The sequence below is a fragment of the Haemophilus sp. HMSC071C11 genome, from assembly GCF_001837655.1.
Lineage (GTDB): Bacteria > Pseudomonadota > Gammaproteobacteria > Enterobacterales > Pasteurellaceae > Haemophilus > Haemophilus influenzae.
Window position 1 is genome coordinate 24,186 of sequence record NZ_KV833398.1, and the last position, 56,003, is coordinate 80,188.

At 37.8% G+C, this 56,003-nt stretch carries 69 protein-coding genes and 1 pseudogene (1 of these 70 only partly in view); 24 read left to right on the forward strand and 46 right to left on the reverse strand.

All coding sequences use genetic code 11. The features are described 5' to 3' along the window. Window positions 1-76 precede the first annotated feature (76 nt). The 3 genes from HMPREF2644_RS00505 to HMPREF2644_RS00515 all read right to left on the reverse strand — a co-directional run bounded on the left by HMPREF2644_RS00505 (window position 77) and on the right by HMPREF2644_RS00515 (window position 3,244). Entirely contained in the window at window positions 77-1,069 is a 993-nt protein-coding gene (locus HMPREF2644_RS00505; RefSeq protein WP_005648312.1) for an amidohydrolase family protein, read from the reverse strand. A gap of 197 nt (window positions 1,070-1,266) precedes the next feature. After that, window positions 1,267-3,024 carry a DUF3413 domain-containing protein gene (locus HMPREF2644_RS00510; protein WP_011272240.1) on the reverse strand — a complete coding sequence of 586 codons (1,758 nt, stop codon included), beginning with the start codon at window positions 3,022-3,024 and terminating at the stop codon, window positions 1,267-1,269. 1 nt (window position 3,025) lies between these two features. Next, window positions 3,026-3,244 (reverse strand): YejL family protein, encoded by a 219-nt coding sequence (locus tag HMPREF2644_RS00515; RefSeq protein WP_005625990.1) that lies wholly within the window; start codon window positions 3,242-3,244, stop codon window positions 3,026-3,028. Window positions 3,245-3,369: 125 nt separating this feature from the next. On the opposite strand from HMPREF2644_RS00515, the gene yejK reads away from it, so the two are divergent. The 3 genes from yejK (at window position 3,370) to HMPREF2644_RS00530 (ending at window position 5,602) form a co-directional block, all read left to right on the forward strand. After that, entirely contained in the window at window positions 3,370-4,386 is a 1,017-nt protein-coding gene (gene yejK, locus HMPREF2644_RS00520; protein WP_070828152.1) for a nucleoid-associated protein YejK, read from the forward strand. A 65-nt stretch (window positions 4,387-4,451) separates the two neighbouring features. After that, complete coding sequence (gene bamE, locus HMPREF2644_RS00525; RefSeq protein WP_011272238.1) at window positions 4,452-4,865, forward strand: outer membrane protein assembly factor BamE; 414 nt, start codon at window positions 4,452-4,454, stop codon at window positions 4,863-4,865. Between the two features lie 53 nt (window positions 4,866-4,918). After that, a complete protein-coding gene (locus HMPREF2644_RS00530; RefSeq protein ID WP_011272237.1) occupies window positions 4,919-5,602 on the forward strand; it encodes a response regulator in 684 nt (227 codons plus the stop codon). A 265-nt stretch (window positions 5,603-5,867) separates the two neighbouring features. Here HMPREF2644_RS00530 and epmA read toward each other — a convergent pair whose 3' ends face one another. Further along, window positions 5,868-6,839: an elongation factor P--(R)-beta-lysine ligase gene (gene epmA / locus HMPREF2644_RS00535; RefSeq protein WP_005648321.1), complete on the reverse strand. Its 972-nt coding sequence runs from the start codon at window positions 6,837-6,839 to the stop codon at window positions 5,868-5,870. A 210-nt stretch (window positions 6,840-7,049) separates the two neighbouring features. Between epmA and frdA the strand changes: the two genes are divergently transcribed. The 4 genes from frdA to frdD are packed head-to-tail and all read left to right on the forward strand — an operon-like array spanning window position 7,050 to window position 10,390. Continuing rightward, entirely contained in the window at window positions 7,050-8,849 is a 1,800-nt protein-coding gene (gene frdA / locus HMPREF2644_RS00540) for a fumarate reductase (quinol) flavoprotein subunit (protein WP_070828153.1), read from the forward strand. Continuing rightward, entirely contained in the window at window positions 8,842-9,612 is a 771-nt protein-coding gene (locus HMPREF2644_RS00545; protein WP_005639269.1) for a succinate dehydrogenase/fumarate reductase iron-sulfur subunit, read from the forward strand. The genes frdA and HMPREF2644_RS00545 overlap by 8 nt, the downstream gene beginning before the upstream one ends. 10 nt (window positions 9,613-9,622) lie before the next feature. Further along, window positions 9,623-10,033 carry a fumarate reductase subunit FrdC gene (gene frdC, locus HMPREF2644_RS00550; protein ID WP_005652451.1) on the forward strand — a complete coding sequence of 137 codons (411 nt, stop codon included), beginning with the start codon at window positions 9,623-9,625 and terminating at the stop codon, window positions 10,031-10,033. A gap of 12 nt (window positions 10,034-10,045) precedes the next feature. Then, on the forward strand, window positions 10,046-10,390 hold the full coding sequence (frdD, locus tag HMPREF2644_RS00555; RefSeq protein WP_005648338.1) for a fumarate reductase subunit FrdD: 345 nt from the start codon (window positions 10,046-10,048) through the stop codon (window positions 10,388-10,390). Between the two features lie 132 nt (window positions 10,391-10,522). Here the strand turns inward: frdD and mtgA are convergent, their stop codons facing one another. The 11 genes from mtgA to HMPREF2644_RS00610 all read right to left on the reverse strand — a co-directional run bounded on the left by mtgA (window position 10,523) and on the right by HMPREF2644_RS00610 (window position 20,361). Next, on the reverse strand, window positions 10,523-11,263 hold the full coding sequence (gene mtgA, locus HMPREF2644_RS00560; protein WP_038440336.1) for a monofunctional biosynthetic peptidoglycan transglycosylase: 741 nt from the start codon (window positions 11,261-11,263) through the stop codon (window positions 10,523-10,525). Continuing rightward, entirely contained in the window at window positions 11,250-11,555 is a 306-nt protein-coding gene (trpR, locus tag HMPREF2644_RS00565; protein WP_005629736.1) for a trp operon repressor, read from the reverse strand. Before trpR ends, mtgA begins: the two co-directional genes overlap by 14 nt. Window positions 11,556-11,592: 37 nt before the next feature. Further along, entirely contained in the window at window positions 11,593-13,374 is a 1,782-nt protein-coding gene (locus HMPREF2644_RS00570; RefSeq protein ID WP_038440337.1) for a transglycosylase SLT domain-containing protein, read from the reverse strand. A 15-nt stretch (window positions 13,375-13,389) separates the two neighbouring features. Further along, entirely contained in the window at window positions 13,390-13,686 is a 297-nt protein-coding gene (locus tag HMPREF2644_RS00575) for a YciI family protein (protein ID WP_005648344.1), read from the reverse strand. A gap of 16 nt (window positions 13,687-13,702) precedes the next feature. Further along, window positions 13,703-14,167, reverse strand: a complete 465-nt coding sequence (yciA, locus tag HMPREF2644_RS00580; RefSeq protein ID WP_005652441.1) for an acyl-CoA thioester hydrolase YciA — start codon at window positions 14,165-14,167, stop codon at window positions 13,703-13,705. Then, window positions 14,167-14,724, reverse strand: a complete 558-nt coding sequence (locus HMPREF2644_RS00585; protein WP_005652439.1) for a septation protein A — start codon at window positions 14,722-14,724, stop codon at window positions 14,167-14,169. Before HMPREF2644_RS00585 ends, yciA begins: the two co-directional genes overlap by 1 nt. A 5-nt stretch (window positions 14,725-14,729) precedes the next feature. Continuing rightward, complete coding sequence (locus HMPREF2644_RS00590) at window positions 14,730-15,464, reverse strand: hypothetical protein (RefSeq protein WP_005652437.1); 735 nt, start codon at window positions 15,462-15,464, stop codon at window positions 14,730-14,732. Between the two features lie 145 nt (window positions 15,465-15,609). Next, window positions 15,610-16,620 (reverse strand): galactose/methyl galactoside ABC transporter permease MglC, encoded by a 1,011-nt coding sequence (mglC, locus tag HMPREF2644_RS00595; RefSeq protein WP_005663072.1) that lies wholly within the window; start codon window positions 16,618-16,620, stop codon window positions 15,610-15,612. Between the two features lie 16 nt (window positions 16,621-16,636). Then, window positions 16,637-18,157: a galactose/methyl galactoside ABC transporter ATP-binding protein MglA gene (gene mglA / locus HMPREF2644_RS00600; protein WP_005652432.1), complete on the reverse strand. Its 1,521-nt coding sequence runs from the start codon at window positions 18,155-18,157 to the stop codon at window positions 16,637-16,639. Between the two features lie 65 nt (window positions 18,158-18,222). Continuing rightward, a complete protein-coding gene (gene mglB, locus HMPREF2644_RS00605) occupies window positions 18,223-19,218 on the reverse strand; it encodes a galactose/glucose ABC transporter substrate-binding protein MglB (protein ID WP_005663075.1) in 996 nt (331 codons plus the stop codon). Between the two features lie 144 nt (window positions 19,219-19,362). Beyond that, window positions 19,363-20,361 (reverse strand): substrate-binding domain-containing protein, encoded by a 999-nt coding sequence (locus tag HMPREF2644_RS00610; RefSeq protein ID WP_005652428.1) that lies wholly within the window; start codon window positions 20,359-20,361, stop codon window positions 19,363-19,365. Window positions 20,362-20,568: 207 nt separating this feature from the next. Between HMPREF2644_RS00610 and galT the strand changes: the two genes are divergently transcribed. From galT to ispC, 14 genes are all read left to right on the forward strand, one after another. Further along, window positions 20,569-21,618, forward strand: coding sequence for a galactose-1-phosphate uridylyltransferase (galT, locus tag HMPREF2644_RS00615; RefSeq protein ID WP_005666161.1), 1,050 nt, complete (start codon window positions 20,569-20,571; stop codon window positions 21,616-21,618). A gap of 76 nt (window positions 21,619-21,694) precedes the next feature. Continuing rightward, complete coding sequence (gene galK, locus HMPREF2644_RS00620) at window positions 21,695-22,849, forward strand: galactokinase (RefSeq protein WP_038440339.1); 1,155 nt, start codon at window positions 21,695-21,697, stop codon at window positions 22,847-22,849. Between the two features lie 9 nt (window positions 22,850-22,858). Continuing rightward, complete coding sequence (gene galM / locus HMPREF2644_RS00625) at window positions 22,859-23,881, forward strand: galactose-1-epimerase (protein WP_070828154.1); 1,023 nt, start codon at window positions 22,859-22,861, stop codon at window positions 23,879-23,881. A gap of 170 nt (window positions 23,882-24,051) precedes the next feature. Continuing rightward, window positions 24,052-24,609: a YecA/YgfB family protein gene (locus HMPREF2644_RS00630; protein ID WP_070828155.1), complete on the forward strand. Its 558-nt coding sequence runs from the start codon at window positions 24,052-24,054 to the stop codon at window positions 24,607-24,609. A gap of 11 nt (window positions 24,610-24,620) precedes the next feature. Further along, window positions 24,621-25,913, forward strand: coding sequence for a Xaa-Pro aminopeptidase (gene pepP / locus HMPREF2644_RS00635; protein WP_005663086.1), 1,293 nt, complete (start codon window positions 24,621-24,623; stop codon window positions 25,911-25,913). 101 nt (window positions 25,914-26,014) lie between these two features. After that, window positions 26,015-26,440 (forward strand): universal stress protein UspA, encoded by a 426-nt coding sequence (gene uspA / locus HMPREF2644_RS00640; protein WP_005663088.1) that lies wholly within the window; start codon window positions 26,015-26,017, stop codon window positions 26,438-26,440. Between the two features lie 186 nt (window positions 26,441-26,626). Next, complete coding sequence (gene alaS / locus HMPREF2644_RS00645; RefSeq protein ID WP_011272225.1) at window positions 26,627-29,251, forward strand: alanine--tRNA ligase; 2,625 nt, start codon at window positions 26,627-26,629, stop codon at window positions 29,249-29,251. A 77-nt stretch (window positions 29,252-29,328) separates the two neighbouring features. Further along, window positions 29,329-29,520, forward strand: coding sequence for a carbon storage regulator CsrA (gene csrA, locus HMPREF2644_RS00650; RefSeq protein WP_005632782.1), 192 nt, complete (start codon window positions 29,329-29,331; stop codon window positions 29,518-29,520). Between the two features lie 21 nt (window positions 29,521-29,541). After that, window positions 29,542-30,429, forward strand: a complete 888-nt coding sequence (gene galU, locus HMPREF2644_RS00655) for a UTP--glucose-1-phosphate uridylyltransferase GalU (protein ID WP_005652408.1) — start codon at window positions 29,542-29,544, stop codon at window positions 30,427-30,429. Window positions 30,430-30,563: 134 nt separating this feature from the next. Continuing rightward, on the forward strand, window positions 30,564-31,937 hold the full coding sequence (gene argH, locus HMPREF2644_RS00660) for an argininosuccinate lyase (RefSeq protein ID WP_011272224.1): 1,374 nt from the start codon (window positions 30,564-30,566) through the stop codon (window positions 31,935-31,937). A gap of 144 nt (window positions 31,938-32,081) precedes the next feature. Next, on the forward strand, window positions 32,082-32,963 hold the full coding sequence (gene hslO / locus HMPREF2644_RS00665; protein WP_070828156.1) for an Hsp33 family molecular chaperone HslO: 882 nt from the start codon (window positions 32,082-32,084) through the stop codon (window positions 32,961-32,963). Window positions 32,964-33,135: 172 nt separating this feature from the next. Further along, window positions 33,136-34,752: a phosphoenolpyruvate carboxykinase (ATP) gene (pckA, locus tag HMPREF2644_RS00670; protein ID WP_005648384.1), complete on the forward strand. Its 1,617-nt coding sequence runs from the start codon at window positions 33,136-33,138 to the stop codon at window positions 34,750-34,752. Window positions 34,753-34,903: 151 nt separating this feature from the next. After that, window positions 34,904-35,461 carry a ribosome recycling factor gene (gene frr / locus HMPREF2644_RS00675; RefSeq protein WP_005652401.1) on the forward strand — a complete coding sequence of 186 codons (558 nt, stop codon included), beginning with the start codon at window positions 34,904-34,906 and terminating at the stop codon, window positions 35,459-35,461. Window positions 35,462-35,570: 109 nt separating this feature from the next. Next, window positions 35,571-36,764 carry a 1-deoxy-D-xylulose-5-phosphate reductoisomerase gene (gene ispC / locus HMPREF2644_RS00680; RefSeq protein ID WP_011272222.1) on the forward strand — a complete coding sequence of 398 codons (1,194 nt, stop codon included), beginning with the start codon at window positions 35,571-35,573 and terminating at the stop codon, window positions 36,762-36,764. 31 nt (window positions 36,765-36,795) lie between these two features. Here the strand turns inward: ispC and HMPREF2644_RS00685 are convergent, their stop codons facing one another. Next, the gene (locus HMPREF2644_RS00685; protein WP_011272221.1) at window positions 36,796-37,605 is read right to left on the reverse strand and encodes a sulfite exporter TauE/SafE family protein; all 810 of its coding nucleotides are present in this window, start codon (window positions 37,603-37,605) and stop codon (window positions 36,796-36,798) included. 133 nt (window positions 37,606-37,738) lie between these two features. Here HMPREF2644_RS00685 and HMPREF2644_RS09185 point away from each other — a divergent pair. Both HMPREF2644_RS09185 and HMPREF2644_RS00695 read left to right on the forward strand, forming a co-directional pair. Next, window positions 37,739-38,439 (forward strand): annotated as a pseudogene (locus HMPREF2644_RS09185) (SPASM domain-containing protein). Window positions 38,440-38,557: 118 nt separating this feature from the next. Then, window positions 38,558-39,154, forward strand: a complete 597-nt coding sequence (locus HMPREF2644_RS00695) for a Crp/Fnr family transcriptional regulator (protein WP_005670086.1) — start codon at window positions 38,558-38,560, stop codon at window positions 39,152-39,154. Window positions 39,155-39,280: 126 nt separating this feature from the next. Here HMPREF2644_RS00695 and rplQ read toward each other — a convergent pair whose 3' ends face one another. The 30 genes from rplQ to HMPREF2644_RS00845 all read right to left on the reverse strand — a co-directional run bounded on the left by rplQ (window position 39,281) and on the right by HMPREF2644_RS00845 (window position 55,183). Further along, window positions 39,281-39,667 (reverse strand): 50S ribosomal protein L17, encoded by a 387-nt coding sequence (gene rplQ, locus HMPREF2644_RS00700; protein WP_005648400.1) that lies wholly within the window; start codon window positions 39,665-39,667, stop codon window positions 39,281-39,283. Window positions 39,668-39,707: 40 nt separating this feature from the next. After that, window positions 39,708-40,694 (reverse strand): DNA-directed RNA polymerase subunit alpha, encoded by a 987-nt coding sequence (locus HMPREF2644_RS00705; protein ID WP_005648402.1) that lies wholly within the window; start codon window positions 40,692-40,694, stop codon window positions 39,708-39,710. Between the two features lie 31 nt (window positions 40,695-40,725). Then, window positions 40,726-41,346, reverse strand: coding sequence for a 30S ribosomal protein S4 (gene rpsD / locus HMPREF2644_RS00710; protein ID WP_005648404.1), 621 nt, complete (start codon window positions 41,344-41,346; stop codon window positions 40,726-40,728). A 27-nt stretch (window positions 41,347-41,373) separates the two neighbouring features. Then, window positions 41,374-41,763: a 30S ribosomal protein S11 gene (rpsK, locus tag HMPREF2644_RS00715; RefSeq protein WP_005543603.1), complete on the reverse strand. Its 390-nt coding sequence runs from the start codon at window positions 41,761-41,763 to the stop codon at window positions 41,374-41,376. A gap of 15 nt (window positions 41,764-41,778) precedes the next feature. Further along, complete coding sequence (gene rpsM / locus HMPREF2644_RS00720; RefSeq protein WP_005648406.1) at window positions 41,779-42,135, reverse strand: 30S ribosomal protein S13; 357 nt, start codon at window positions 42,133-42,135, stop codon at window positions 41,779-41,781. A gap of 139 nt (window positions 42,136-42,274) precedes the next feature. After that, a complete protein-coding gene (rpmJ, locus tag HMPREF2644_RS00725; protein ID WP_005625868.1) occupies window positions 42,275-42,388 on the reverse strand; it encodes a 50S ribosomal protein L36 in 114 nt (37 codons plus the stop codon). A 28-nt stretch (window positions 42,389-42,416) separates the two neighbouring features. Further along, a complete protein-coding gene (secY, locus tag HMPREF2644_RS00730) occupies window positions 42,417-43,742 on the reverse strand; it encodes a preprotein translocase subunit SecY (protein WP_011272220.1) in 1,326 nt (441 codons plus the stop codon). Between the two features lie 7 nt (window positions 43,743-43,749). Continuing rightward, on the reverse strand, window positions 43,750-44,184 hold the full coding sequence (gene rplO / locus HMPREF2644_RS00735; protein ID WP_011272219.1) for a 50S ribosomal protein L15: 435 nt from the start codon (window positions 44,182-44,184) through the stop codon (window positions 43,750-43,752). A 3-nt stretch (window positions 44,185-44,187) separates the two neighbouring features. Further along, on the reverse strand, window positions 44,188-44,367 hold the full coding sequence (gene rpmD, locus HMPREF2644_RS00740) for a 50S ribosomal protein L30 (RefSeq protein ID WP_005543631.1): 180 nt from the start codon (window positions 44,365-44,367) through the stop codon (window positions 44,188-44,190). 6 nt (window positions 44,368-44,373) lie between these two features. Then, on the reverse strand, window positions 44,374-44,874 hold the full coding sequence (gene rpsE, locus HMPREF2644_RS00745; RefSeq protein ID WP_005625871.1) for a 30S ribosomal protein S5: 501 nt from the start codon (window positions 44,872-44,874) through the stop codon (window positions 44,374-44,376). A 14-nt stretch (window positions 44,875-44,888) separates the two neighbouring features. After that, window positions 44,889-45,242 (reverse strand): 50S ribosomal protein L18, encoded by a 354-nt coding sequence (rplR, locus tag HMPREF2644_RS00750; protein WP_005625873.1) that lies wholly within the window; start codon window positions 45,240-45,242, stop codon window positions 44,889-44,891. 13 nt (window positions 45,243-45,255) lie between these two features. Continuing rightward, complete coding sequence (rplF, locus tag HMPREF2644_RS00755) at window positions 45,256-45,789, reverse strand: 50S ribosomal protein L6 (protein ID WP_005655593.1); 534 nt, start codon at window positions 45,787-45,789, stop codon at window positions 45,256-45,258. A gap of 15 nt (window positions 45,790-45,804) precedes the next feature. After that, window positions 45,805-46,197 carry a 30S ribosomal protein S8 gene (gene rpsH / locus HMPREF2644_RS00760; RefSeq protein ID WP_005625877.1) on the reverse strand — a complete coding sequence of 131 codons (393 nt, stop codon included), beginning with the start codon at window positions 46,195-46,197 and terminating at the stop codon, window positions 45,805-45,807. 36 nt (window positions 46,198-46,233) lie between these two features. Further along, window positions 46,234-46,539: a 30S ribosomal protein S14 gene (gene rpsN / locus HMPREF2644_RS00765; protein ID WP_005625879.1), complete on the reverse strand. Its 306-nt coding sequence runs from the start codon at window positions 46,537-46,539 to the stop codon at window positions 46,234-46,236. An 11-nt stretch (window positions 46,540-46,550) separates the two neighbouring features. Further along, window positions 46,551-47,090 carry a 50S ribosomal protein L5 gene (gene rplE / locus HMPREF2644_RS00770; RefSeq protein WP_005625881.1) on the reverse strand — a complete coding sequence of 180 codons (540 nt, stop codon included), beginning with the start codon at window positions 47,088-47,090 and terminating at the stop codon, window positions 46,551-46,553. Between the two features lie 17 nt (window positions 47,091-47,107). Beyond that, a complete protein-coding gene (gene rplX, locus HMPREF2644_RS00775; RefSeq protein WP_005635734.1) occupies window positions 47,108-47,419 on the reverse strand; it encodes a 50S ribosomal protein L24 in 312 nt (103 codons plus the stop codon). 10 nt (window positions 47,420-47,429) lie between these two features. After that, on the reverse strand, window positions 47,430-47,801 hold the full coding sequence (rplN, locus tag HMPREF2644_RS00780; RefSeq protein WP_005548786.1) for a 50S ribosomal protein L14: 372 nt from the start codon (window positions 47,799-47,801) through the stop codon (window positions 47,430-47,432). Between the two features lie 280 nt (window positions 47,802-48,081). Then, window positions 48,082-48,705 carry a hypothetical protein gene (locus tag HMPREF2644_RS00785; protein WP_011272218.1) on the reverse strand — a complete coding sequence of 208 codons (624 nt, stop codon included), beginning with the start codon at window positions 48,703-48,705 and terminating at the stop codon, window positions 48,082-48,084. Between the two features lie 389 nt (window positions 48,706-49,094). Continuing rightward, window positions 49,095-49,352, reverse strand: coding sequence for a 30S ribosomal protein S17 (gene rpsQ / locus HMPREF2644_RS00790; RefSeq protein WP_005625886.1), 258 nt, complete (start codon window positions 49,350-49,352; stop codon window positions 49,095-49,097). Next, complete coding sequence (gene rpmC / locus HMPREF2644_RS00795) at window positions 49,352-49,543, reverse strand: 50S ribosomal protein L29 (RefSeq protein ID WP_005625888.1); 192 nt, start codon at window positions 49,541-49,543, stop codon at window positions 49,352-49,354. The genes rpsQ and rpmC overlap by 1 nt, the downstream gene beginning before the upstream one ends. Further along, the gene (gene rplP / locus HMPREF2644_RS00800; protein ID WP_005648425.1) at window positions 49,543-49,953 is read right to left on the reverse strand and encodes a 50S ribosomal protein L16; all 411 of its coding nucleotides are present in this window, start codon (window positions 49,951-49,953) and stop codon (window positions 49,543-49,545) included. Before rplP ends, rpmC begins: the two co-directional genes overlap by 1 nt. A 13-nt stretch (window positions 49,954-49,966) precedes the next feature. Continuing rightward, window positions 49,967-50,674: a 30S ribosomal protein S3 gene (gene rpsC / locus HMPREF2644_RS00805; protein WP_005625894.1), complete on the reverse strand. Its 708-nt coding sequence runs from the start codon at window positions 50,672-50,674 to the stop codon at window positions 49,967-49,969. A gap of 17 nt (window positions 50,675-50,691) precedes the next feature. Further along, window positions 50,692-51,024: a 50S ribosomal protein L22 gene (gene rplV, locus HMPREF2644_RS00810; RefSeq protein WP_005625897.1), complete on the reverse strand. Its 333-nt coding sequence runs from the start codon at window positions 51,022-51,024 to the stop codon at window positions 50,692-50,694. Window positions 51,025-51,035: 11 nt separating this feature from the next. After that, a complete protein-coding gene (gene rpsS, locus HMPREF2644_RS00815) occupies window positions 51,036-51,311 on the reverse strand; it encodes a 30S ribosomal protein S19 (RefSeq protein ID WP_005539416.1) in 276 nt (91 codons plus the stop codon). 25 nt (window positions 51,312-51,336) lie between these two features. After that, window positions 51,337-52,158 (reverse strand): 50S ribosomal protein L2, encoded by an 822-nt coding sequence (gene rplB / locus HMPREF2644_RS00820; RefSeq protein ID WP_005652371.1) that lies wholly within the window; start codon window positions 52,156-52,158, stop codon window positions 51,337-51,339. A 17-nt stretch (window positions 52,159-52,175) separates the two neighbouring features. Beyond that, window positions 52,176-52,475 carry a 50S ribosomal protein L23 gene (rplW, locus tag HMPREF2644_RS00825; protein ID WP_005632756.1) on the reverse strand — a complete coding sequence of 100 codons (300 nt, stop codon included), beginning with the start codon at window positions 52,473-52,475 and terminating at the stop codon, window positions 52,176-52,178. Next, window positions 52,472-53,074, reverse strand: coding sequence for a 50S ribosomal protein L4 (gene rplD / locus HMPREF2644_RS00830; protein WP_005652369.1), 603 nt, complete (start codon window positions 53,072-53,074; stop codon window positions 52,472-52,474). Before rplD ends, rplW begins: the two co-directional genes overlap by 4 nt. 15 nt (window positions 53,075-53,089) lie before the next feature. After that, the gene (gene rplC / locus HMPREF2644_RS00835; RefSeq protein WP_005632753.1) at window positions 53,090-53,716 is read right to left on the reverse strand and encodes a 50S ribosomal protein L3; all 627 of its coding nucleotides are present in this window, start codon (window positions 53,714-53,716) and stop codon (window positions 53,090-53,092) included. A gap of 16 nt (window positions 53,717-53,732) precedes the next feature. Beyond that, on the reverse strand, window positions 53,733-54,044 hold the full coding sequence (rpsJ, locus tag HMPREF2644_RS00840) for a 30S ribosomal protein S10 (protein WP_001181005.1): 312 nt from the start codon (window positions 54,042-54,044) through the stop codon (window positions 53,733-53,735). Between the two features lie 236 nt (window positions 54,045-54,280). Beyond that, the gene (locus HMPREF2644_RS00845; protein WP_032821878.1) at window positions 54,281-55,183 is read right to left on the reverse strand and encodes a LysR family transcriptional regulator; all 903 of its coding nucleotides are present in this window, start codon (window positions 55,181-55,183) and stop codon (window positions 54,281-54,283) included. A gap of 250 nt (window positions 55,184-55,433) precedes the next feature. Between HMPREF2644_RS00845 and atoD the strand changes: the two genes are divergently transcribed. Next, window positions 55,434-56,003 carry the 5' portion of an acetate CoA-transferase subunit alpha gene (gene atoD, locus HMPREF2644_RS00850; protein WP_005648442.1) on the forward strand. The gene runs 84 nt beyond the window's last position, so 570 of the gene's 654 nt are visible here — the first part of the coding sequence; its start codon is at window positions 55,434-55,436; its stop codon lies off the right edge, out of view.

The window sequence follows — 56,003 nt, forward strand, 5'->3', positions numbered from 1 at the left end:
TTCTTTCACTTTTACGCGTTTTTCTGGGTTTTAAAATAGTTATGGTAACTAGCTGGCTTAAACCCACCATACGCAACTAAATTAGCTCTAGTCCTAACACTTTACGACCGTTAATACTTGCGATATTGACCATTTCATCTAAGTGAGGGAAACGGCAACCCGCAGCTAATAGGCTTAATTCTTGCCATAAATCGCCTTCACATAGAGGAACCATGTAATCACAAATATTATCTGTGCCTAGGGCAACAGTGATACCTTCGGGAATCATTTCATCTGCTGGCGTGAGTGCATTATGGAATGGCATAAGATCTTCTTTGCGATTACTGTCAATCCATGCCATAGGACAGGCTATCATCATCATTTTGGCTTTACGCATTTTTTCGTAAAGTTTGTAGCGATATTCTTTTGAATGTGAGCCAATGGAAATACCATGGATACCTACAACTCGCCCCTCCATTCCGTGTTCAATGGTTTTGTCGCAAAGTTGCTCGGTTTCTTTTTCACTTGGATTGTTGAATTGGTCTACATGTACATGACACATAATTCCAAGAGATTTGGCCTTATCTAACAAGATATCCATCGCTTCTAAGCCACGTCCATAATCCAATTCATCACGATATGGTAAGCCGCCAATCATATCTACCATTTCTGCACCAATATCAAACCATTTACGCGCAGTGGGTTCTATTACCCCTTTTAAAGTTTGATTGGCAAATTTTAAAATAATGTCATGTTTATACACTTCGCGGGCTTTGTGTGCGGCAATAATTGCACGATCTTCACAAATTGGGTCTATATCGACAAAAGTACCAAATGCGGTTACACCTTGGGATATCATTAATTCAATAGATTGGCAAAAACGTGCGTAATAATCATCAACACTGGAAGTGCGTTTTACTTCATCCACTAAATCCCATTTTTGTTGCAAATTACTACTATGATAAATCCCAATTTTCTCTGGCGTCATCGTAAAAGCGCGGTCAGCATGAGCATGGGCATTTACCCACCCGCCTTTTTTGATAATTTCATCGCGAATATAGGTTTTAAAACTACGAACATGGCTTTTCATACAAACTCCGTAAAAAAGAAAGGATAAAAAGACGAGAATGTATATTAATTGAAAGGTACTGTAAGTACGGCGAGAAGCATTATGATAATGTTATGAAAAACTCACGGATTTTCATTAATAACATTTTTCAGTCTTAAACTGAGGCGTGAGTATAAAGACTTAAGGGCAAAAAATCCATTCTTTTGTGCACTTATAGATTATTTTTCAAAGAAGAAATTTTGTAATTGGAAGGCTTCTAAAAAAATTCCAAGTGGCGGTCTGTCTGAAGATTGCTCAATATAATCTTTATCGAATTTTTTGTAATTCCCTTTGCGATCAATGTGATATTGTGTTCCATCAGGTTGAATCACCACATTCCAGCGGAAATTCGAGGCAAGTACCCAGTCATCTCCTTTAAGATCAAAGAGATTGCGTCCCTGACTATAATCCATCAACGGGTTTTCTACACGGAATACTGTCTGCATTAATGCAGAGAAAATATCCGCATGATTACTTAATCCATTCTGTTTACCTACTGGTAAATCTTTCCAATATACAAGCAATGGCACTTGAATTTCATCACGCCCAAAGTAGTTTTCTCGCTCTTTTTGATTCATTTCATTAAAGGTTAAACCATGCTCTGACGTGATTATGACTAATGTATTTTCAAGCGGTGTACTTTCTAACGCTTTTGTTAAAAGAGAATCAATGTCTTGCAAAGTGCGGTCATAATCTGATGGGTTTTTAGCATCCAAGGCTAAATCCAAATAAGCAAACCAAGGTGAGTCAGTTTTTTGTGCTTTAATAAAATCATTGAGATTTTTTACCGCACTTTCATTATTTGGTTTGTTGGTTTTATTCGATGAAAGTTTTATTTCACGAAATAATGCTTGGCGGAAGATGCTATCTTTGAAATTCGTAGCAGAAAATAAACCCAATTGATAATTTTCAGCACGTAATTTTTCGATTAAAACAGATTGGGTATGATTGCTTAAAATGCTATCGGTGTAATTTGCATTTAGCCCGTAAAATAACCCAATTAAGCCTGCGTTATTACTATTGCCTGTGCTGTAATGATTAGTAAATTCCGTTGAGCTTGTTGCAAATTTAGCAAGTTTTGGCATCTTTTCATTAGAAATCGCATCATGGCGTAAACCCGAAACCGTTACGAGCAGAATATTAGGTTTGTGCGTAATTGGTGCATAAGTGAGTTCTTTTTTCGGATAATCAATTTTTAAGGCATCTAAACGACCTTCTTGCGCCAATTTTTGCGTATATTCTTCCCCATCCAAGAAACCGTGTTTTTCTAAAAAAGAACGAGCTGTCATTGGATAAGATAAAGGGAAATTAGAGCGTTGCATAGTGATCGGACGATACAAATAAGCATCTGCCCAAGCATAAATTAAATGCGTCGCGATGAATGTTGTGGTTAAGAATATACCAGTGCCTTTTAGCCATTTTTGGCGTTCAAGACTACGTAATTTTTCCCAACTCCAGCGAGAAAATAACATTTGTGCCAGTAAAATTATTGGCATTGGTGCAAAGAAAATTTGCCAATCGCGTGACATTTCACCATTTTCTGGATTGACCAGCAAATTCCATACAACAGAGGATAAATGCAGATTAAAACGATTGAAAACGGCGGTATCAAATAATAATAAGGTTGTGCAAATGGTGGAAAAAATTACGGTTAATCCGCGAAAAGTGCGGTGATTTTTAACAATAAAACTCAGTGGAAAGACCACGAGTAAGTACAACGCAAAAACGTTGAAACTGAAATGCCCGAGCAAACTCACAAAGAAATAAAGTTTTCCTGCGAGAGTATCTGGCCAGTCAATGATAAAGGCATAACGTGCGCCAATAAGAATAGCAACAATGATATTAAAAAAGGCAAACCAATGGCCCCACGAAATTTTTCGTGAAACGTCATCGCGGTATTGTTTGCCGCTGAAGGTGCCTTTTTTAATCCATTTCATATTAACGTGTTTTTACCGCATTAATTAAGGAATTCGAAAATGCTTGAGCTAATGCCTCACGTTGAGTTTGTGGCACGCTGGTGGTTAATAAATTACTTGCCATGTTACCCAATGCGATTAAGGATAGATCTACAGGGGCTTTATGTTTTTCTAATACTGCGATCATATCGTTTACAATCGCACTTAATTGAGCATCAGAATATTTAGAATGTTGAGCCATAATGTTAAAAATAAAAAAAATTTGGCTTATGATACCCGATTATTTGGTAGAACCTAAATAATTTCTTTTTTCTTGCTGAAAAAGTGCGGTTATAATTTGCGGCAAATTTTTCAAAGGTGACAAAAATGAGTATTACCGTTAATCAAATTGTTTTGCATCAGTTAGTCAAAAATGTGGATGGCGACAGTATAAAAATGGAAAGCGTATTACGCGACGAGTTGCTGTCCATTACACCAGAAATAGAACAAATGATGTTGCAATTGCATCAAGGCTATCAAAATAAAGCGAAGGCTTTTGGCGTGTTTCAGGAAAAGTCTATATTTGCACAACATTTAAATCGTTTATTAGAGCAAGAAATTGAGTTTTTGGGTTTTAGTCAATATTCAACAAAATTGCTTGCAGATGAGCTAGGTAAATATAACTTTGCGGAAAGTGGCACCTTAATTTTATGTCAATATAATTTCTTAGCGACAGATTATTTGTTTATTGCATTGCTTGATAGTCGTCATAGTATGCTGGTCGATGAGCATTTAGATATTCACCGTACAGAATATTTGGATATTACTCAGTTTGATATTGCGGCACGGATAAATTTGACGGATTTGCAAGTAAACGCGAACTCTAATCGTTATTTAACCTTTATAAAAGGTCGTGTAGGTCGCAAAATTAGTGATTTTTTTATGGATTTTTTAGGTGCCGAAGAAGGATTAAATCCACAAGTTCAAAATCAATGTTTATTGCAAGCTGTGAGTGATTACTGCGATCAAGGCGAACTCAACAAAGAGCAAACTCAAGCGGTAAAAAAACAAGTGTTTGAATATTGTAAAGGTCAGCTTTCAAATGGTAACAATATTGAATTAAGGGAACTTTCTGATTCATTACCCACTCTAAACGAACAGCCTTTTGTCGTCTTTACGGAAGAACAGAATTATGGTTTGGAAGAGAGTATTCCACCAATACGTTCAACATTGAAATCGCTAACAAAATTCTCTGGGTCAGGAAAGGGCGTTACCCTAAGTTTTGATGCGGAATTATTGAATACACGTATTCAATGGGATCCTATGACAGATACCCTAACCATCAAAGGCTTACCACCAAATTTAAAAGATCAATTACAAAAGGCTTTACAATCAGAGAATTAATTTGGAAATACACCCAATTTTGGATATTATTTGACAGAACTTTTGCACAAATTAAGGTAAAGAAAATGCAAGTTAAAACACTTTTAGGCGCAACCTTTTTAGCATTAAGCCTCGCTTCTTGTTCCACCGTTGAAAAAGTTGTATATCGAATTGATGTACCGCAAGGCAACTATTTAGAGGCGACTACCGTTGCGCAAGTTAAAGAAGGCATGACTTCTCAACAAGTACAATATTTGTTGGGAACACCAATATTAATCGACCCTTATAATAACTACACTTGGTACTACGTATTCTTACAACAACGTGCCTATGAAACGCCAGTTCAACATACTTTCACAGTAAAATTTGATCAACGTGGGATTGTGACAGAAACCCATCTTGATAAACCTTTACCACAGGTTTCACAACAAGGCGAAAATAACACCATTATTGAAACAGGTGAGAAACCAAAATCAAGCTGGTGGAAATTCTGGAAATAATCTTTTTATTTTCACCGCACTACAATAAGAATAATTGGTAAAAGGAATCTCCAATGTCAAAACTCTTACTCGTTGATGATGATATTGAATTAACTGAACTACTTTCTACACTTTTAGAACTTGAGGGTTTTGACGTTGAAACTGCAAATAATGGATTAGAAGCATTACAAAAACTCAATGAAAGCTATAAACTGGTTTTACTTGATGTAATGATGCCAAAGTTAAATGGTATCGAAACATTAAAAGAAATTCGTAAAGTCTCTAACGTGCCAGTGATGATGCTAACAGCAAGAGGCGAAGACATTGATCGCGTATTAGGCTTAGAATTGGGAGCGGATGATTGTTTACCCAAGCCTTTTAACGATCGTGAGCTTATTGCAAGAATTAAGGCGATTTTGCGTCGTAGTGTATCTCCTTCAAATAATACCGCAAATGTAGAAATCCTTTCTTTTGACGGAATTACTCTCCACTTTTCTCACGGAATTGCAACCTATAATGAAGAAAATCTAAATTTAACGGATTATGAATTTAAGATTCTTTGTTTATTGCTTAAATCTAAGGGAAATGTGGTAAGTCGAGAAGAATTAAGTTTAGAAGTGATGGAAAAACCACTCACTCCATTTGACCGTTCTCTTGATATGCACATCTCTAATTTAAGACGCAAATTACCAGAACGAAAAAACAAGCCCTCTTGGTTTAAAACTTTACGCGGAAAAGGATACGCTTTAGTCACCTAATTTTTATGAAATTAGGTTATTTTTTCAATTTAAATCAACTCACTATCCAAACATTTCTTATGTTTTGGTTTTCTTTTTTTCATAATGATGAGCCTTGTGATCACTGTACCTAATTTCGATCTCAGAATTTATTCCCCCATTAAAAGAAGCGAATATTGTTAATTATCAAAAAGAAATATTAGGCGGGCTATCAATGAATATAAAATTGCCATTATGGATCACCCATTAAATAAAAATGATAACAATTTTTACCGCACTTTTACCTTTAAGCATTGTCCACAGCAAAAGAAATGACGTCATTAATTTTTTCACAATCTAAAGCGATCATCATTAAACGATCTATTCCTAATGCGACACCTGAAGCATCTGGCATACCCGCTTCTAAGGCAGCAAGAAAGCGTTCATCAATTTCTCGAGTAGGCAATTCACATTTTTGTCTTTGTTGATTATCTAATTCAAAGCGATGACGTTGTTCTTGCGCATCGGCAAGTTCGTGAAAACCATTGGCTAATTCTAAACCTTTATAATAGAACTCAAAGCGTTCTGCTACCCGCTGATCTTCTGGGCTTACTTGTGCTAGAGCTGCTTGTGTTGAAGGGAAATGATACACGGCAATAGGTCGTTCTTTTCCAATTTGAGGCTCAACGACTTCACTAAATAAAAACTGTAATAACGTATCGCGATCTTCATTATCTTCAGCCATAAAATTATGTTTACGTGCTGCTTCAATTAATTCTGAACGTTCTGCTGACAAGGGATCTAAGCCTACATATTCTTGGAAAACAAATTGGTAGCTTAAACTTTCTGCAGGTGGACAATCTAAAATTTGTTGGAGCAAATCATCTACTTCATTAATTAAACGATGCATATGAAAGTGCGGTCGATACCATTCCAACATAGTAAATTCTGGATTATGGCGATTTCCAGCTTCTTCATTGCGAAACACTTTACTGATTTGGAATATCGGCCCACTCCCTGCTGCAAGCAAGCGTTTCATATGATATTCAGGGCTTGTAGAAAGCCAAAGTGTTTTGGATTGTTCACCGAAAGGCGCAAGAAATTCCGTGCTAAAGGTGGAGAGATGTAAATCAGTGACGCCAAATTCACTTAGAACAGGGGTCTCTACTTCAAGCAAACCGCGTTCTGTAAAAAATTGACGAATTTCAGCAATAATTTTTGCCCGTTTAAGAAGATTTTTTATATCGGCAGAAGGTTGCCAATGATTAAGTGCGGTCATTTTTAATCCTGTTTTAAAAATTTTGCACATTGTAAACGAGAGCTACTCTCAACTCAATCTTAGCTTTTTTGAGGTAGATCACAAAATACGATCTTTTCCATCTTTAGACATAAAAAACGTTATTAATTTGTAACAAAAAATGGCACAATGCCCACACAATATTACCCTTTTAGGGGATTTATTTTTACTTTCTATTGATTGGAGGATATCGTGCAAACAGTTAATGTCGATATTGCGATTGTTGGTGCTGGTGGCGGTGGTTTACGTGCAGCGATTGCCGCAGCAGAAGCAAATCCTAACTTAAAAATTGCATTAGTTTCTAAAGTATACCCGATGCGTAGCCATACTGTAGCAGCAGAAGGTGGTGCAGCGGCAGTTATCAAAGAAGAAGATTCTTACGATAAACACTTCCAAGATACCGTTGCTGGTGGGGACTGGCTTTGTGAGCAAGATGTAGTGGAATATTTCGTGCAACATTCCCCTGTAGAAATGACTCAATTAGAACGTTGGGGATGTCCTTGGAGCCGTAAAGCTGATGGCGATGTAAACGTACGCCGTTTCGGTGGAATGAAAATTGAGCGCACTTGGTTCGCTGCAGATAAAACAGGTTTCCACTTATTACACACGCTTTTCCAAACTTCTATTCAATATCCACAAATCCAACGTTTTGATGAACACTTCGTATTAGATATTCTTGTTGATGATGGCCATGCTCGTGGTATGGTTGCAATGAACATGATGGAAGGTTCGCTTGTTCAAATTAATGCCAATGCGGTTGTTATTGCAACTGGTGGTGGTTGTCGTGCATTTAAATTTAATACCAATGGCGGCATTGTAACAGGTGACGGCTTATCTATGGCATATCGTCACGGTGTACCACTTCGTGATATGGAGTTTGTTCAATATCATCCAACAGGCTTACCTAATACGGGTATTTTAATGACCGAAGGTTGTCGTGGCGAAGGCGGTATCTTAGTGAATAAAGATGGCTATCGCTATCTTCAAGATTACGGTCTAGGTCCTGAAACGCCAATTGGCAAACCGCAAAATAAATATATGGAACTTGGCCCTCGTGATAAGGTTTCTCAAGCATTCTGGCAAGAATGGAAAAAAGGTAATACCTTAAAAACTGCGAAAGGCGTAGATGTGGTGCATTTAGATTTACGTCATCTTGGTGAAAAATATTTACATGAGCGTCTGCCATTCATTTGTGAATTAGCAAGTGCTTATGAAGGTGTAAATCCAGTAAATGAACCAATTCCAGTTCGTCCAGTTGTTCACTACACCATGGGCGGTATTGAAGTCGATTTCAATAGCGAAACACGTATCCAAGGTTTATTTGCTGTAGGAGAATGCGCATCTTCAGGTTTACATGGTGCAAATCGTTTAGGATCTAACTCTTTAGCTGAACTTGTTGTGTTAGGTCGCGTTGCAGGGGAATATGCGGCACAACGTGCAGTTGAAGCTCAATCGGTAAATCAAAGTGCGGTTGATGCTCAAGCAAAAGATGTTGTTGCTCGCCTAGAAGCTCTTCACAAACAAGAAGGTAATGAATCTTGGTCTGAAATCCGTGATGAAATGGGTACCGTGATGGAAGAAGGCTGTGGTATTTACCGTGACCAAGCAAGTATGCAAAAAGCAGTAGATAAAATTGCAGAGTTAAAAGAACGTTACAAACGTATTCGCGTATCAGATAATTCAAGCGTGTTCAATACAGATGTACTTTACACCGTTGAGTTGGGTTACATTCTAGATGTTGCACAATCTATTGCAAATTCAGCGATTGAACGTAAAGAATCTCGTGGTGCTCACCAACGCTTAGATTACACAGAACGTGACGATGTCAATTATTTAAAACACACACTTGCTTTCTACAATGAGAATGGTGCGCCGCGCATTGAATACAGTCCGGTGAAAATTACTAAATCTCAACCTGCAAAACGTGTTTACGGTGCGGAAGCAGAAGCTCAAGAAGCAGCTGCGAAAGCTAAGGAGCAAGCAAATGGCTAATTCACCAGTAATGAATGTTGAAGTATTACGCTACAATCCTGAAATCGATCAAGAGCCACATTTAAGCACCTATCAAGTACCTTATGATAATCAAACTTCATTGCTTGATGCGTTAGGCTATATTAAGGATAAACTTGAACCATCTCTTTCTTATCGTTGGTCTTGCCGTATGGCGATCTGCGGTTCTTGCGGGATGATGGTAAATAACAAACCAAAATTGGCTTGTAAAACGTTCTTACGTGATTACAGCGGCCATATGCGTATTGAGCCGTTAGCAAACTTCCCAATTGAACGTGACTTAGTGGTTGATTTAAGCCACTTTATCGAAAGTTTAGAGGCAATTAAGCCTTATATTATTGGTAACGAAGCACCAGCATTAGATGGTAAACCACATCCATCGAAAGAATTGCAAGTTAGCCGTACTAAACAAACGCCAGCACAGCTTGAGAAATATCGTCAATTCTCAATGTGTATCAACTGTGGTTTATGCTATGCCGCTTGCCCTCAATTTGGTTTAAATCCTGAATTCTTAGGCCCTGCAGCTATTACGATGGCTCACCGTTATAATCTTGATAACCGTGACCATGGTAAAGCAAAACGTATGTCATTATTAAATGGTAAAAACGGGGTTTGGAGTTGTACTTTCGTTGGCTATTGCTCAGAAGTTTGTCCAAAACATGTGGATCCTGCTTCTGCAATTAACCAAGGCAAAGTGGAAAGTGCCAAAGATTATGTTATCTCTATGCTAAAACCAAAAGGCTAAGGGGGAAGGAATGTCAGTAACAGTGAGTAAACGTAAAAAATATGTTCGTCCAATGACAGCGACTTGGTGGCAAAAATTGGACTTCTACAAAGCTTATATGCTACGTGAAGCGACTTCAGTCTTTGCTGTATGGTTTTGTATTGTATTGCTTTATGGTGTTCTTTGCCTTGCAAGCAATCCAATGCCAGGCTTAGGCATCTTGAGCTTTATTGAGTTTTTAAGAAACCCTATTGTAGTGTTCTTAAATATTATTACGCTTATCGCAACGCTTTATCATACGGTGACATATTTCTTAATGACACCAAAAGTGATGAATATCATTGTGAAAAATGAACGCTTACCACACACAGTTGTAAGAAATGCACTTTGGGCGGTAACCGCATTAGTTAGCGTGATTGCGTTAGTTTTAGTTTATATTTAAGGGAGAGAAAAAATGGTTGATCAAAATCCAAAACGCTCCGGCGAACCGCCAGTATGGTTAATGTTCGGTGCGGGCGGCACAGTGAGTGCAATTTTCCTTCCTGTCGTTATTCTAATCATCGGTTTGTTATTACCATTTGGTTTAGTCGATGTGCATAATTTAATTACTTTTGCTTATTCTTGGATTGGTAAATTAGTTATTTTAGTGCTTACTATTTTCCCAATGTGGTGTGGTTTACACCGTATTCATCACGGTATGCACGATCTTAAAGTGCATGTGCCAGCTGGTGGATTTATCTTTTATGGTTTAGCCACAATTTATACCGTTTGGGTATTATTTGCGGTAATAAACCTGTAATAAAAATGTTATAAATAAAAAAACGAGTCTTAGATTCGTTTTTTTATTTTGTGTATTAAGTAAATATTTTTTATTTTGTGTATTAAGTAAATATTTTTAGTTTGTTGTACTTTAGAAATTCGATTGCATTTTTTATAAATCGCTCAAGTATTCAGTGCCTAAATTTCCCATTTGTCTCAAAATCCAAGCTTGTTTTTTACGAACTAATAAGCTTGGCTTATTTACTTTATAAATGATTGGATTGGGCAACACAGCAGCTAAAAGTGCGGCTTCATTTTGAGATAAATTTTTAGCTGATTTTTTAAAGTAATAGCGACTTGCCGCTTCCACACCAAAAATGCCGTTTCCAAATTCCGCAATATTTAAATACACTTCTAAAATACGTTTTTTCGACCAAGTCAGCTCAAGCAACATAGTCGCTGGAACTTCTAAACCTTTTCGTAGCCAATTTTGTCCGTGCCAAAGCATTAAGTTTTTAGCAGTTTGCTGGGAAATAGTTGATGCCCCTCGGATTCCTTTGTTAGATTTTTCGTTATACCGAATTGCTCGTTGGATAGCCTCAAAATCAAAGCCTAAATGTTCAGGAAAACGCTGATCTTCTGATGAAATCACAGCTAATTGAATGTTTGGAGAGATATTTTCTAGGCTGACCCAGTTATATTGGATTTGATATCGAAAATCACCTTGTAAAAGATTAGCGATTTTTTGTTGTACCATATAAGCGGAAAATGGAATAGGTACAAAGCGAAAAATCAGCAACAAAGCAAAAACGGCGAAAAAAAAACAAAAGACAACTCGCTGCCAGTTTTTTTTCCACCATTTAGGACTAAATAAGTGAGAAAGTGCGGTAAAAATTCGCTTAGTTTTTTTCAATGAGATCAAGATGTTGTTTCATCCATTGCATAAAATCAGGATCCATCGTTTTAATCATATTGGAACCTCGAGTGATTGTGGCGGCACTTGTATTCAGATTTTGTTGAATTTCACGCTGAGGCATATTTTTATCAATCAGCTGAGAGACAATCTGCAAGCGTAATCCTACAGCATCTCGTTCGTCTGCAGTTAATAATAAAGTTAGAAATTCCTGCGCTTTATTTTCTTCAAAGGCGATTTTTAGCATTTGAAGAAATGCATTCCATTGTTCTAAATTACGGCTGATATACATAATTACGCTCCCATTTTACACTATTAAACTAGTGCATTTAGTATAGCCGATTCAATTCTTCTTGGCTAAAGATTTGTGGGTTTTCTTTATTTTGCAAAATTTGATAGTAAAAATCATAAGCGACTACATTTTGCACATAACCACGAGTTTCATAAAAAGGAATAGATGCAACAAATTCATCTAATGCTAATTTTCCACTCGCACGACTTAACCATTTTTCTACTCGATTTGCCCCTGCATTATAAGCGGCTGCAATCAATATTCGATTATTAGGATATTTTCCATTGAGTTCATTAAGATGTGCGGTACCTAGCAAAATATTATTCAATGGTTTGAATAAATCTTGTTCGCCTTGATAAGGTAGTTGATTATTCTCTGCAGTCAATTTTGCCGTACTTGGCAAAAGCTGCATTAAGCCTCGAGCATTTGCTGAAGATTGTGCCATTGGATTCCAAGCACTTTCTTGACGAGCGATTGCCATAGCAAAAGTTTTGCTGATATTCAAATTCTGTAATGCAGCATTGAAGTATTCAGAATAAGCATTTGGCAGACGAAGAGACAGGTAATCCCACGCTTTTGCCACAATAGAAGCATCAACAGCTAATTCAAACCATTGCTGATTTTTGGCATATTCAGAAAGTTTTAGCTGAGTTGTAAAATCAACATTATCAAGTAAAATTCGCCAACGTTGTTTTGCTAAACCATTTCGTCCAAGTTCTCTTAATTCTGTAATCATTGCAAAAACTTGCTTAAAAGGAAGTTGTCCAGCTTGAGTAAAACTTGGCACAATAGGGACATTCAGTTGATATGCTTGTTTTAATTGTGTAGCCGCTAACATTGGATAAAAGCCACGCTCTTTTGAAAGTGCGGTCAGTTTTTTGGTATTTTTTAATATATCTTGTTTAGCTTCCCAATAACGCCATTCTTGCTTACTTTTTGATTCGGCAGAAAGCAAATTTAGCCAAGAGGTTAATTCAGTTTTTTGCCAAATAGCCATTCGTAAACGGCGTTCGGTTAAATTATCAGTCTGTAATTGTCGGATTTGTTCATCACGCCATTTTTGAAAATCAGCGTTTTCATTATCAAAAAAACGATTTAAAAAGGCGATTTTCCACTGTTTGATTTCATCTTCTGAGAGAAGCCAAGTATTTGCCCATTTTTGATAGGATTCAAAACTTAGGTTATTCATTTGTTCAGGTAGCGTTTTAAGATAACGTGGGAAAGCATCAATTAATACGGTTTTATCTAAAGTGTTAGGATCACTTTTTCTTACAATTTCAGCAAGTTGTTTAGGATTTTCTAATTGATTTTGTTCTTTTTGAACCCTGTTATTTTCTCTAGCATTATCTGAAGTTGCTGATGTTTGTTGTTCGTTTAACGTGGATAGTTTTTGTAATAAGGCTTGAAATGCTGGTGTCACAAAAGGGTAATTTTGTTGCACTAACGCATTGAGTTCATTTATTGCTTGTTGTTTTCCTTGAATATCATCATTCTGCAAAAAGGCGATTTTTGTCTCCCAAAATCGAGCAAGCAGATCATATTGCAAAGGGTAGCCTTGCAATGAGTCTATTAAGGTTTTTGTGATATTTTGAGTCGCTTCAGAAAATTGCTGTTTTTTTACCGCACTTTTTAGCAAACCTTCAACTTGCAAAAAGACTTCACGTTGTTTTAGACGTTTTAAGTAGTCTTGATGCTGTATTGACGCCCAGTTTTGTTTCTCTTGCTCAAGATTGATTGATGCTGTTGCCGTATTAGGAAAATCGGCAAAAGCAGAAAGTGCGGTAAAAATACAGAGAGAAATTAAGGCGACTTTTTTCATATTACGTTATTTAAATTAAAAGACTTTTTTAAACGGCTTTACAATAACATCCGCATATACACCAGCCTCTACATAAGGATCTTGTGCTGCCCAGTCTTTTGCCGCTTGTAGATTTTCAAATTGAGCAATAACGGTTGAACCTGTAAAACCAGCTTCACTCGGATTTTCATCATCAATTGCAGGATTTGGGCCTGCTGTCAGTAAGCGATTTTCCGCTTGAAGTTGTTTTAAACGAGCCAAGTGTTGCTCGCGTACGGCAAGACGCTTTTCTAACGTATTGGGAATATCTTGGGCAAAAATGACATAGTACATAATGATTTCCTTTTATTTACAAGGGTTGTTCTGAAATTAAGGCTAATGCTTTTTCTAACTCTTGGTTATTTTCACGGGGAATCGTGCGAGAGCGACCATTATTATCAACTGCAACAAAAGTAAATACCGCATCGGTGACACAATAACGTTCACCAATTGGCTCACTCGCCACTTTTTTTACCCATACTTCTACTTTAATTTTAATGGAAGAACGCCCAACTTTGAGACATTCACCGTAGCAACAAACAACATCGCCCACAGAGATTGGTTTGATAAAATTCATACTTTCAACGGCAACAGTAACCACGCGTCCGTGTGCGATTTCTTTCGCTAAAATCGCGCCGCCCATATCCATTTGAGACATAATCCAGCCACCAAAAATATCTCCGTTAGCATTGGTGTCAGAAGGCATCGCCAAAGTTCGTAGTAAAAGAACTCCTTTTGATTGGCGACCATTTTTATCAGTAAAATTGGCAGACATTATTTCTCTCCGTCTTTTGAATTTGAGCCATCTTTAGGCAAATAACGATAAATATAAACTCCCGAAATAATGGTTGCAATCACTGTCATACCAATAATTCCAAAAGATTTGAAATCAACCCAAGCTTCTTCCGACATATTATGGCTGATATAAATATTCACCAACATGCAAATAATAAAGAATAATGCCCAGCCAAGGTTAAGTGTATTCCAAGCCTTTTCGGGCAGTTGTAGCTCTTTACCAAGTAACTTTTTGATTAATGGGGTTTTAAATTGAAATTGTGCGACGAGCAAAACAATAGCAAATAAGCCATTGATAATTGTCACTTTCCATTGCAAATAGCGGATTTCATTAAAGTAAGCGGTTAAAAGTCCAAAAAAAACGACCGCACTTGCCATAATTTTTTGTTGTTTTTCAACCATTCCGTATTTCCATTTTAAAATCACGATCTGCAAAATTGTTGCAACCACTAATACGATGGCTGCTTCACGTACACCACCGAGTTTGTAAGTGATAAAAAATAAAATTAAAGGGATAAAGTCAAGGAGTTGTTTCATATTGATTAATCCTTCATAAATAAGCTGTAGAAACGATAAGTCACTACTAGCATGAAAATATTAAGTAATGCGGTGAAAATGCCTATTACCATATCAAATATAGCATTATTGGAAAATGCGCTTAATTGGAAAATAAGAATTGGCACGAAAAAATAAACCAGTAGGGTGTAAATAAACAATACGCCTTTTCGAGTATTTCCTCGCATCCAAATTTTTCGGATAGTTTGCGAAAGTGCCTCTTGAGTAGAAAGATAATGTACTACCGTTAAATTTAAACGGACAAAGAACCAAACGCCAACAAGCATCGCGATAAGTGACATAATAGAGGGCGATTTTTTTGTGAGTAATGCAGCAAAGGCTTCACCAAGACCAAGTAACATTGGTGCAACCATTAATAGATCTAACACAATTACGCCTGCAAAACGGCGCAAGGTAAGTGAGAAGGTTTCACCTAAAGTGCGATAATTTTGTAGGCTAATTTTATGGATTGAGGTTAATCCCCAAGCTGCAATAAAGCTCGTTAAAATTTGAGTGATTGCAACTGAAAATATAAAACTTGTGATATCTGTATTGGCGAGATTTAATACATCATTTTTATTTTCATCATTAACTGAAAAACTTAAAAGTGCACTCGCGCTTTGCACAATAAATAAAATTGCGACAAATTGCAGCATAATTTTTTTCTGATTACGGAAGAAATTCCAACTGTCTTGCAATACTTGTGTAAAGTTAATTAGCATTTTTTTCTCTCTATGAAAATGGTGGCGCAATTATACAGGGTTTGCCGATTATTGCATAAATATCCTTAATTCAGAATTGAATAGATAAAACAAAAGTGGACAAATTTGCCCACTTTTCATTCATTTTATTAAGATTGCGTCAGCTTTATTTTTTCTTCGCATATTTTAACGAGTCAATGGCTACCGCTAGAATGATAATGCTACCTTTAATGATGTATTGCCAGTAAGGGTTTACACCGATGTAAGTTAAACCGTAGTTGATAACAGTAAAGATAATAACCCCAGTGATAACACCAATTACTGTACCTACCCCACCAGCAAAAGATACGCCACCCACTACGCAAGCGGCGATAGCATCTAATTCATACATAAAACCTAAGTTGTTAGTTGCAGAACCGATACGACCCGCTTCAAGCATACCACCAAAGGCATAGAACATACCTGCAATCATATAGATTGCAACTAAGTTACGAGCAACATTCACGCCTGAAACTTTAGCTGCTTCTGGGTTACCCCCAATAGCAAATACGTTTTTACCGAAACGAGTTTTGTTCCACATAATCCATACTAATAATGCTGCAATAGCTGCATAAATCGTGATGTAAGAGAGTTTAAAGCTGCCGACTCGGAAGAATCCTTGAGCAAATGTTGAGAAATTTTCACTAAAACCTGCGATTGGAGAACCACCTACAGCATCATAGTATAGTGAGTTGAAACCATATATGATGATCATTGTACCCATGGTTGCGATGAATGGAGTTACATTTAAGTAAGCGATAACTAAACCATTCACTAAACCAATTACTGCACCGATAGCACAAACTGCGAGAATAACCACTGGAATTGGTATTTGTCCCATTTCAGGGAACACGCGGTTAATATTTTCCATTGATTGCAACATTGTTGCAGAGATAACTGCAGACAAACCAACTTGACGACCTGCAGATAAGTCAGTCCCTTGTGTAATCAATAAACCCGCAACCCCTAAAGCAATAATTAAACGTACAGAAGATTGGGTTAAGATGTTACTGAAATTGACTAAATTTAAGAATGTCGGATCTTGTGCAATGATGATGCCGAGCAAAATCAATAACACAAAATAAATCGCATTTTGTTTTAAGAGATCAAAGGATTTGTTTTTTTCTAAGGCACTCATAATTCATTCCTTATGTTTATAAATATTTTGCCGCGAGTTGCAAAATTTCTTCTTGCGATGTTTTTGCGCTTTCAACGATACCTGCTAATTTACCGTTACTCATTACTAAAATGCGATCAGTCACACCCAGTAATTCTGGCATTTCTGATGAAATCATAATAATGCCTTTATCTTTTTTAGCGAGTTCTTGAATAAGTTGGTAAATTTCAAATTTTGCCCCAATATCGATACCACGAGTCGGCTCATCTAGCATCAAAATTTCAGGTTGAGTTAAAAGCCAACGACCAATAATGACTTTTTGTTGGTTACCACCAGAAAGAGAACCAATTGTAGTTCTGTGTGATGGTGTTTTAACATTCATTGAATCAATTACCCACTGGGTATCACTTTTCATCTTCTTCGTGCTAAGTAATTTCCACGGAGTGAGATAAGATTTCATATTTGAAATCAATGAATTAAACTCAATACTTAAATTAGAATAAATCCCCGTTGAACGACGCTCTTCAGTAACCAATGCAAAGCCATTATTAATCGCTTCAAGTGCGGTATGATTTTTCACAGTTTTTCCGTGTAACTTAATCGTTCCTTCGATTAATTCACGTACGCCAAAAATAGCTTCAACGATATCGGTACGTTTAGCCCCCACAAGTCCTGCAATACCGAGAATTTCACCTTTGCGTAATTCAAAAGATACGTCTTGAATGGATGGTTGATTTTTAGCGGTAAGATTTTCCACCTGCAAAATAACTTCTTTTGGCACGTTGGTTTTTTCAGGGAAACGCTGTGTTAATTCACGCCCTACCATCATTCCAACAATTTGTTCCATTGTGGATTCTTTCACGTTTACCGTGTTGATCCATTTACCGTCGCGTAAAATAGTAATTTCATCACAGATCTTGAAGATTTCATCCATTTTGTGAGAAATATAAATAATGCCGCAACCGCGTTGTTTTAATTTGTCGATAATTTTAAACAGATGCTCAACTTCTTTTTCAGAAAGCGAGGATGTTGGTTCATCCATGATTACGATTTTAGCGTTATACGAGAACGCCTTCGCAATTTCGATCATCTGCATTTGAGAAACTGAAAGTTTGGCGACTTTTTCTTTCGGATCTACATCAATATCCAATTCATCAAAAATCGCTTTAGTATCACGGTACATTTTGGCGTGATCAACAAAAGGACCTTTAAGTGGATAGCGTCCAAGCCATAAATTATCCATTACGCTAGTTTGGCGCACGAGATTGAGTTCTTGGTGCACCATTGAAATACCATTTTCAAGGGCTTCTTTAGATGTTTTGAAATTGACGGGTTCGCCTAAGAAAAGAATTTCGCCTTCATCTTTGGCATAAATACCGAATAAACATTTTAGTAATGTAGATTTGCCCGCGCCATTCTCACCCATTAAGGCATGAACAGAATGTGATCGAACCGTTAAGTTTGCGTTATCTAAGGCTTTTACGCCCGGAAAGGACTTGCAGACATTGGTCATTGTGAGCAGCACTTGGCTGTCTTGACATTGAGTTTGAGCTGTCATATCCAACCTCTTTAAAAAGGGGAAGATCCACTTCCCCTTAGACTACAACAAAAATTGATGGAAAATTATTTTAAAAAGTCACCTAAGTTGTCTTTATCCACACCAACATAAGGAATGCGTACAACACGGTCTTTTAATTCCCATTTTGTGCCTTCAGTTGCAGATTTACCTTGTGCTAAATTGTTAGATAATTGAACAACTGCTTTACCTTGGTTTACACTATCGTTTAATACTGTACCCGCAAGTTCGCCTTTACTAATCAATTGTAATGCTTCTGGTAACGCATCCACACCAAAGATAGGTAATTTTTTACCGTGCGCTTTTGTTGCTTCTAACGCACCTAATGCCATACCATCGTTGTTAGAAATAATGACTTCAATGTCGTTCGCTTTAGAGCTAGATAACCAAGCATCTACTTTATCTTTCGCCATTGCAGCATCCCACATACCAGTATCAATAAATAATTGTTCAGTTTGGATACCTTTCGCATTAAGTTCTTCTACAACATATTTTGTACGCACTTCCGCATCTGGATGACCAGGTTCGCCTTTTAATAATACAAATTGGATTTTGCCATCTTTATTTAAGTCAAGAGCTGGATTCGCTTTCCATTGTTTTGCAATTAAATCCCCTTGAATTAAGCCTGATTCTTTTGGATCAGTACCTACATAGTAAGCCTGTTCATAAGAACCGATAGCTTTTGCACCAGGGTCTTTGTTAAAGAATACGACAGGAATATTATCTGATTTTGCCTTGCCAATAATAGTTGGAGCTGCCGCTGGGTCCACCAAGTTAATCGCAAGTGCTTTCACGCCTTTAGAGAGTAAGATATCAACTTGGTCATTTTGAATAGATTGTGCATTTTGAGAGTCATTCATTAAGAGTTTAATGCCACCGACTACTTTAGCTTCTTTATCAATTTCTTTGCGCATTAAAGACATAAAGTTATCATCATATTTATAAATCGTTACCCCAATACGATTATCTGCAGCAAAACTTGCAGATGCTGAACCTAATGCAATAGCGAAAGCGACGGTACTTAACACGGCTGTTTTTTTCATAATAACACTCCTATTTGGAAGGTTGATGTGGATAGATAAGGTTGTGTACATCATAAATAAATTATCGTAATTAATCTATGAGCAAATTTGCAAAAATGAAAATGATTACATAAAAAATTATGAATTTGTGATCCATGTCACAAATTAGCGCGATTCCACCGAAAAACGGCGTACCAAAGTAGGGTTAAATTGAACTACTGGAGGTGTAATTATTTTCTCGTCAGTTAGACTTAATGCTAATTTAGCCGCATAAGTTGCCATTAAATCAATAGGATAGCGAATTGTGGTTAGTTTTGGGATCAAATAACGGGCAATCGGCATATCATCAAAACCAATAATTGAAAATTGGCTTGGTACGCTGATATTGTTTTCATTGAGAACTGAAATGGCTCCCGCCGCCATTGAATCGTTATAAGCAACGACAGCCGTAAGATTTTTGTTATAACTAAGTAAATCAATCATTGCTTTTTCGCCGCCTTCAAAGTCTGGACTATTGAGTGTTATCGCCTGTTCAATGATGGGATAATTGTGATCTTTTAATGCGGCAAGATAACCATTTCTTCTTTCAACTTCATCAAAAATGGCGTGATTTGAACCGATATATGCAATATGTTGATGCCCATAACGAATAAGCATTTCCGTGGCTAAATAAGTGCCTTTTTGGTTATCTAAACTGACACAACGATGTTCATAACCTTTAATAACACGGTTAATGATTACCATTCCTTGCACAGTATTTAAATAATGGCTTAATTCATCATCAGATAAGGCTTTAGAATGTACAACAAGAGAACTACAACGCTTACGTAATAAGGTATTAATTGCTTCCCGCTCTTTTTCCGCATGATGATAACCAATACCGATAAGAATCGTTTTTTGATGCGCTTCTGCTACTTTATCCACCGCTTTCACTAAAATCGCAAAAAAAGCATCCGTCACATCGGTTACCACCACGCCAATTGTATCGGTGTTCTGCACGGCAAGGGCTTGAGCATTTGCATTAGGTTGATAAGCTAACTGTGCAATAGCTTGTTCCACCGCAAGGCGTGTATTTTCACTAACAGAAAGAGAGTGATTTAATACTCGGGATACGGTAGCGACAGATACATTGGCTAATTTAGCGACATCTCGAATAGTACTCATAACTTTTTCCTTGTTATAATCTATAAATCTTATATTTTGATCATAAATAATTTACGATAAATTGAAAACGGTTACTTTCATAAGTATGAACTAAATCATAAAAAATTTTGCTTATTTTCTTATTTTGTGACAAAGATCACGGTTTATTTACAATAATTTAGTATAAATTAATGTAATCGCTTACATTGATAAAAAACAGGAGTCAAAATGACCGCACTTTTTGAACCTACAGAACATCCACATCGTCGCTACAATCCGTTAATCGATCAATGGGTTTTAGTTTCGCCACATCGTGCCAAACGCCCGTGGCAAGGGCAACAGGAAAAAGTCAATGAAGAACAAAAACCAAGTTATGATCCAACTTGTTATCTTTGTCCGAGTAATAAGCGTATTACAGGGGAATTAAATCCAGATTATCGTAAACCTTATGTATTTAAAAATGATTTTTCCGCGCTTTTAGAAGATACGCCAGCCCCTGAAAAATCCTCCGATCCTCTTTTCCAAAGTTCTCAAGCTCGTGGGGAAAGTCGAGTCATTTGTTTCTCTCCCGATCATAGTAAAACATTGCCATTATTGACCGCACTTGAGATTGAAGAAGTGATTAAAGTATGGCAGGAACAACTTCGTGAACTTGGTGCGAAATACCAATGGGTGCAAATTTTTGAAAACAAAGGGGCTGCAATGGGGTGTTCTAACCCTCATCCGCATGGTCAAATTTGGGCAAATAGTTTCTTGCCAAATGAAGTTGCTCGTGAAGATCGTACACAACGTGATTATTTGCTAAAACATGGCTCAGTAATGTTGGTTGATTATGTAAAACGAGAATTGGCGTTGAAAGAACGTATTGTCGTTGAAACTGAACATTGGGTCGCTTTAGTACCTTATTGGGCTATTTGGCCATTTGAAACATTGCTTCTACCAAAAACTCATGTAAAACGTTTAACTGAATTAAGTGACGAACAATCAAAAGATCTTGCGGTTATTTTGAAAAAATTGACGACCAAATACGACAATCTCTTTGAAACCTCTTTCCCATATTCAATGGGATTTCATGCGGCACCGTTTAATGGCGAAGATAACGAACATTGGCAGCTACATGCTCATTTTTACCCTCCTCTTTTGCGTTCAGCAACTGTGCGTAAATTTATGGTGGGGTATGAAATGTTAGGCGAAAACCAACGCGATTTAACGGCAGAACAGGCAGCGGAGCGATTACGTGCTTTGAGTGAAGTTCATTATAAAGAAAGAACTAAATAATATAGTCAGTTCCCCTCTTTAGCTTTAGCAAAGAGTGGTGCAGATCGAGTATAGATTTAATATAAAGGATAGAAATATGACCCCAATCCAAAATGCTCAACAAATTTTCAATAGACAGCATAAAAATTTGCCAGAAATTACCGTCTATGCCCCTGGTCGAGTAAATATTATCGGCGAACATACTGACTACAACGACGGCTTTGTTATGCCTTGCGCAATTAATTTTGGTACGGCCGTTTCTGGTACAAAACGAGATGATCATATTTGGAATGTTTATGCTGCAGATCTTGATGAAACTGATGAATTTTCTCTCAATGTTGAAATTCCTAAGAGTGAACACAAATGGGCTAATTATGTGCGTGGGGTGGTAAAATTTATCCAAGAACGTTACCCGCACTTTCAACAAGGTGCAAATTTAGTGATTTCTGGTAATGTGCCGCTTTCTTCTGGATTAAGTTCTTCTGCAGCGTTAGAAGTTGCGGTGGGTAAATTCTGCCAACAACTTGGCGATTTACCGCTTTCTCACACGGATATTGCATTGAATGGGCAAAAGGCTGAAAACCAATTTGTCGGTGCTAATTGTGGCAATATGGATCAGTTAATTTCTGCGCTTGGGCAGGAAAATCACTTACTGATGATCGATTGTCGTAGTCTTGAAACTATTCCAACACCAGTGCCACAAGATGTCGCCGTGATTATTGTGAATTCAAACGTACCGCACGATTTAGTAACAGGCGAATACAATACTCGCCGTCAGCAATGTGAAGAGGCAGTAAAATTTTTTGGCGCGAAAGCATTACGAGATGTTTCAGTTGAGCAATTCCAAAAAAGAGAAGCAGAATTGACCGCACTTTCTCCGTTAGCAGCAAAACGTGCTCGTCATGTCGTAACAGAAAATCAACGAGTACTTGATGCGGTAGAAGCATTGAAGAACAATGATTTGACTTGTTTAGGTAAACTAATGGAAGCATCTCACGATTCAATGCGTGATGATTTTGAAATCACCGTGCCACAAATTGATTATTTAGTTGAATTGGCTCAACTTGTTATTGGCAAAAGTGGCGGTGCACGTATGACGGGCGGCGGTTTTGGTGGCTGTATTGTCGCACTTACGCCGCATGATAAAGTCGATGCAGTTCGTAAAATTATTGCGGATAATTACGAGAAAACGACTGGTTTAAAAGAAACTTTTTATGTGTGTACCGCATCACAAGGTGTGCGAGTGATTTAAGAGAAAATGATGTTAGAACAAACCACTTTTAATGCGCCTGATGGTGCACCTTATCAGCTTATAACCCTACAAAATGAAAATGGGATGCGTGTTCAATTTCTGGATTGGGGCGCAACTTGGCTTTCTTGTAAAGTGCCAGTAAATGACACATTACGCGAGGTTTTATTGGGTTGTAAGGTAGAGAATTATCCCACTCATCAAAGCTATTTAGGCGCAAGCGTAGGGCGTTATGCAAATCGTATTGCAAATGCACAATTTGAATTGAATGGCGAACTTATTAAATTAAGTAGTAATCAAGGAAAGCACCAGCTTCATGGTGGAGAGGGTTTTGATAAACGTCGTTGGAAAATTCAAGAGTGCGGTGAGAATTTTGTGTGTTTTTCATTACAGTCAGAGCATGGTGATCAAGGTTTTCCTGGTAATGTGGATGTGTCTGTAACCTATACGCTAACAGATGATAATAGCGTAAAAATTGAATATGCAGGGATTTGTGATAAGGATACCGCATTGAACTTAACGAATCATGCCTATTTCAATTTAGAAAATGCAGAGCAAGGCAGTGACGTGCGTGAACATACATTACGTTTAAATGCTGATTTTTATCTGCCTGTAGATAATGAGGGGATTCCTAATTCTCCATTAAAGCACGTGGTGAATACAAGTTTTGACTTCCGTATTGCTAAACCCATCAAGCAAGATTTTTTACAAGGGGATCAGCAAGCAACAAAAGGTTACGATCATTCCTTTATTGTCAATAAAGCTTGGCAAAAGCCTTGTGTGTTACTAACCTCTCCAACTGGCGATTTAAGTTTGGAAGTAAGAACCTCGCAAGCTGCATTGCAGGTTTATACGGGTAATTATCTTGCAGGCACACCAACGAGAAATGGCGAATTATATGCCGATTTTTCTGGCATAGCACTAGAAACCCAATGTTTACCAGATACGCCAAATCATCCTGAATGGCAAAATTACGGCGGAATTCAAAAAGCAAGCGGGCGATATTATCAATGGACAGAGTTTAAATTTAAATAAGCCATTATTTATAATAAAAATGTCATTACAAGATCTATAAATTAGGTTCATTTCTAGCGTTAAAAGCTGTGACACACCACCAGCCTCTTAATCTAATTTAATTGGTCAAGCGATGGCTTTTTTATTTACAAAGGTTTACACTAATTTCAAATTTACTCAGGAAATCTATTATGCTCATTTCTCATTCTGACCTTAACCAACAACTTAAATCTGCTGGAATCGGCTTTAATGCAACAGAACTACATGGCTTTTTAAGCGGTTTACTTTGTGGTGGCTTAAAAGATCAAAGTTGGCTACCGCTCTTATATCAATTCAGCAATGATAATCACGCTTACCCAACAGGATTAGTCCAACCCGTTACAGCACTTTATGAACAAATTAGTCAAACCTTATCAGATGTTGAAGGATTTACCTTTGAACTTGGTTTAACCGAAGATGAAAATGTCTTTATACAAGCGGATAGCCTATCTGACTGGGCAAACCAATTCTTACTTGGTCTTGGCTTAGCACAACCTGAATTAGCAAAAGAAAAAGGCGAAATTGGCGAAATTGGCGAAGCCGTAGATGATTTACAAGATATTTGCCAACTTGGTTATGATGAAGATGATAATGAAGAAGAGCTTGCGGAAGCACTAGAAGAAATCATTGAATATGTTCGCACCATTGCAATGTTGTTCTATTCTCATTTCAACGAAGGGGAAATTGAGAGCAAACCTGTATTACATTAAGGAGATCTCGAATGGAATTGGCTTATATGGCTAAACTGCCTAAAGAAGAATTTGAGGAACGTCGCACACGAGTATTCGCTCAAATGCAACCTAATTCGGCATTATTGCTTTTTTCTGAAATCGAAAAACGCCGTAATAATGATTGTACCTATCCTTTCCGTCAAGATAGCTATTTTTGGTATTTAACAGGCTTTAATGAACCGAATGCAGCTCTGTTATTACTGAAAACAGAACAAGTAGAAAAAGCCATTATTTTTCTTCGTCCACGCGATCCGTTACTTGAAACGTGGAATGGTCGCCGATTAGGTGTTGAGCGTGCGCCACAGCAACTTAATGTAAATGAAGCCTATTCTATTGAAGAATTCGCTACCGTACTGCCAAAAATACTGAAAAATTTGACCGCACTTTACCATGTGCCAGAAATTCATACTTGGGGTGATACATTGGTGTCAGAAAGTGCGGTGAATTTTAGCGAGATTTTAGATTGGCGACCAATGCTCAGCGAAATGCGCCTTATAAAATCGCCGAATGAAATCCGCTTAATACAACAAGCGGGACAAATTACGGCACTTGGGCATATTAAAGCGATGCAAACAACACGCCCAAATCGCTTTGAATATGAAATTGAAAGCGATATTTTGCATGAATTTAATCGCCATTGCGCCAGATTTCCTTCTTACAATTCCATTGTTGCAGGAGGAAGTAACGCCTGTATTTTGCACTACACAGAAAATGATCGCCCACTAAATGATGGGGATTTAGTGCTGATTGACGCTGGCTGTGAATTTGCCATGTATGCAGGCGATATCACCCGCACTTTTCCTGTAAATGGAAAATTTAGCCAGCCTCAACGTGAAATTTACGAGTTAGTTTTAAAAGCACAAAAACGTGCGATTGAATTACTTGTACCGGGCAATTCCATTAAGCAAGCCAATGATGAAGTCATTCGAATTAAAACCCAAGGATTAGTGGATTTAGGTATCTTGAAAGGAGATGTGGATACACTTATTGAACAACAAGCTTATCGCCAATTTTATATGCACGGATTAGGTCACTGGCTAGGGTTAGATGTGCATGATGTGGGTAGTTATGGCCAAGATAAACAACGGATACTCGAAATCGGTATGGTAATTACCGTTGAGCCTGGTATTTATATTTCAGAAGATGCTGATGTGCCAGAGCAATACAAAGGCATTGGCGTGCGCATTGAGGATAATTTACTGATGACTGAATATGGTAATAAAATCCTAACCGCTGCTGTCCCTAAAGAAATTGCAGACATTGAAAATTTAATGAATTTTTAATAAAAATGTTTAAATTGTGATCTAGTACACAGTTTTTTATTGCTCAAAATGTTAGCATTGGAGCCAGTTAAAAACCGAACCAATCAGTTAAGGAGTCGATTATGTACAAACACATTTTAGTGGCAGTAGATCTTTCTGAAGAAAGTCCAATTTTACTTAAAAAAGCAGTTGGGATTGCTAAACGCCACGACGCAAAACTTTCTATCATCCACGTTGATGTGAACTTTTCGGATCTTTATACTGGATTGATTGATGTGAATATGTCTTCAATGCAAGACAGGATTTCCACGGAAACACAAAAAGCCTTATTAGATTTAGCTGAAAGTGTGAATTATCCAATTTCAGAAAAATTGAGTGGCAGTGGCGATTTAGGACAAGTTTTAAGTGATGCCATCGAACAATATGATGTGGATTTATTAGTGACGGGACATCATCAGGATTTTTGGAGTAAGTTAATGTCTTCAACACGTCAAGTGATGAATACGATTAAAATTGATATGTTGGTTGTTCCACTTAGAGATGAATAATTAACAAGAAATTGTTTTTTGAATAATCTGAAATAACTTAAATTGTAACCGCACTTCTCAAATAGCGTCGTGAAGTGCGGTTTTATTTTGGAGTTTTGGCAAAAAGCCTTTTTATAAATTTCAAAAATATGCAAAAATAGGGCGATTTAGTTTTTATTTTATTATGGGTAACAAGGATTCTTTTTAATGAAAACAACAGCAGAAATAAGACAATCATTCCTTGATTTTTTCCATAGCAAAGGTCACCAAGTAGTTGAGAGTAGCTCACTTGTGCCGGAAAATGATCCGACTTTGCTTTTCACGAACGCGGGGATGAACCAATTTAAGGACGTGTTCCTTGGAATGGATAAACGCCCTTATTCTCGAGCCACCACCGCGCAACGTTGCGTACGTGCTGGTGGTAAGCATAACGACTTAGAAAATGTTGGTTATACCGCACGTCACCATACTTTCTTTGAAATGCTCGGTAACTTCAGTTTTGGTGATTACTTTAAACAGGATGCCATTAATTTTGCTTGGGAATATTTAACTTCTCCACAATGGCTTGGTTTACCTAAAGAAAAACTCTGGGTAACCGTGTATGAAACTGACGACGAAGCCTATAATATTTGGAATAAAGATGTTGGTGTTCCTGCTGAACGCATTATTCGCATTGGTGACAATAAAGGCTCACCTTACGCATCAGACAACTTCTGGGCAATGGGCGACACAGGTCCTTGCGGTCCTTGTACTGAAATTTTCTACGATCACGGCGATCATATTTGGGGCGGACCTCCAGGCTCACCAGAAGAAGATGGCGACCGTTATATTGAAATCTGGAACGTTGTGTTTATGCAGTTCAACCGTTTAGCAGATGGCACAATGGAAAAATTACCTCGTCCGTCTGTTGATACAGGTATGGGTTTAGAGCGTATTTCTGCTGTGTTGCAACATGTGAACTCAAACTACGAGATTGATATTTTCAAAACATTAATCGCAAAAACGGCGGAAATTGTAGGCGCAACAGATTTAACTAACAAATCACTACGTGTTATTGCTGACCATATTCGTTCTTGTGCATATTTAATCGCCGATGGCGTTATCCCATCAAATGAAGGGCGTGGTTATGTCTTACGTCGTATTATTCGCCGCGCAGTTCGTCACGGTCATCTATTAGGTGCCAAAGAATCCTTTTTCTATAAACTCGTGCCAACTCTAATTGAAGTAATGGCTGAAGCTGGAAAAGATGTAAAAGCAAAACAAACAAATGTTGAAAAACTATTACGTCTAGAAGAAGAACAATTTGCTCGTACTCTAGAGCGTGGCTTGAGCTTATTAGATGAAGCACTTTCTCAAGTGAAAGATGGCATTCTTTCAGGTGAAGTTGCATTCAAACTTTATGATACTTATGGTTTCCCATTGGATTTAACGGCTGATGTATGCCGTGAGCGTAACATTACTATTGATGAACAAGCGTTTGACCGTGAAATGGAAGCACAACGTACTCGTGCTCAAGCAGCGAGCCAGTTTGGTGTGGACTACAACAGCGTTATTCGTGTAGATGGCGAAACTAAGTTTGAAGGCTATACTGAAGTAGAATCTCAGGCAAAAATTACCGCACTTTTCTATGATGGTAAATCAGTGGAAAGTATCGAAGTAGGTCAAAGTGCGGTCGTTATTTTAGAAAATACGCCATTTTATGCAGAATCAGGTGGTCAGATTGGCGATAGCGGATATTTAAGCACACAAGGTGTAACCTTTAATGTGAAAGATACCCAAAAATATGGGCAAGTATTTGGACACATTGGGGAATTAACGCAAGGAAGTTTAAAAGTTGGACAATCAGTGAATGCGATTGTGGACGCTAAACGTCGCCACAACACATCACTCAATCACTCAGCGACACACTTATTGCACGCTGCCTTACGTCAAATTCTAGGTTTACACGTTGTGCAAAAAGGTTCGCTTGTTTCAGATAAAGCCTTACGTTTTGACTTTGCGCAACCAGAAGCCATTACCAAAGAGCAATTGAGTGAAATTGAAACATTAGTAAACCAAAAAATCCGCGCTAACTTTCCAGTTCAAACGGATATTATGGATATTGATTCCGCAAAAGCGAAAGGAGCAATGGCTCTCTTTGGCGAAAAATATGGCGATAAGGTTCGTGTATTAACGATGGGCGATTTCTCAATTGAGCTGTGTGGCGGTATTCACGCAAAACGCACAGGCGATATTGGTTTATTTAAAATTATTACTGAAAACGCAGTGGCTGCAGGCATTCGTCGTATTGAAGCTGTAACAGGTCAAAATGCCATTGACTGGTTACATAATCAACAACGCATTCTGACCCAAAGCGCAGACTTATTAAAATCAGACGTAAATACCTTAGTGGAAAAAATCCAACAACTTCAAGACAAAACGAAGAAAGTGGAAAAAGAATTACAAGGTCTAAAAGAAAAAGCCGCAATGCAGGCTGGTTCTGATTTTGTAAAAAGTGCGGTCAAAATCAACGGTGTTTCTGTTATTGCACAACAATTAGATGGTATAGAAACAAAATCATTACGCGTAATGGTCGATGATTTAAAAAATCAACTCGGATCAGGCGTAATTGCATTTGCATCAATATTAGATGAAAAAGTTAATCTCGTCGTTGGAGTGACAAATGATTTAACCGCCAAAATAAAAGCTGGAGAACTTGTTAATTTAATGGCTCAACAAGTTGGAGGAAAAGGCGGTGGCCGTCCAGATATGGCAATGGCAGGAGGTTCCCAACCAGAAAATGTGGCACAAGCAATTAAAGTGGCACAAGACTGGTTAAACAAAAATCTGTAGTACAAGCTGGTTGGTGGAATGCCAACCGTTCCTTGATTGATAGGATATCTAATAAATGCAAACTAAGGAGATAAAAGATGTTAATCTTAACTCGTAAAGTTGGCGAAAGTGTACTTATTGGAGATGATATTTCTATCACGGTTTTGAGTGTACGTGGAAACCAAGTTAAACTCGGTGTTGAAGCACCTAAAGAAGTATCCGTTCACCGAGAAGAAATTTACCAACGAATTAAACAAACGAAAGATGAACCCTATTTAGGTTCCTCTTAGTTAAACAATGGATATAATAATATGAAAGCAATTATTCCTGTCGCCGGTCTTGGCACACGTATGTTGCCCGCCACGAAGGCGATTCCGAAGGAAATGCTCACTTTGGTGGATAAACCGTTAATTCAATACGTGGTAAATGAATGTGTAGCTGCTGGCATAAAAGAAATTGTGCTGGTAACACATTCATCAAAAAATGCTATCGAAAACCATTTTGATACATCTTTTGAATTAGAAACAATGCTGGAAAAACGTGTGAAGCGTCAGCTTCTAGAAGAAGTTCGTTCTATCTGTCCAAAAAATGTAACCATTATGCACGTTCGTCAAGGTAATGCGAAAGGTTTAGGTCACGCCGTGTTATGCGGTCGTCCTTTAGTAGGAAATGAATCTTTTGCCGTTATGTTACCAGATGTATTATTAGCTGAATTTAGTGCAGATCAGAAAAAAGAAAATCTTGCTGCAATGATTCAACGCTTTAATGAAACTGGCGCAAGCCAAATTATGGTAACCCCAGTTCCGCAAGAAAATGTGAGTAGCTATGGTGTTGCAGATTGTGGTGGCATTGAGCTTAATGGCGGCGAAAGTGCAAAAATTAATAGTATTGTTGAAAAACCTTCTATTGAAGACGCACCATCAAATCTTGCTGTGGTTGGGCGTTATGTTTTTTCAGCAGCAATTTGGGATTTGTTAGAAAAAACACCAATTGGTGTTGGCGATGAAATCCAATTAACCGATGCTATTGATATGCTCATTGAAAAAGAAACCGTTGAAGCATTTCATATGACAGGGGAAACTTTTGATTGTGGCGATAAAATTGGTTATATGGAAGCTTTCGTAGAATATGGTATTCGTCACGAAAAATTAGGTAAAGAATTTAAATCCTTTATCAAAAATTTGGCAAAAACGCTATAAATAGCACTAATACAAATAAAATGGACAAAATGAAAGATTTTGTCCATTTTTGTTTTATTATTAATATAGAATATTGCTTTATGAATAAATATGCACAATAATAGAATAATTAATTAAAACAAAAAGGAAAAATTATGGCACTTTGGGGTGGGCGTTTTACACAAGCCGCAGATAAGCGTTTTAAAGATTTTAATGACTCATTACGTTTTGACTATCGTTTGGCAGAACAGGATATTCAAGGCTCAATTGGCTGGTCCAAGGCCTTAGTAAAAGTGAATGTATTAACTGTTGAAGAACAGCATCAACTTGAGCAAGCACTAAATGAATTACTTGTTGAAGTGCGGTCAAATCCGCAAGCAATTTTACAAGATGATGCTGAAGATATTCATAGTTGGGTTGAGAGTAAGCTAATTGATAAAGTAGGCAACCTTGGTAAAAAATTACATACTGGTCGTAGCCGCAACGATCAAGTGGCAGTAGATATAAAACTGTGGTGCAAACAGCGTGTGGTTGAATTACAAGAATCCGTGCGTAATTTGCAACGCCACTTAGTTCAAACCGCAGAAAACACACAACAAGCAGTAATGCCTGGCTACACCCATTTACAACGAGCTCAACCAATCACTTTTGCCCATTGGTGTATGGCATATGTGGAAATGTTCGACCGCGACTATTCACGTTTAACAGATGCGTATAATCGTATGAATACTTGTCCACTTGGTAGTGGTGCGCTGGCTGGTACGGCTTATGCTGTAGATCGTGATTCACTTGCGCACGATCTTAGTTTTGCTTTCGCAACTAGAAATAGCTTAGATAGCGTCTCTGATCGCGATCATATCGTAGAATTACTTTCTATCGCCTCTCTTAGTATGGCACATCTTTCCCGCTTTGCTGAAGATATGATTATCTTTAACAGCGGAGAAGCAAATTTCGTGGAACTATCCGATCGTGTGACTTCTGGTTCATCATTAATGCCACAAAAGAAAAATCCTGATGCTTGTGAGTTAATTCGGGGCAAAACGGGGAGAGTAATTGGTTCATTAACATCTATGTTAATCACCTTAAAAGGCTTGCCACTTGCGTATAATAAAGATATGCAAGAAGACAAAGAGGGCATTTTTGATGCCTTAGATACTTGGCAAAACTGTGTAGATATGGCAACGTTCGTCTTAGATGAATTGAAAGTAAATGTTGAACGTACTCGTGAAGCTGCGTTAAAAGGATATTCAAACGCAACTGAATTAGCGGATTATTTAGTCTCTAAAGGCGTACCTTTCCGAGATTCCCATCATATCGTGGGCGAAACAGTGGTTTATGCAATCGAGAAAGGCAAAGGATTAGAAGATCTGACTATCCCTGAATTCCGCCAATTTAGTGAAGTAGTGGGAGATGACGTTTACGAGATTCTTTCTCTCCAATCTTGCTTAGACAAACGTTGTGCAAAAGGTGGCGTATCGCCATTGCGTGTTGCCGAAGCTATTGCAGAAGCCAAAACAAGATTTGCTTAATTAATATTATAACTTAGAGATCACATTGGATTTTACAAGCCTCTAAGTACCACCTATTTATAAGCAAAAACACTTAAATAAGATGATAAAAACAAAAAGTGCGGAAAAAACCACCGCACTTTTTATCTCAATTAGGAATAATCAATGACCAATCAACAAGACTATACTCAAGACAATGACAAACTTTACCGTTATCTTTTCCAACATCGTGCAGTTCGTGGAGAATGGGTTCGCTTAAATAAAACATTTACTGATACATTAAATACCCATCAGTATCCTAAAGCAGTACAGGATTTATTGGGAGAAATGATGGTAGCGACTAATTTACTCACTGCCACACTAAAATTTGCCGGCAATATTACCGTACAAATTCAAGGCGATGGCCCATTACGCTTAGCATTAGTAAATGGTAATGATCAACAACAAATCCGCGCCCTTGCTCGAGTGGATGGCAACATCACTGAAAATATGAGTCTGCATAATATGATTGGTAAAGGCGTATTGGTCATTACTATTGCACCAAAAGAAGGCGAACGCTATCAAGGTGTAATTAGCTTGGATAAACCCACGATCACGGAATGCTTAGAAGATTATTTTGTACGCTCAGAACAGCTTCAAACTCAATTAATTATTCGTACTGGAGAATATGAAGGCAAGCCAGTGGCAGCAGGTATGTTATTACAAATTATGCCTGATGGTTCTGGTACACCAGAAGATTTTGAGCATTTAATTACGCTCGCAGCAACAGTAAAAGATGAAGAATTATTTGGTCTCCCTGCAGAAGAGTTACTCTATCGTTTATATCACGAAGAAACCGTCAATCTTTATCCAGCACAAGATGTACAATTTTTCTGTGGCTGCTCTGCTGAGCGTTCTAGTTCTGCATTACTGCTCATCTCTGATGAAGAAATTGACGAAATATTAGCCGAACATAAAGGCAGTATTGATATGCAATGTGAGTGTTGTGGTACACACTACTTCTTTAATAAAGAAGCGATTGAAAAATTAAAATCAACAAGAGTTTAAAAACAATCCCGACACAATGTCGGGATTTTTGCTCTATATCACAATATCACTAAAAAGAGGTAAAGTTCTTAAAAAAATGTTTAAAAATGAGATCTACTTAACATTTTTTTATATTGACATCCATTATAATAAGCCACAGTTAAATTTTAATCTTATATATTAGAGGTGACTTATGACAGACTTAAATAAAGTGGTAAAAGAACTTGAAGCTCTTGGCATTTATGACGTAAAAGAAGTTGTTTACAATCCAAGCTACGAGCAATTGTTCGAAGAAGAAACTAAACCAGGCTTAGAAGGCTTTGAAAAAGGTACTTTAACTACGACTGGTGCAGTGGCAGTAGATACAGGTATCTTCACAGGTCGTTCTCCAAAAGATAAATATATCGTGTTAGATGAAAAAACAAAAGATACTGTTTGGTGGACATCTGAAACAGCAAAAAACGACAACAAGCCAATGAACCAAGCTACATGGCAAAGCTTAAAAGACTTGGTAACTAACCAACTTTCTCGTAAACGCTTATTTGTAGTTGATGGTTTCTGTGGTGCGAGCGAACACGACCGTATTGCAGTACGTATTGTCACTGAAGTAGCGTGGCAAGCACATTTTGTAAAAAATATGTTTATTCGCCCAACTGAAGAACAACTCAAAAATTTTGAACCAGATTTCGTTGTAATGAACGGTTCTAAAGTAACCAATCCAAACTGGAAAGAACAAGGTTTAAATTCAGAAAACTTTGTTGCTTTCAACTTGACTGAACGCATTCAATTAATCGGCGGTACTTGGTACGGCGGCGAAATGAAAAAAGGTATGTTCTCAATGATGAACTACTTCCTACCTCTCAAAGGTGTTGGTGCAATGCACTGCTCAGCTAACGTTGGTAAAGATGGCGATGTAGCAATCTTCTTCGGCTTATCTGGCACAGGTAAAACAACCCTTTCAACGGATCCAAAACGTGAATTAATCGGAGATGATGAACACGGTTGGGATGATGTTGGTATCTTTAACTTTGAAGGTGGTTGTTATGCGAAAACCATTCATCTTTCAGAAGAAAATGAACCAGATATTTACCGCGCTATCCGTCGCGACGCATTATTAGAAAACGTGGTTGTTCGTTCAGATGGTTCTGTTGATTTCGATGATGGTTCAAAAACAGAAAACACTCGCGTGTCTTACCCAATTTATCACATCGATAACATTGTAAAACCAGTTTCTCGTGCAGGTCACGCAACTAAAGTGATTTTCTTAACTGCAGATGCATTTGGCGTATTACCACCAGTATCTAAATTGACACCAGAACAAACTAAATACTACTTCTTATCTGGTTTCACAGCGAAATTAGCAGGGACTGAACGTGGTATTACTGAACCAACGCCAACTTTCTCAGCATGTTTCGGTGCAGCATTTTTAACGCTTCATCCAACTCAATATGCAGAAGTGTTAGTAAAACGTATGCAAGCAGCAGGTGCTGAAGCTTACTTAGTGAATACTGGTTGGAATGGCACAGGCAAACGTATCTCAATCAAAGATACTCGCGGAATCATTGATGCAATCTTAGATGGCTCAATTGAAAAAGCTGAAATGGGCGAATTACCAATCTTCAACTTAGCAATTCCTAAAGCATTACCAGGTGTAGATTCTGCAATCTTAGATCCTCGCGATACTTACGCAGATAAAGCACAATGGCAATCAAAAGCTGAAGACTTAGCAGGTCGTTTTGTGAAAAACTTTGTTAAATATGCAACTAACGAAGAAGGCAAAGCTTTAATTGCAGCTGGTCCTAAAGCTTAATTAAAAATACTAAAAATATTAACCGCACTTTGGGTAACTGAAGTGCGGTCATTTTTTATCTGTTTTCAAGCTGATAAATGTATTCAAAAATTTAAAAAAATCCAGTAAAATCACGGCGTTCTAACTTTCATCAATTAAAAAGGACAATGCAATGCTTAACCAAATTAAAAAAGATGCTCAAGATCGTATGGAAAAAAGCCTTGAAGCATTAAAAGGTCATATTTCAAAAATTCGTACTGGTCGTGCTCAACCGAGTTTACTTGATGCAATTCAAGTTGAATATTACGGTGCGGCGACCCCACTTCGCCAATTAGCAAACGTAGTGGCAGAAGATGCGCGTACTTTAGCCGTAACTGTTTTTGATCGTTCTTTAATCTCTGCGGTAGAAAAAGCAATTTTAACCTCAGATTTAGGTTTAAACCCATCTTCAGCGGGTACCACAATCCGTGTTCCGCTTCCGCCATTAACAGAAGAACGTCGTCGCGATTTAATCAAGATCGTAAAAGGCGAAGGTGAACAAGGTAAAGTTGCGATTCGTAATGTGCGTCGTGATGCGAATGATAAAATCAAAGCATTATTAAAAGACAAAGAAATCAGCGAAAACGAACAACATAAAGCAGAAGAAGAAATCCAAAAAATCACAGATATTTACATTAAAAAAGTAGATGAAGTATTAGCGGATAAAGAAAAAGAATTAATGGATTTCTAATCATCAAAAAATACGAAAGGCAGACAGTTTTGTCTGCCTTTATTTTATTAGGTATGCGAATTTAGACGTACCAATGAAAATATAATCAACAAAGTGCGGTAAAGATTCTATGCAAAAACAAAACATTGTCATTCTTGGTTCAACGGGATCAATCGGTAAGAGTACCCTTTCTGTTATCGAAAATAACCCTCAGAAATATCATGCATTTGCACTCGTCGGCGGAAAAAATGTAGAAGCAATGTTTGAACAATGTATCAAATTCCGACCGCACTTTGCGGCTCTTGATGATGTAAATGCGGCTAAAATTTTACGTGAAAAATTAATTGCGCATCATATTCCAACGAAAGTATTAGCAGGACGACGAGCTATTTGCGAACTCGCAGCACACCCAGATGCCGATCAGATAATGGCGTCGATTGTTGGTGCAGCAGGATTGTTACCGACTCTTTCAGCGGTTAAAGCAGGTAAACGGGTATTACTGGCAAATAAAGAATCACTGGTAACCTGCGGACAGCTTTTTATTGATGCCGTAAAAAACTATGGCTCGAAGCTTTTACCAGTAGATAGTGAACATAATGCTATCTTTCAATCATTACCGCCAGAAGCACAAGAAAAAATCGGTTTTTGCCCACTTTCTGAATTAGGTGTAAGTAAAATTATACTCACTGGTTCTGGCGGACCATTCCGTTACACGCCACTTGAACAATTCACCAACATAACACCAGAACAAGCAGTTGCGCACCCTAATTGGTCTATGGGTAAAAAAATTTCTGTCGATTCAGCTACAATGATGAATAAAGGCTTAGAATACATTGAGGCTCGCTGGCTTTTCAATGCAAGTGCGGAAGAAATGGAAGTCATTATTCATCCACAATCAATTATTCATTCTATGGTGCGTTATGTTGATGGCTCAGTCATAGCTCAAATGGGAAATCCAGATATGCGTACACCAATTGCAGAAACTATGGCATATCCTCACCGCACTTTTGCTGGAGTAGAACCACTCGATTTCTTTAAAATCAAAGAACTGACTTTTATTGAACCTGATTTTAATCGCTATCCGAATTTAAAACTGGCTATTGATGCCTTTGCTGCGGGTCAATATGCGACAACAGCAATGAATGCAGCTAATGAAATTGCCGTACAAGCATTTTTAGATCGTCAAATTAGTTTTATGGATATTGCAAAAATTAATTCGAAAACAATTGAGAGAATTTCGCCTTATACCATTCAAAATATTGATGATGTACTCGAAATTGATGCACAAGCAAGAGAGATTGCGAAAACACTAATTAGAGAATAGACCTAGAATAACTAGGTCTAGTTTATTCGATTTAATGGAATACAAATTCCAAAATGCACATATAGGCTGCAATACAAAATAAAATAATCGCCAATAATTTTCTTGTTAAAACTGGATTCATTAATCCACGCAATTTCATTGAGAAGAAACTCATTCCAAATGAACCCAAGGTAACGACACCAACTACAAGAAAGTTTACATATCCTAGTTGGCCACTTAGGCTGATATCATAGGGAAAAGCTCTAGTGAGATAGCCGTATAGATTACCAATACCACCAATAATCATCATATAGTTCGTATAAACGGCAATTTGTTGCGTTTTTACCCCCTTTAATTGCCCGACAAGGGGCGCAAGAATAGAACCGCCTCCAATACCTGTAATACCCGCAATTAAGCCTCCTCCACAAAAACTAATACTACCTTTAGCTCGTTCTATAGGAGACATATTAAACACTTCTATTTGTATTCTCGATCTGTTCAAAAATGTTTTAATCGCTAGTGCACTTAAACTAACCGTAAAAATTAAACTAATTATCGCTGTAGAAAAATAAAAACTTAATTCAAAACCAATTTGCACCCCAATCACCATAGCAATAGACCATAAAATCATATTGATATAATCAATTTTAATTTTTTGCTTATGGAAAAATAATAAATTAATCAATGCGGTACACATCACAATGGTGAGTGACGTAGCTGAAATAACTTGAATCGGTAACGCAGGAAACAATGTACGTAAAATTGGCACCATCAATACCCCACCGCCAATACCAAAAATAGCAGAAACCATATTGGTACAAATACCGCAAATCAGTAAGATAAAAATTGTACTAAACGCCATCTTAGATCCTATTTAAAAATTCATTTAATCATACTTCATTTTGACGTAAGAGCATATGCGCAACTTATGATCGCTATCATATACAGTTAAAATTATTCTGCTATGATAAAAAGAATAAGGAGGATACGTAGATATGAATTCATTTCAATTAATGGCAAAACCTACTGGTTCAATTTGTAATTTAGATTGTAAATATTGCTTTTACTTGGAAAAACCTCACTTAAATCAACGGGCTATGACTAATGAAGTATTAGAAGCCTATATCAAATCCTATATTGAAGCAACGCCTCAACAACAAGTTACTTTCCTATGGCAAGGCGGCGAGCCAACCCTAGCAGGTCTTGATTTCTACAAAAGAGCGGTCAATTTTTAATTAATATTTTTGATGAATGGTATGCCAATGATGTCGGCAAAATTGGTATTCAATTTATTGAACAATGGTTTATGGCTTACCTTGGTTTACAACCAAGTTTATGTATTTTTCGTGAAACCTGCGGCGATCAATTGGTTATTGAACAAAATGGCGATATTTATAGTTGCGATCATTATGTTTATCCTGAATATAAACTCGGAAATCTTATTGAAACCCCTCTAATACAGCTCCTTGATAATAATACTAAACAAAAGAATTTTGGTGCAGCGAAATCTTTTCTTTCCGAACAGTGTAAAATCTGTAAGTTTCGCTTTGCATGTCACGGAGGATGTCCAAAACATCGTACAATTCAAGGATTTGGTAAAGCACATAATCAACTTTGTGAGGCATATTATTCAGCACTTTCTCATATGGATCCATATTTAAAGTCATTTGCAAAATCATTTGGCAAAATAAAATAATATTTATCTAGTTCAAAATTTTGTTAAACACTTCACATTTTCATAATTTGCTTATAGAAGAAAAATATAGAAATTTGTATAGTAATCTAAAGTTATTGATATATTAAAAGACGCCTTTATGTTTACATTGTCCTATTATCTACCACAAAACTTAAATAAATGTATTATTTCTGAGAGTAAAACTCTAGAAAAAAACAGCTTAATTTATGCACAAGGCGAGAAGCCTAAAGAATTTTATTTTTTAAAACAAGGGCTAGTTGGTCTGTATCATAGTCTGGAAAATGGCAAAGAAACATTGACTCGACTTTATCACGCTAATGAATATTTTGGTTTTCGTACTATTTTTAGTGAAACATCTTATCATTGCAGTGCAAAAGTATTAATGGAAGCTGATATAGTTAGAATATTTCCTGGTAATCACGCAAATTTTATTGCAAATAACCCTGATTTTTCTTGTTATCTTATGAAACAACTTTCTAATGAATTATATGATGCAGAACACCGAATAAGTAATACAGCTTATAAGCGTAGTTACGAACGTATTATTGATGCCATTGAAAATTTAACTGAAAGTTATCCCGATTATCCTTGGACCTACCGAGAAGTAGCGGAATTTTGTGGATGTGAAACTGAAACCGCAATTCGTATTAGTAGAGAGCTTAAAAAACAAGGAATTTTAGATAAAAATACACGACATCTACGAATATGCTCTTAAAATTTACCACTGCTCGCTGATTGTAAATAATATATCTAAGTAATGATTAAATCAGATAAAGATTTTTGTAATATATAAAATAAAAAAGCCCACTATATAAAGTGAGCTTCTTTTTAGAATTAATTTTTATTCCTCAGTTGTTGCCTCAGCAACTTCTGGACGATCAACTAACTCAATGTATGCCATTGGTGCATTATCGCCTGCACGGAAACCACATTTCAAAATGCGAGTGTAACCACCTGCACGTTGAGCAAAACGTGGACCTAATTCATTAAATAATTTTGCAACAGTTTCAACGTTGCGAGTACGAGCGAATGCTAAACGACGGTTAGCAACGCTATCTACTTTTGCTAATGTAATTAACGGTTCAACTACACGGCGTAATTCTTTAGCTTTAGGCAAAGTAGTCTTAATGATTTCATGACTAACTAAAGCACTTGCTAAGTTACGGAACATCGCTTGACGATGACTACTATTACGGTTTAGTTGACGACCACTCTTACGATGGCGCATGATCTTATCCTTCTCAGAAAAATCTTAACCTATGACCAAACTAGTCTTCAGCAATACTTGCTGGCGGCCAATTTTCAAGGCGCATACCAAGTGACAAGCCACGAGAAGCAAGAACATCCTTAATTTCAGTAAGAGATTTCTTACCAAGATTAGGGGTTTTTAATAATTCTACTTCAGTACGTTGCACTAAATCACCGATATAATGAATTGTTTCTGCTTTCAAACAGTTAGCAGAACGAACTGTCAGCTCTAAATCATCTACAGGACGTAATAAAATCGGATCAAATTCCGGTTTTTCTTCCTTAATCTCAGGCTGACGAACATCACGTAAATCAACGAATGCATCAAGTTGCTCCGCCAAGATTGTTGCTGCACGACGAATTGCTTCTTCTGGCTCAAGTGCACCATTAGTTTCTAACTCAATAACGAGCTTATCCAAATCTGTACGCTGCTCAACACGAGCTGCCTCTACATTATACGCAATTCGTTCAACCGGACTATAACAAGCATCAACAAGCAAACGACCAATTGGACGTTCTTCTTGCGTATGTGTACGAGATGAAGCAGGAACATATCCTCTACCACGCTGAACACGTATACGCATACTAATTGAAGCGTTTTCATCAGTTAAATGACAAATCACATGATCTGGATTTACAATTTCAACATCACCATCATGGGTAATGTCCGCTGCAACAACAGGGCCAATTCCAGATTTATTTAATGTCAGAATAACGTCATCTTTATTCTGTACTTTAACCGCTAGACCTTTAAGGTTCAAAAGTACTTCAAGAATATCTTCTTGAACACCTTCCTTACTACTATATTCATGCAATACGCCATCAATTTCTACTTCAGTTACAGCACAACCTGGCATTGAAGACAGAAGGATACGACGCAATGCATTACCTAGAGTATGACCAAAACCACGCTCTAACGGTTCTAAGATCACTTTAGCATGTGTTGAACTAATTTGTTCAATATCTACTAAACGTGGTTTTAAAAATTCTGTAACAGAACCCTGCATTTTATCCTCTCTTTGGTTTTAAGCTTAACTATTATTTAGAGTAAAGCTCAACGATCAGATGTTCGTTAATGTCTGCTGATAAATCAGAACGTTCAGGAACACGTTTGAATACACCTTCCATTTTTGCAGAATCAACTTCTAACCATGTTGGTTTTTCTCTTTGCTCTGCTAATTCTAATGATGCTTTAATACGAGCTTGTTTTTTCGATTTTTCACGAATAGCAACTACATCATTTACAGAAACTTGGAAAGATGGAATATTAACAACACGACCATTCACAACAATTGCTTTATGACTCACTAATTGACGAGCCTCTGCACGAGTTGCAGCAAATCCCATGCGATAAACAACGTTATCCAATCTACCTTCTAATAACACTAATAAATTTTCACCAGTGTTACCTTTCAAACGGTTTGCTTCTTTATAGTAGTTACGGAATTGACGTTCTAAAATACCATAGATACGACGAACTTTTTGTTTTTCACGTAACTGACTACCATAGTCAGACAAACGCGGTTTACGAGCACCGTGCTGACCTGGTGCTGTATCAATTTTACATTTTGAATCAATCGCACGCACGCCTGATTTAAGGAATAAATCAGTGCCTTCACGACGGCTGAGCTTGAGTTTAGGACCCAAATATCTTGCCATTTTCTTTCTCCAACTATCCTATACGTCTTAAACACGACGTTTTTTCGGTGGACGACAACCGTTATGAGGAATCGGAGTCACATCAGTAATATTCGTGATACGGAAACCCGCTGCGTTTAACGCACGAATTGTAGATTCACGACCTGGACCCGGACCTTTAACCATAACTTCCAAGTTCTTTAAGCCAAATTCTTTAACGATTTCAGCACAACGCTCTGCCGCAACTTGCGCTGCGAACGGAGTTGATTTACGAGAACCACGGAAACCTGAACCACCTGCAGTTGCCCAAGCTAGAGCATTACCTTGACGGTCAGTAATAGTAACGATTGTATTATTGAAAGATGCGTGAATATGTGCTACGCCATCTACAACTTGTTTTTTTACACGTTTACGTGCACGAACTGGTGTTTTAGCCATTCTTATTTACCCCGACTATTTTTTGATCGGCTTACGTGGACCCTTACGGGTACGCGCATTAGTTTTAGTACGTTGACCACGTACTGGTAAACTACGACGATGACGTAAACCACGATAGCATCCTAAGTCTAAAAGACGTTTGATGTTTAGTGTTACTTCACGACGTAAGTCACCTTCAACGGTAAATTTACCAACTTCGTCACGCAGTTTGTCAATCTGCTCTTCAGACAATTCTCTGATCTTAACATCTTCAGCAATACCCGCTGCTGCACAAATAGCTTGTGAACGAGTTTTACCAATACCGTAAATGGCAGTTAAAGCGATTACAGCGTGTTTATGATCAGGAATGTTAATGCCTGCAATACGGGCCACTATGCACTCCTATATTTTAATTAATTTGATATTCTGATCTTGAAAAGCCCGTTTTCAGGATACTCAAACAGAATATCAAGGACATAAATGAGTTGAGCAGTATAACTACTCAACTGGTTCTTGGCAAGAAAAATGTTAATTAACCTTGACGTTGTTTATGTTTAGGGTCGCTACACAATACGCGTACAACACCCTCACGTTTAACAATCTTACAGTTACGACACATTTTCTTTACGGAAGCACGAACTTTCATTGCTTATCCTTTTACTTTAAATGAACAATTATTGTCCAAAACCCTTAAGGTTTGCTTTTTTCAACGCAGATTCATATTGAGAAGACATTAAATGACTTTGAACCTGAACGATGAAATCCATAATTACAACGACTACAATTAAAAGAGATGTTCCACCGAAGTAAAATTTAACATCCCAAGCCGATGTCATAATATAAGGAACTAAACATACAAACGTTACATAGAGACCGCCAATTAATGTAAGACGAGTCATCACTTTATCAATATAACGTGATGTTTGTTCACCGGGTCTAATTCCTGGAATAAATGCACCAGATTTTTTTAGATTATCTGCTGTATCACGAGGATTATATTGCATTGCTGTATAGAAAAAACTGAAGAAAATAATTGCAACAGCATAAACAAGCAAATAAAGTGGTTGACCAGGATTCAATAACATTGATAAATTATTTAACCATTCAAATTTATCATTTTGCCCAAACCATTGTGTTAATGTAGCTGGGAATAAAATAATACTTGAAGCAAAAATTGCTGGCATTACATTTGCCATATTCACTTTCAATGGTAAATGTGTTGAATGACCACCTAAAATTTGACGACCTTGCTGACGCTTCGCATATTCAACGCGAATTCTACGTTGTCCTCTTTCAACAAAAACAACAAAATAAGTTACTGCAAATACAATAGCTGCGATCAGAAGAAGAACTAATGGATGCATCTGTCCTTGACGAGCCTGCTCAATAGTTTGAAGAATGGCCGATGGTAAACCAGCTACAATACCGCCAAAAACAAGAATTGAAATACCGTTACCAATACCTCTTTCAGTTATTTGCTCACCCAACCACATAAGGAACATTGTCCCAGTGACTAAACTAACAACTGAAGTGAAGTAAAAACTAAATCCAACATTTGGCACTAAGCCAGACAACATATTTGGTAAGCCTGTTGAAATAGCTACTGCCTGAATCGTTGCAAAAACAACTGTCGCATAACGAGTATATTTAGAAATTTTACGCTGACCAGCAGCACCTTCTTTCTTTAATTCTGCTAAAGCAGGAGAAACCGTTGCAAGCAATTGAATTACAATAGATGCCGATATATATGGCATGATTCCTAATGCTAAAATGGATGCACGGCTTAGAGCACCACCAGAGAACATGTTAAACATGTCAATGATAGTGCCTTTTTGTTGTTCAACTAATTGAGCTAGAACAGTCGCATCAATACCAGGAACCGGAATGAATGAACCAATTCGATAAACGATAAGTGCACCTAAAACGAAAAGTAATCGGCTTTTTAATTCACCTTTACCGCTATTAGTACTTCTTGCTTGATAACCTGGTTGTTTAGCCATTTGCTAATTATTCCTCAATTGAACCGCCAGCAGCTTCAATTGCTGCTTTTGCACCTTTAGTTACACGTAAACCGCGTACCGTTACTGCAGATTTCACTTCTCCAGCTAAAATTACTTTAGCGAATTGGATATCTTTAGTTAAGATATTTGCTGCTTTTAATGTTTCTAAAGTTACTACATTACCTTCAACTTTGGTTAATTCATTTAAACGAACTTCTGCAGTCACTGCAGATTTCATTGAAGTAAAACCAAATTTTGGTAAACGACGGTATAACGGCATTTGACCACCTTCGAAACCGCGACGAACACCGCTACCAGTACGAGATTTTTGACCTTTATGACCGCGGCCACCAGTCTTGCCTAAACCTGAACCAATACCACGACCGAGGCGTTTAGCACTATGCTTTGCACCTTCAGCCGGAGATAGAGTATTTAAACGCATCTCTTACTCCTCCACTTTAACCATGTATGAAACTTGGTTAATCATACCACGTACTGCAGGCGTATCAATTAACTCAACAGTGTGGTGCATATGGCGAAGACCAAGACCACGCAAGGTAGCTTTATGCTTCGGTAAACGAGCAATTGAGCTACGAACTTGTGTTACTTTAATAGTTTTAGCCATTATTCATTACCCCAAGATTTCATCAACAGTTTTACCGCGTTTTGCAGCAACCATTTCTGGTGATTTCATATTTGCTAATGCATCAATAGTTGCACGAACAACGTTAATCGGGTTGGTAGAACCATACGCTTTAGAAAGAACGTTACGTACACCTGCAACTTCCAATACCGCACGCATTGCACCACCAGCGATGATACCTGTACCTTCACTTGCTGGCTGCATAAATACACGTGAACCAGTATGAACACCTTTAACTGGATGTTGTAATGTACCTTCATTTAAAGCGACATTAATCATATTGCGACGTGCTTTTTCCATCGCTTTTTGGATCGCTGCTGGAACTTCGCGAGCTTTACCATAACCAAAACCTACTCGGCCATTACCATCGCCCACCACAGTTAATGCAGTGAAACTCATAATACGACCACCTTTTACAGTTTTTGATACACGGTTTACTGCGATTAGCTTCTCTTGCAGTTCACCAACTTGTTTTTCGATGTTTGACATCTCAATTTACCTCATTAGAACTGTAGACCAGCTTCACGTGCAGCGTCCGCTAAAGTTTGGACACGACCATGATATTTAAAACCGGAACGATCAAAAGCAACAGCTTGAACGCCTTTTGCTAATGCGCGTTCTGCAACAGCTTTACCGACTGCTGCAGCAGCATCTTTATTACCGGTGTATTTTACTTGCTCACGAATTGCTTTCTCAACAGTTGAAGCAGCGGCAAGCACTTCTGAACCGTTTGGTGCAATAACTTGTGCATAAATATGACGTGGAGTGCGGTGAATAACTAAACGAGTTACACCTTGCTCTCTCATCATATGACGTGCACGAGCTGCACGACGGATACGAGCTGATTTCTTATCCATAGTGTTACCTTAATTATTTCTTCTTAGCCTCTTTGATACGTACCACTTCATCAGCGTAACGTACCCCTTTACCTTTATAAGGCTCAGGACGGCGATAAGCACGAATATCTGCTGCAACTTGACCGATCAACTGTTTGTCTGCACCTTTCAACACGATTTCGGTTTGAGATGGACATTCTGCAGTAATACCTACCGGCAAAGTGTGCTCTACTGGGTGAGAATAGCCTAAACTTAATGCAATTGCGTTACCTTTAAGTTGAGCTCTGTAACCTACACCCACCAATACTAATTTTTTAGTGAAACCTTCAGTAACACCGATAACCATTGCATTAACTAATGCACGTGCAGTACCCGATTGAGCATTTGCTTCAACAAAACCTTCACGTGGAGTGAACGTAAATTGTCCGTTATCTTGTTTTACTTCAACTGATTCATGAATTTTGCGAGATAACTCGCCATTTTTACCTTTTACTGTTAATAGCTGACCGTCGAGTTTAACTTCAACGCCGGCAGGAATATTAACAGGTGCCTTTGCAACACGAGACATTTTCCTACCTCTCTATTAAGCTACATAACAGATGATCTCACCGCCTAAACCTGCTTGACGAGCAGCACGGTCAGTCATAACACCTTTAGATGTAGAAATAACTGCAACACCTAAACCGCCCATAACTTTTGGTAATTCATCTTTACGTTTGTAAATACGAAGACCAGGACGACTTACACGTTGGATGCTTTCTACAACTGGTTTGCCTTGGAAATATTTTAAAGTAATTTCCAATTCAGGTTTAGCACCTTCTAAAACTTTTACGCTTTCGATATAACCTTCAGCAGCTAATACGTTGGCAATTGCCACTTTTAGCTTGGAAGAAGGCATATTGATTGCAACTTTGTTCGCAGCTTGACCGTTACGAATACGGGTCAGCATATCTGCGATTGGATCTTGCATACTCATTGTACTTTTTCTCCGATTCCAAAATAAAGTGGTATATTACCAGCTCGCTTTTTTAAGGCCTGGGATTTCACCGCGCATTGCAGCTTCACGAACCTTAATTCGGCTTAAACCAAACTTACGTAAAACGCCATGAGGACGTCCAGTTTGGCGGCAACGGTTACGTTGACGAGATGGGCTAGAATCACGTGGTAAAGTTTGTAACTTTAACACTGCATCCCAACGATCTTCATCAGAGGCATTGACATCAGAAATGATTTTCTTTAATTCAACACGTTTTGCGTAGAATTTTTCAGCCAATTTAACGCGTTTTACATCGCGTGCTTTCATTGATTGTTTAGCCATTATAACCTGCCTTATTTACGGAATGGGAAATTAAAGGCAGCAAGTAGTGCTTGACCTTCTTCATCATTCTTAGCAGTAGTTGTGATAGTGATATCTAAACCACGTACACGATCTACTTTATCGTAATCGATTTCAGGGAAGATGATTTGTTCACGCACACCCATGCTATAGTTACCACGACCATCGAATGATTTCGCACTTAAGCCGCGGAAGTCACGAATACGTGGAACAGCAATTGTAATCAAACGTTCAAAGAACTCCCACATACGCTCACCGCGTAGTGTTACTTTACAACCGATTGGATATCCCTGACGGATTTTAAAGCCAGCAACAGATTTACGAGCTTTAGTTACTAAAGGTTTTTGACCGCTGATTGCTGCTAAGTCCGCTACTGCGTTGTCTAGCAATTTTTTGTCGGTCAATGCTTCACCCACACCCATATTCAGGGTAATCTTTTCGATTCGTGGGACTTGCATGACAGATTTGTAGCCGAATTTATTTTTTAATTCGCTTACTACTTGATCTCTGTAGTAATCATGCAGTTTCGCCATCGCATTACTCCAGTTTGTTAGATAATTTCATTGTTAGATTTGAAGAAACGTACTTTTTTGCCGTCTTCGAATCTAAAACCTACACGGTCAGCTTTATTTGTTTTAGGATTGAAAATCGCAACATTTGAAGCGTCAATTGCAGCTTCTTTTTTCACCAAACCACCAGCCTTTCCTAATGCAGGAACTGGTTTTTCATGCTTAGTAATGATGTTGATACCTTCAACAAACACTTTACCGTTTGGTAACACTTTAGTTACCTTGCCACGCTTGCCCTTATCTTTACCAGTAAGAACAATTACTTCATCATTTTGACGGATTTTAGCAGCCATTACATTCCCCTTACAGTACTTCTGGAGCTAAAGAAATGATCTTCATGAATTTCTCAGAACGAAGTTCACGAGTCACTGGTCCAAAAATACGAGTACCGATTGGTTGCTCAGTGTTATTATTTAAAATTACACAAGCGTTACCATCGAAACGAATAACTGAGCCATCTGGGCGACGAACACCCTTCTTGGTGCGCACAACAACTGCTTTTAATACATCACCTTTTTTTACTTTACCGCGTGGAATTGCTTCTTTTACAGTAATTTTGATGATGTCACCAATCGCAGCATAACGACGGTGCGATCCACCTAGAACCTTGATACACATTACGCTGCGAGCGCCTGAATTATCAGCAACATCCAGCATAGTCTGTTCTTGGATCATATTAGTGCTCCGTTAAGATTAAAAAAACACCCTTTCGGGACGAACCCATCCACACTATTCAGATAGAATGGCAGATAGGCGGCGGATTTTATCAAAAGAAAAAGAGAAAGGCAATGATAATTTAGCTTCCTCTTATTGATCTATTTACTAAATAATCCAGTTAAAATTTACCGCACTTTTGGAATTATAAAAATATCCTCATCCTCTCAAAAATTTATCGAATGAAAAATAAACTGCAGAAAAAATGAAACGCTCTCTTCTCTTACCTTAGATAAATTCATCAGTTTTCAGATTTTGGGAAAATTTCCTTGCCTAAAAGCCAAAGATACAGATCGAGCTCTTTTAAGTTAAATCTTTCTAATTTATAAAATCTTTGAAAATCTATCAAAATCTCTTTAAATTTTCTGTAATTTTTTAAATCTTTCCTTTTAAAGGCTGAAAATTTATCTACTTTATTAAAATAGAGGAGATCTTGCTCCACATAGCTATCATAAATTGGGAAAGCAATTGGATTATGATGACTACAATATTTAGTTGCAAAAGAGTAAAAATACTTCTCCTTACCACCAATTGTTACTTCTCCTAATTCACGAACTAATTCAATATCACCAGATTTTAAACGTTTATCTAGATCTTTAATACCCAAAATATGCTTTGCAACATGATGAATAGCAAATATATTTGTACTATAAACATTGTTAGGAATATTTATATTATCAAGCACTGGCTCTATAAAAGTATCATCTAACAAATATAATCCTGTTACATATTCTCCTAATAAGATTCTAAAAGTCTCTCGATCATATATATCTGCTTCTGTATCCAAATCATTTTCATCATAAAACTCTGTGATGCCAATCTCCTCTTCTTGATAAGGAAGATCATGTATTAATATATACTTCATTGTATCAGATAAATGACACCACCAATCCCAATCTTCATTAGAAATATTCCCAGTAGTATCTGTATCATTGATAAGTTCTTCTGGGAATTTATCCTCTGCTAATTTTGACGTTTCTTTACGGGTATCAACGCCGTTGATGAAATTAATTAATCTATGTCCCAAATAACGAGTATTCCACTCATCAGAATATTCAAAACCAAGATCTTCAGAAATTTCTCTTAAGTACCATTATTAAAAATATTTTTTTCAGTATTTGTTTAGGTGTTATGTCAATAACACCTAAAAGAAAAAGTGCGGTTAAAATTCATTGAATTTTAACCGCACTTTAAAAACAAAAAAGCCAATAGATTTACACTATTGGCTTTTATTTTATTACTCTTTGTTATTAATTAAGCAATAACTGCTTTCTCAACAACACGAACTAAAGTCCAAGATTTGGTTTTTGATAGAGGGCGACATTCGCGAATCTCTACGGTATCACCAACTTTGGCTTCATTGTTCTCATCGTGTACGTGTAATTTAGTTGTACGACGGATAAATTTACCATATAAAGGGTGTTTTACCTTACGTTCAATAGCAACAACGAAAGATTTTTCCATTTTGTCGCTAACAACTTTACCTTGTACGCTACGAATTTTATCAGTCATTACTCACCCGCCTTTTCGGTTAATACAGTTTTTACACGTGCAATATCACGACGCACTTGCTTAGCCTGATGGGTTTGTTGAAGCTGACCGGTGGCTGTCTGCATACGCAACTTGAATTGTTCACCTAAAAGGTTTACTAATTCAGCATTCAGCTCTTCAACACTTTTTGTACGTAAATCTTGAGCTTTCATTACATCACCGTCTTAGTTACGAAAGTGGTCTTAACTGGCAATTTAGCAGCTGCTAATGCAAATGCGTTTCTTGCTACTTCTTCAGACACACCATCCATTTCATAAAGCACTTTACCCGGTTGGATTAAGGCTACCCAGTACTCAACGTTACCTTTACCTTTACCCATACGGACTTCTAATGGTTTTTCAGTAATTGGTTTATCTGGGAATACACGAATCCAGATTTTACCTTGACGTTTTACTGCACGTGACATTGCACGACGTGCCGCTTCGATTTGACGAGCGGTTAAACGACAACGACCAACTGCTTTTAAACCGTAAGTACCGAAACTAACTTCAGTACCGCTCGCGATACCACGGTTGCGGCCTTTGTGAACTTTACGGAATTTTGTACGTTTTGGTTGCAACATTTAGCGTTTCTCCTTACTTACGACCTTTACCGCGAGGAGCCTTTTTAGGCTTGTCGGCAGGTTGTTGTTCTGATTGCGCAACGGCAGCCATTCCACCAAGAATTTCACCTTTGAAGATCCACACTTTAACGCCGATTACGCCGTAAGTTGTATGAGCTTCTGCAGTGTTATAATCGATGTCCGCACGAAGAGTATGTAGAGGTACGCGACCTTCACGATACCATTCTGAACGTGCGATTTCTGCACCACCTAAACGACCGCTAACCTCAACTTTGATACCTTTAGCACCTAAACGCATAGCACTTTGTACCGCACGTTTCATTGCACGACGGAACATTACACGACGTTCTAATTGAGAAGCGATGCTATCTGCAACTAATTTCGCATCTAATTCAGGTTTTTTCACTTCAGCAATGTTAATTTGAGCAGGAACGCCAGCGATTTTAGACACTGCGTTACGTAATTTTTCAACATCTTCGCCTTTTTTACCGATTACGATACCAGGACGAGCTGTGTGAATAGTTACACGAATACTTTTAGCTGGACGCTCAATAGTAATACGTGAAACTGAAGCATTTGCTAATTCTTTATTTAAGAATTTGCGTACTTTGAAATCGCCTTCAAGATTGTCAGCGAAGTCTTGTGTATTCGCGAACCAAGTAGAGCTCCAAGGTTTAACAATACCTAGGCGAATACCATGTGGATGTACTTTTTGACCCATTGCTATTCCTCTACTTATTAACGATCTGACACAACCACAGTAATGTGGCTAGTACGTTTTAAAATACGATCTGCACGACCTTTAGCACGTGGCATAACACGTTTCATGCTAGGACCTTCATCAACGAAGATTTTAGCAACTTTAAGATCATCAATATCTGCACCGTCATTGTGCTCTGCATTTGCAATAGCTGATTCTAAAACTTTCTTCACTAAAGCTGCTGCTTTTTTGTTAGTGAAAGTTAAAATTTCTAATGCTTGCGCAACTTTTTTACCACGAATTAAATCGGCAACTAAGCGAGCTTTTTGGGCAGAAGTGCGAGCGTAACGATGTTTTGCGATAGTTTCCATCTCTTTACCTCTTATTTCTTAGCTTTCTTATCTGCCGCGTGACCGCGGTATGTACGAGTCGGTGCAAATTCACCAAGCTTATGACCGATCATTTCATCAGATACATAAACAGGAACGTGCTGACGACCATTATGGACTGCGATGGTCAATCCGATCATTGATGGAATGATCATTGAACGACGGGACCAAGTTTTAATTGGTTTTTTATCCCCGCTTTCCACCGCCTTCTCTACCTTCTTCAACAAGTGTAGGTCAAGGAAAGGACCCTTCTTGAGAGAACGTGGCATGGCTAATCCTCTTTAATTTAATCTATTATTTGCCACGACGACGTACGATATATTTATCAGTACGTTTGTTGTGACGAGTTTTCTTACCTTTAGTTTGAACGCCCCAAGGAGTTACTGGGTGTTTACCAAAGTTACGACCTTCACCACCACCGTGTGGGTGATCTACTGGGTTCATTGCAGTACCACGAACTGTAGGGCGAATGCCTCTCCAGCGGTTAGCACCAGCTTTACCCAATACGCGAAGCATATGTTCTGAGTTACCAACTTCACCGATTGTAGCAACACATTCAGCTAATACTTTACGCATTTCGCCAGAACGTAAACGTAAAGTTACATAGTTGCCTTCACGTGCGATGATTTGTACATAAGCACCAGCAGAACGAGCGATTTGACCGCCTTTACCTGGTTTTAATTCAACGTTATGTACTGTTGAACCAACTGGGATATTACGCATTGGTAATGAGTTACCCACTTTAATTGGTGAGTTTATGCCAGCTTGGATTTGATCGCCTACTGACAAACCTTTAGGTGCTAAAATATAACGGCGTTCACCATCTTTATAAAGCACTAAAGCAATGTTAGCAGAACGGTTTGGATCATATTCTAAACGCTCAACAACCGCTGGAATGTCTAACTTGTTACGTTTGAAATCTATTAAACGGTAGTGTTGTTTGTGACCGCCACCAATGTGACGAGTAGTAATACGACCATAGTTGTTACGACCACCAGTTTTAGATTTAGTATCTAGAAGAGGTGCGTAAGGTTTACCCTTGTGTAATTCAGGGTTCACGATTTTAACAACGTGACGACGACCAGCGGAGGTCGGCTTACATTTAACGATAGCCATTCTCTAATTTCCTCCGATTACTCTGCACTGTCCACGAAGTCCAAGTTTTGGCCTTCGGCTAAAGTTACATAAGCTTTTTTCCAGTCGCTGCGACGACCCATTTTGTTACCACGGCGTTTAGTTTTACCTTTAACAACCACAGTACGAACTGAATCTACTTTTACTTCAAATAATTGAGCAACCGCAGCAGCAATTTCAGCTTTGTTCGCATCTAAAGCAACTTTAAGTACAACAGTGTTAGATTTTTCAGCATTGTTAGTTGCTTTTTCAGAGATGTGCGGTGCACGTAGCACACTTAGCAAACGTTCTTGACTCATGCTAGGATCTCCTCAATTTGTTTCACAGCATCAACAGTAACAATCACTTTATCGAAAGCGATTAAGCTAACTGGATCGATACCTTGAACATCACGTACATCAACTTTATATAAGTTACGTGCGGCTAAGAATAGATTTTCATCTAAACTTGCTGTGATAATTAACGCATCTTCAACGGCTAAATCTTTTAATTTTTGTACTAAAACTTTAGTTTTTGGTGCATCTAATTCAAATTTTTCCACCACAACCAAACGGTCTTGACGAACTAATTCAGAAAGAATGCTTTTGATAGCACCACGGTACATTTTCTTGTTCACTTTTTGGCTGTGATCTTGTGGTTTAGCCGCGAAGGTTGTACCACCAGAACGCCAGATTGGTGATTTAATATCACCAGCACGAGCACGACCTGTACCTTTTTGACGCCAAGGTTTTTTACCCGAACCAGACACTTCAGCACGAGTTTTTTGCGCACGAGTACCTTGACGCGCACCTGCTGCATAAGCAACAACAACTTGGTGGATCAACGCTTCGTTAAACTCACGTCCGAAGGTAGTTTCAGAAACAGTGAGTGCGTTTGCACCTACAACTTGTAATTCCATCTCTATCTCCTAGACTTATGCTTTAACTGCCGGCTTAACGATAACATCGCCATTGATAGCACCAGGTACAGAACCTTTTACTAATAGCAATTTACGCTCAGCATCTACACGAACAACTTCAAGTGATTGAACAGTTACACGTTCAGCACCTAAATGTCCTGCCATTTTTTTACCTTTAAACACACGACCTGGTGTTTGGTTTTGACCAATAGAACCAAGTACACGATGTGATAAAGAGTTACCGTGTGTAGCATCTTGAGTACGGAAGTTCCAACGTTTAACACCACCTTGGAAACCTTTACCTTTAGAAGTACCAGTAACATCTACTTTTTTAACATCTGCGAAGATGTCTACATTGATTTCTTGACCTAAAGTGAATTCTTCACCTTCAGTACGAAATTCCCATAAACCGCGACCAGCTTCAACACCTGCTTTCACGAAATGACCTGCTTCAGGTTTAGTTACACGATTCGCTTTTTTAGAACCAGTAGTAACTTGAACTGCAGTATAGCCATCGTTTTCAAGAGTTTTAACTTGAGTTACGCGGTTGGCTTCAATTTCGATAACGGTAACTGGTACTGACACGCCGTCTTCATTGAAGATACGGGTCATACCAACTTTACGACCGACTAAACCAATCATTGTAATAACCTCTTAATTAACCTAGGCTGATCTGCACGTCCACGCCGGCAGCCAAATCTAAACGCATTAATGCATCAACAGTTTTTTCTGTTGGCTCTACGATATCTACTAAACGTTTGTGAGTACGAATTTCGTATTGGTCACGTGCGTCTTTGTTTACGTGTGGAGAAATCAACACGGTGAAACGCTCTTTACGAGTTGGTAAAGGAATTGGACCACGAACTTGTGCGCCAGTACGTTTAGCTGTTTCTACGATCTCCGCAGTAGATTGATCGATCAAACGGTGATCGAAAGCTTTTAAGCGGATACGGATTCTTTGGTTCTGCATTAGACCAGAGCTCCAATAAAATTTAGCTAATAAAAAAACTAACACCAATCACAATTCTAACTTCAAATATAGAAAAGGAGGTGCAAGTTACCTGTTATATAGTCTCCAAATCGGAAACATTGTTAGCCTGACATATCGTCATGCCCGTTCAATAAATGATTACATTAAACGGCTCTCATATTGAGAGTCCGTGTATTCTATAGAAAGACAACCCTATTTGCAAGCTTTTATTTTAACTATTTTGTTGGCCTAAAAGCCTCTAATAATTTATCAAAAATATATTCTTCAAGGTGTGTGTAAACCGTTTTTCTTTGACGACATAGTGTCACTTTCCACGGAACAGGACTTTCGATTTTACGACACAAAAATTCTTTTGAATGATAAAGCTCAGCCATAGGTAACGGTAGAATAGTTAATAATTCTTTGTTTGTTTTGACCGCACTTAGCAGAAAATCCCAACAACTCGAATCCAAAACAATATCTGGATAACAATTATTGCGCTCAAAAGCTTCCTTCAAATGATGATGAATCATAAATGTTTGATCAAAAATTGCCATTTTCTGCTGATGTAAATCAGCCCATGTGATTTGTTGTTTTTTTGCTAAGACATGCTTTGGTGAAAGAAATAAGGCTAATTCAGAACTATGAATTTCAATTGAATCAATAATATTTTTTGATATTCGCTCGGGATATAACAACACGGCTAAATCAACTTTATCTAAAAGAAGTTCACTCTTTAGAGCATAAGCTCCAATTTCTTTAATAATAAAATTAATATCTGGATTCTTAAGAATAAGATGAGGCAATACAGAAGAGAACACGGCTGATAAAACTAAGGGAGGAATACCAATTGTTATCGTGCCTTTCTTACAATCTTTTGATTTATAAAGATTTGTTCTCATATCATTGTAACGCTTGATCACTTCTTTTGCATCACGATAATAATTTTCCCCCGCAAAGGTTAGTCCAATAATTTTTCCTGATGCCCGTTTAAATATCTGAATATTTTCACGATTCTCAAACTCCGTAATCATCATACTTAATGCAGGTTGAGACACATATAAATTTTGAGACGCTCGGCTTAAATTAAAATCATTATCTACGATTGAAACAAAATATCTTAGATGCCTAATATCCATCATTTTCACCCCCCTAAGGACTGCCATTTTTACAAAATATAGCACAAGGATTGTTTAAAACACTATCAAAATAACTTATACCCGCCTAAGAAAGATGTATTTCTTTTACGAAATTTTTTTTGCTATTTTTAATATCAATCTAGTTCCTTTATTGCCTATCAAGGATCATCACAAGAAACATATCCATTTGAAATATAAGATACTTATTTGTTGATATTCTTTCTTTTAATCTCGTTATTAGGAGGTCTCTATGACACAAAAACATCTTAAGCTTAATAATCTAAATCAACACCTACATGATGGTATGAGCATCATGTTTGGTGGATTTATGGGTATCGGCACTCCAGCCAAACTTGTCCAACAAATCTTAGATTCTGGCGTAAAGGATCTCACACTCATAGGCAATGACACAGCCTTTATTGACACTGGCGTAGGGCCTTTAATTGTAAATAATCGAGTCAAACGTTTAATTACATCCCATATTGGTACAAATCCAGAAACTGGCAAAAAAATGATTGCTGGTGAAATAGATGTAGAACTCGTTCCACAGGGTACCTTAGCTGAACGGATTCGTGCAGGTGGCGCCGGATTAGGTGGTATTTTAACACCAACGGGTGTCGGCACTGTTGTTGAAGAAGGAAAACAAAAAATTCAAATTGATGGCAAAGAATATTTACTTGAACTCCCACTAAAAGCTGATATTGCCATTATCCATGCTCAAAAAGGTGACATGAATGGCAATTTAGCTTATGAATTATCTGCTAGGAACTTTAATCCACTAGTTGCTTTAGCAGCCAAAACTGTCATTGCCCAAGTTGAT

Coding starts and splice junctions, on each gene's coding strand:
- galT (WP_005666161.1), top strand. CDS start 20,569: ATGACCGCACTTTTTGAACCTACAGAACATCCACATCGTCGCTACAAT.
- mglB (WP_005663075.1), bottom strand. CDS start 19,218: ATGAAAAAAACAGCCGTGTTAAGTACCGTCGCTTTCGCTATTGCATTA.
- rplQ (WP_005648400.1), bottom strand. CDS start 39,667: ATGCGCCATCGTAAGAGTGGTCGTCAACTAAACCGTAATAGTAGTCAT.
- rplN (WP_005548786.1), bottom strand. CDS start 47,801: ATGATCCAAGAACAGACTATGCTGGATGTTGCTGATAATTCAGGCGCT.
- HMPREF2644_RS00590 (WP_005652437.1), bottom strand. CDS start 15,464: ATGCTAATTAACTTTACACAAGTATTGCAAGACAGTTGGAATTTCTTC.
- rplV (WP_005625897.1), bottom strand. CDS start 51,024: ATGGAAACTATCGCAAAACATCGTTACGCTCGCACTTCTGCCCAAAAA.
- HMPREF2644_RS00505 (WP_005648312.1), bottom strand. CDS start 1,069: ATGAAAAGCCATGTTCGTAGTTTTAAAACCTATATTCGCGATGAAATT.
- trpR (WP_005629736.1), bottom strand. CDS start 11,555: ATGTATATCAGCCGTAATTTAGAACAATGGAATGCATTTCTTCAAATG.
- frdD (WP_005648338.1), top strand. CDS start 10,046: ATGGTTGATCAAAATCCAAAACGCTCCGGCGAACCGCCAGTATGGTTA.
- ispC (WP_011272222.1), top strand. CDS start 35,571: ATGCAAAAACAAAACATTGTCATTCTTGGTTCAACGGGATCAATCGGT.
- hslO (WP_070828156.1), top strand. CDS start 32,082: ATGACCAATCAACAAGACTATACTCAAGACAATGACAAACTTTACCGT.
- rplD (WP_005652369.1), bottom strand. CDS start 53,074: ATGGAATTACAAGTTGTAGGTGCAAACGCACTCACTGTTTCTGAAACT.
- HMPREF2644_RS00510 (WP_011272240.1), bottom strand. CDS start 3,024: ATGAAATGGATTAAAAAAGGCACCTTCAGCGGCAAACAATACCGCGAT.
- HMPREF2644_RS00575 (WP_005648344.1), bottom strand. CDS start 13,686: ATGTACTATGTCATTTTTGCCCAAGATATTCCCAATACGTTAGAAAAG.
- rplR (WP_005625873.1), bottom strand. CDS start 45,242: ATGGATAAGAAATCAGCTCGTATCCGTCGTGCAGCTCGTGCACGTCAT.
- rplW (WP_005632756.1), bottom strand. CDS start 52,475: ATGAGTCAAGAACGTTTGCTAAGTGTGCTACGTGCACCGCACATCTCT.
- epmA (WP_005648321.1), bottom strand. CDS start 6,839: ATGACCGCACTTAATCATTGGCAACCTTCTGCCGATATAAAAAATCTT.
- rpmJ (WP_005625868.1), bottom strand. CDS start 42,388: ATGAAAGTTCGTGCTTCCGTAAAGAAAATGTGTCGTAACTGTAAGATT.
- csrA (WP_005632782.1), top strand. CDS start 29,329: ATGTTAATCTTAACTCGTAAAGTTGGCGAAAGTGTACTTATTGGAGAT.
- HMPREF2644_RS00785 (WP_011272218.1), bottom strand. CDS start 48,705: ATGAAGTATATATTAATACATGATCTTCCTTATCAAGAAGAGGAGATT.
- HMPREF2644_RS00515 (WP_005625990.1), bottom strand. CDS start 3,244: ATGGCTCAACATTCTAAATATTCTGATGCTCAATTAAGTGCGATTGTA.
- alaS (WP_011272225.1), top strand. CDS start 26,627: ATGAAAACAACAGCAGAAATAAGACAATCATTCCTTGATTTTTTCCAT.
- galK (WP_038440339.1), top strand. CDS start 21,695: ATGACCCCAATCCAAAATGCTCAACAAATTTTCAATAGACAGCATAAA.
- HMPREF2644_RS00845 (WP_032821878.1), bottom strand. CDS start 55,183: ATGGATATTAGGCATCTAAGATATTTTGTTTCAATCGTAGATAATGAT.
- rplB (WP_005652371.1), bottom strand. CDS start 52,158: ATGGCTATCGTTAAATGTAAGCCGACCTCCGCTGGTCGTCGTCACGTT.
- HMPREF2644_RS00630 (WP_070828155.1), top strand. CDS start 24,052: ATGCTCATTTCTCATTCTGACCTTAACCAACAACTTAAATCTGCTGGA.
- rpsK (WP_005543603.1), bottom strand. CDS start 41,763: ATGGCTAAAACACCAGTTCGTGCACGTAAACGTGTAAAAAAACAAGTT.
- argH (WP_011272224.1), top strand. CDS start 30,564: ATGGCACTTTGGGGTGGGCGTTTTACACAAGCCGCAGATAAGCGTTTT.
- rpsC (WP_005625894.1), bottom strand. CDS start 50,674: ATGGGTCAAAAAGTACATCCACATGGTATTCGCCTAGGTATTGTTAAA.
- rpmC (WP_005625888.1), bottom strand. CDS start 49,543: ATGAAAGCTCAAGATTTACGTACAAAAAGTGTTGAAGAGCTGAATGCT.
- rplC (WP_005632753.1), bottom strand. CDS start 53,716: ATGATTGGTTTAGTCGGTCGTAAAGTTGGTATGACCCGTATCTTCAAT.
- HMPREF2644_RS00545 (WP_005639269.1), top strand. CDS start 8,842: ATGGCTAATTCACCAGTAATGAATGTTGAAGTATTACGCTACAATCCT.
- HMPREF2644_RS00705 (WP_005648402.1), bottom strand. CDS start 40,694: ATGCAGGGTTCTGTTACAGAATTTTTAAAACCACGTTTAGTAGATATT.
- rpsJ (WP_001181005.1), bottom strand. CDS start 54,044: ATGCAGAACCAAAGAATCCGTATCCGCTTAAAAGCTTTCGATCACCGT.
- frr (WP_005652401.1), top strand. CDS start 34,904: ATGCTTAACCAAATTAAAAAAGATGCTCAAGATCGTATGGAAAAAAGC.
- mglC (WP_005663072.1), bottom strand. CDS start 16,620: ATGAGTGCCTTAGAAAAAAACAAATCCTTTGATCTCTTAAAACAAAAT.
- rplP (WP_005648425.1), bottom strand. CDS start 49,953: ATGTTGCAACCAAAACGTACAAAATTCCGTAAAGTTCACAAAGGCCGC.
- bamE (WP_011272238.1), top strand. CDS start 4,452: ATGCAAGTTAAAACACTTTTAGGCGCAACCTTTTTAGCATTAAGCCTC.
- HMPREF2644_RS00610 (WP_005652428.1), bottom strand. CDS start 20,361: ATGAGTACTATTCGAGATGTCGCTAAATTAGCCAATGTATCTGTCGCT.
- rpmD (WP_005543631.1), bottom strand. CDS start 44,367: ATGGCTAAAACTATTAAAGTAACACAAGTTCGTAGCTCAATTGCTCGT.
- yciA (WP_005652441.1), bottom strand. CDS start 14,167: ATGTCTGCCAATTTTACTGATAAAAATGGTCGCCAATCAAAAGGAGTT.
- rpsS (WP_005539416.1), bottom strand. CDS start 51,311: ATGCCACGTTCTCTCAAGAAGGGTCCTTTCCTTGACCTACACTTGTTG.
- rpsN (WP_005625879.1), bottom strand. CDS start 46,539: ATGGCTAAACAATCAATGAAAGCACGCGATGTAAAACGCGTTAAATTG.
- galM (WP_070828154.1), top strand. CDS start 22,859: ATGTTAGAACAAACCACTTTTAATGCGCCTGATGGTGCACCTTATCAG.
- rplE (WP_005625881.1), bottom strand. CDS start 47,090: ATGGCGAAACTGCATGATTACTACAGAGATCAAGTAGTAAGCGAATTA.
- rplF (WP_005655593.1), bottom strand. CDS start 45,789: ATGTCTCGTGTTGCAAAGGCACCTGTTAATATTCCTGCCGGCGTTGAA.
- rpsD (WP_005648404.1), bottom strand. CDS start 41,346: ATGGCAAGATATTTGGGTCCTAAACTCAAGCTCAGCCGTCGTGAAGGC.
- HMPREF2644_RS00570 (WP_038440337.1), bottom strand. CDS start 13,374: ATGAAAAAAGTCGCCTTAATTTCTCTCTGTATTTTTACCGCACTTTCT.
- frdC (WP_005652451.1), top strand. CDS start 9,623: ATGTCAGTAACAGTGAGTAAACGTAAAAAATATGTTCGTCCAATGACA.
- pepP (WP_005663086.1), top strand. CDS start 24,621: ATGGAATTGGCTTATATGGCTAAACTGCCTAAAGAAGAATTTGAGGAA.
- rplX (WP_005635734.1), bottom strand. CDS start 47,419: ATGGCTGCTAAAATCCGTCAAAATGATGAAGTAATTGTTCTTACTGGT.
- HMPREF2644_RS00685 (WP_011272221.1), bottom strand. CDS start 37,605: ATGGCGTTTAGTACAATTTTTATCTTACTGATTTGCGGTATTTGTACC.
- HMPREF2644_RS00695 (WP_005670086.1), top strand. CDS start 38,558: ATGTTTACATTGTCCTATTATCTACCACAAAACTTAAATAAATGTATT.
- yejK (WP_070828152.1), top strand. CDS start 3,370: ATGAGTATTACCGTTAATCAAATTGTTTTGCATCAGTTAGTCAAAAAT.
- rplO (WP_011272219.1), bottom strand. CDS start 44,184: ATGCGTTTAAATACTCTATCTCCGGCTGAAGGTGCAAAGCATAGTGCT.
- pckA (WP_005648384.1), top strand. CDS start 33,136: ATGACAGACTTAAATAAAGTGGTAAAAGAACTTGAAGCTCTTGGCATT.
- rpsQ (WP_005625886.1), bottom strand. CDS start 49,352: ATGACTGATAAAATTCGTAGCGTACAAGGTAAAGTTGTTAGCGACAAA.
- rpsH (WP_005625877.1), bottom strand. CDS start 46,197: ATGAGTATGCAAGATCCAATCGCAGATATGCTGACCCGTATTCGTAAC.
- HMPREF2644_RS00530 (WP_011272237.1), top strand. CDS start 4,919: ATGTCAAAACTCTTACTCGTTGATGATGATATTGAATTAACTGAACTA.
- mglA (WP_005652432.1), bottom strand. CDS start 18,157: ATGACAGCTCAAACTCAATGTCAAGACAGCCAAGTGCTGCTCACAATG.
- uspA (WP_005663088.1), top strand. CDS start 26,015: ATGTACAAACACATTTTAGTGGCAGTAGATCTTTCTGAAGAAAGTCCA.
- secY (WP_011272220.1), bottom strand. CDS start 43,742: ATGGCTAAACAACCAGGTTATCAAGCAAGAAGTACTAATAGCGGTAAA.
- galU (WP_005652408.1), top strand. CDS start 29,542: ATGAAAGCAATTATTCCTGTCGCCGGTCTTGGCACACGTATGTTGCCC.
- rpsE (WP_005625871.1), bottom strand. CDS start 44,874: ATGTCAAACATCGAAAAACAAGTTGGTGAACTGCAAGAGAAGCTAATC.
- HMPREF2644_RS00585 (WP_005652439.1), bottom strand. CDS start 14,724: ATGAAACAACTCCTTGACTTTATCCCTTTAATTTTATTTTTTATCACT.